Raw genomic sequence first — 56,152 nt, 5'->3', positions numbered from 1 at the left:
TCCTGCCCGGTGCACAAAGCGCGGCTGGCCTCTATATGTATGAAAACGCCGAGGGTCAGCGCATCACGCTCTACATCACCCAACAAGACAGCCAGAACAGCGCTTTCCGCTTCTCCGCAGGCGGATCAACCCAAAGCCTGCACTGGAACGACAATGGCCTGGGCTTCGCGCTCACGGGCACTCTGCCACGCGATGCGCTGAAAACCATGGCCAAACAGGCCTATGACCAGCTGCTGTAACGCAACATCGCGGCGCCACCCGCCTGAGCGCCCCTATCGGGGGCGCGAGGCATCTCTTGGCGCCAAAGGCGCCGCAATTTAATAAAAACTCAGCGGATCAATGTCGATCTGAACCCGCAGATTGGCGGGCGGCTTAAACTGCCCTGACCACGCCCGCAACGCCGCCTGCAACGGCGCGGCCTTATCGGCTTTAACCAACAAACGCACCCGATGATTGCCCCGCACCCGCGCAATTGGTGCAGGCGCGGGCCCATAAACCTGCGCGCCAATCCGGCGCAGCGGCGCATCTTCGCGCGCCATCGCGTTGCCCAGATCAAACACCGCCTGCAGATCCGGCCCCGACAAAACCACCCCCGCCAACCGGCCATAAGGCGGCATGCCCATGGCTTTGCGCTCAGCGGCCTCAGCCGTCCAAAACGCCTCTTCATCGCCCGACAAGATTGCCCGGATCACCGGGTGCTCGGGCTGAAAGGTCTGCAACAAAGCCAACCCCGGTTTTTGCGCCCGCCCTGCACGCCCCGCAACCTGCCGCATCAAGGCAAAACTGCGTTCCGCCGCGCGCAGGTCTGACCCCTGCAAACCCAGATCGGCGTCAATCACCCCGACCAGCGTCAACAGCGGAAAATTATGCCCTTTGGCCACCAGCTGCGTGCCGATGACAATATCCGCCCCGCCCGCAGCAATGGTTTCTATCTGTTCTTTCAGTGCGCGGGCCGAGCCAAACAGGTCCGACGACAAAACCGCCACCCGGGCCTCGGGCCACAGCTCTGCGACCTCCTCGGCCAAACGCTCCACGCCCGGTCCCACCGGCGCCAGCTTCCCTTCGGCCTCGCAAGAAGGGCACACCTCGGGCACCGGTTTGCTTTCACCGCATTGATGACAGATCAGCCGCTTCTGGAAGCGGTGTTCGACCATCCGCGCATCGCAATGGTCGCAACCAATTTGATGCCCGCAGGCTCGGCAAATGGTCACCGGGGCATAGCCGCGCCGGTTCAAAAACAACAAAGCCTGCTCGCCCTTTGCCACGCGATCGCTCACCGCCGCCTGCAAGCTGGGCGAAATCCAGCGCGACGCCGGTAAATCCTCGGCCCGCATGTCGATCGCCCGCATTTCAGGCAGCACCGCATCGCCAAACCGCGAGGTCAGATCAAGCCGCGCGTACTTGCCCGCCCGCGCATTGGCCCAGCTTTCCAACGATGGCGTGGCCGAGGCCAGCACCACCTGCGCCGACGCAAAAGACGCCCGCAAAACAGCCATATCACGCGCATTGTACAAAGCGCCGTCTTCTTGCTTGTAGGAACTGTCATGTTCCTCATCCACGATGATCAGCCCCAGATCGCGGAACGGCAGATACAGCGCCGAGCGCGCGCCAACCACCAGCTGCGCGCCGCCTTCACCGACCATTTTCCAGCACCGCCGCCGTTCGGTCATGGTGACGCCTGAATGCCACTCGGCGGGCCGTGCGCCAAACCGCGCCTCGACCCGCGTCAAGAATTCAGACGTCAAAGCAATCTCGGGCAGCAAAACCAGCGCCTGTCGCCCCTGCGCCAGACATTCGGCCACGGCTTCCAGGTAGACCTCGGTCTTGCCCGAGCCGGTCACCCCTTTCAGCAGGGTCGCGCCAAAGGTGCCGCTGGCCACGCCTGCACGCATCTGTACAGCGGCCTGCGCCTGATCCTCAGTCAGCACTTTGCCTGCGCGGGCCGGGTCCAGACGTGGGTATGGCAAATCGCGGGGGCTGTCTTGTTCCAAAACCGCGCCCAATTTGACCAGCCCTTTCACCACCGAGTTGGTCACGCCCGCCTGACCTGCCAATTCGCCCATGGTGAACGCCAGATCGCCGTAGCTGTCCAACACCTCAAGAACCCGACGTCGTGCATCGGTCATCCGGTCTGGCGTTGCTGGGCCGCGCCGATAGACCTTGCGCATGGCAGGACCGCCGCCCAACCCCGGCGCGCGGGTCGCCAGACGCAGCATCGCAGACAAGGGCGTCAGCGTGTAATCGGCGGCACGCACCAGAAAGTCGCGCATGTCCGCGCCCATGGGCGCCACGTCCAACACCCGGTTGACGCTGCGCAGCTTGGCAATGTCATAGCCGCCTTCGCCCGCGCTCCAAACCACGCCCAGCACTTTGCGCGGGCCCAAAGGCACCTCGACGAAATCGCCGACACCGCAACCACCTTCGGGCGCCAGATAGTCCAGCACCCGATCCAACGGCTGCGCCGTCAGCACCCCAACCCGTGATCCTTGTGTGAATTCGTCCCGCATCCGCGCCTTTACAAACCTATGGCTTTTCCCTGCCTGCCCCATGATGTATCAGAGCCGCAAATCAGCGCACAGGCCCCACAGGAGACCCGCTATGAAATTCTTTGTCGATACCGCCGATGTCCCCGCCATTGCCGAACTGAACGACCTTGGCATGGTCGATGGGGTGACCACCAACCCGTCGCTGATCATGAAGTCTGGCCGCGACATCATCGAAGTCACCAAAGAAATCTGTGATCTGGTCGATGGCCCCGTGTCCGCCGAGGTCGTTGCGACCGAAGCCGACGCCATGATCGCCGAAGGCCGCAAGTTGGCGCAGATCGCAGAAAACATCTGCATCAAAGTGCCGCTGACATGGGACGGTCTGAAAGCCTGTAAGGTGCTGTCCGACGAAGGCAATCAGCTGAACGTGACCCTGTGTTTCTCGGCCAACCAGGCGCTGCTGGCGGCCAAGGCGGGCGCGACCTTTATCTCGCCGTTTATCGGCCGTCTGGACGACATCAATCTGGACGGGCTTGAACTGATCGAAGACATCCGCACGATCTATGACAACTACGGGTTTGAAACCGAAATTCTGGCGGCCTCAATCCGCACTGCCAACCACATGAAAGAATGCGCCTTGATCGGTGCCGATGTGGCCACTGCCCCGCCGAATGTTATCAAGGCCATGGCCAACCACATTCTGACCGATAAGGGTTTGGATGCTTTCCTGAAAGATTGGGAAAAAACAGGGCAGAAAATCCTGTAAACATGGTGTAAGGTCCCTGCAAAAGACCAAAGAGGCACCGATGAGCAGCACGGCCCTGACCGAAACCAAACTGCGTGACAAGATCATCGCAGATCCCGATGTTATCCTTGAAGACGCCGATCTGATGCGTGCGTTGATCGCCGCCAATGACAAAAGTCTTGGCACCAATGTGATCGACCTGCGCGGGATCGCGATGGAACGGCTTGAGGCGCGACTGGAGCGCCTTGAAGATACGCATCGCTCGGTCATCGCCGCCGCCTACGACAATCTGGCGGGCACCAATCAGGTGCATCGCGCTGTTTTGGCGCTGATGGACGCGGCTGACTTTGAAAGCTTTCTGAAAGTGCTGGCCGATGAGGTCACCGATATCTTGCGCGTCGACAGCATCCGTCTGGTGCTGGAAACCGCACAGGACGATGACAATCCTGCCGTGCGCAAACTGGGTGATGTGCTGAGCGTCGCCGAGCCCGGCTTCATCCACAGCTACCTGTCACAGGGGCGCGGCAGTGCTGATCGTCAGGTCACCCTGCGCCAGATGCAGCCCCAGGACGAAGTGGTTTATGGCGAGGCCGCCGGGTGGATCCGCTCTGAAGCCTTGCTGAAACTGGATCTGGGCGAAGGCCGTTTGCCGGGCATGCTGGCGATGGGCGCTGAAGACCCGAACCAGTTCTCTCCCAGTCAGGGCACCGATCTGTTGTCCTTTTTCGCCGGGGTGTTTGAACGCAGCATGCAACGCTGGCTGTCATGAGCCATACGCTGTCGCCCGCTGCGCGTGATGCGTTGCAGGCGTGGCTGGATTATGAACGCGCGCTGAAATCTGCTTCGGACAATACAATCAAAGCCTATGCTACTGATGTGACAGGGTTTTTGGCCTTTCTGGCGCAGCATCTTGGCGGCCCGGTTGGGCTGAAACCTTTGGCATCCGTCGCGCTGCGCGACATGCGCGCTTGGATGGCGCATGAACGGGCCCGCGGCGTGGCGCCCCGATCTTTGGCGCGATCTTTGTCGGCGGTGAAAACCTTTTATCGCTGGCTGTCCCAGCGCGAAGGCTTTGACGCAACGGCCGTGTTGTCGACCCGCGCGCCGAAGTTCCAGAAAAAGCTGCCCCGCCCCCTGTCTGAAGACGCCGCAAAAGCGATGATCGACACGGTCGGCCTGCAAACTGAACGCGATTGGGTGGGCGCGCGCGACATCGCAGTGGTGACCCTGCTGTACGGTTGCGGCCTGCGGATATCCGAGGCATTGGGCCTAAAGGGCCGTGACGCCCCCCTGCCCGAAGCGCTGGTGATCAAGGGCAAGGGCGGCAAGGAACGCATGGTGCCGGTTCTGCCGGCCGCGCGCGCGGCGGTCGAAGAGTATCGCCGCCAGTGCCCCCATGAACTGACGTCGGATGCCCCCCTGTTTCGCGGCGTCCGCGGCGGGCCGCTGAACCCGCGTCTGGTGTCGGGGGTAATGGCCAAAGCACGCGCGCAGCTGGGCCTGCCTGCCAGCGCCACACCCCACGCCATGCGCCACAGCTTTGCCACGCATCTGCTGTCAGCGGGCGGAGACCTGCGCGCCATTCAAGAGCTGCTGGGCCACGCCCGCCTGGACACCACTCAAGCCTATACAGCCGTCGACACCGCACATCTGCTGGACGCCTATGAAAAGGCCCACCCCAAAGCGCGTTCCAAATAAGAACAGGGCGCGAAGTTCCCTTCACGCCCTGCCAGAAATTTTCTTTGGACAGGCTTATCCCAGCGCGTCGTTGCAGCGCTTACAGGTGCCCGCGTGGCTGTGGTTCCCCACGTCAGGCAGGATTTTCCAGCAGCGTTGGCATTTTTCGCCTTCGGCCTTTTCAAAGACCACTCCCACGCCATCAACCTCGGGCATGCGGAAGGCTTCGGCCGGGCTGGGGTCGCCCGACAGCACGATATCCGAAGTGATGCACACATCCTCAAAATCCACTGACTTCAGCGCATCCAAAGCCTCGCCATCACGCACATGCACCACCGGGGCGGCTTCAAGCGACGCACCGATCACCTTGTCACGGCGCTGGATTTCCAGGGCCGAGGTCACCACGCGGCGCACCTGACGGATTTGCGCCCATTTGGCGGCCAGATCAGCATCCAGCCAATCGGCAGGCGTATCGGGGATATCGGTCAGATGAACCGAGCTTTCATCGCCGGGATACCGCTCCAGCCAGACCTCTTCCATGGTGAACACCAAAACCGGTGCCAGCCATGTGGTCAGGCGGTGGAACAGGATGTCCAGAACGGTCAGCGCCGAGCGGCGGGTCAGGCTATCCCCATCGCAATACAGCGCATCCTTGCGGATGTCGAAATAGAAGCTCGACAAGTCCACCGTGGCAAAGTTGAACAACGCCTGGAACACGCCCTGGAAGTCATACGCATCGAACCCGGTTCTGACTTTCTGGTCCAGCTCGGCCAGACGGTGCAGAACCCAGCGTTCCAGCTCGGGCATCTCGGACGGGTCCACCCGCATGTCTTCGGTAAAGTCGTTCAGCGAGCCTAACATAAAGCGCATCGTGTTGCGCAAACGGCGATAGCTGTCCGCGACCCCTTTCAGGATCTCAGGGCCAATACGCAGGTCGGCAGTATAGTCCGACTGCGCCACCCAAAGGCGCAGGATATCGGCGCCGTATTGCTTGATCACCTGCTCGGGCGCGACGGTATTGCCGAGCGATTTGGACATCTTGTTGCCCTTCTCGTCCAGCGTAAACCCGTGCGTCAGCACCCCACGATAGGGCGCGCGGCCCTTGGTACCGCACGATTGCAGCATTGAGGAATGGAACCAGCCGCGGTGTTGGTCGGTGCCTTCAAGATACAGATCGGCAATCCCGTCTTCCGAGCCATCCTCGCGGTCACGCAGAACGAAGGCATGGGTCGAGCCAGAGTCGAACCACACATCCAGCACGTCAAACACCTGCTCGTATTCTTCGGGGTTATAGTCATTGCCCAGGAAGCGTTCCTTGGCGCCTTCGGCATACCAAACGTCGGCGCCTTCGGCCTCGAATGCCTCGCGGATGCGGGCGTTGACGGCCTCGTCGCGCAGCAAGAACCCCTCATCCGTGGGCAACAGGCCCTTTTTGGTGAAACAGGTCAGCGGCACACCCCAGGCACGTTGACGGCTGAGTACCCAGTCCGGGCGCGCTTCGATCATCGAATACAGACGGTTGCGCCCGGTCTGCGGCGTCCACTCCACCAGCTTGTCGATCGAATTAAGCGCGCGCTCGCGGATGGTTTTGCCATGCGCGTCCTGACCGTCACCAACGGCGCGGTCAATCGCGGCAAACCACTGTGGCGTATTGCGGAAGATCACCGGCGCCTTAGAGCGCCACGAATGCGGATAGCTGTGTTTCACGCGGCCACGCGCGATGATCCCACCGCACTCAACCAGCTTGGCGATCACGGCATTGTTGGCCTTGTCTTCCTTGCCTTTGTGGTTGAACACTTTCAGCCCGGCAAAGAACGGGACATGGGGCAGGAACTCGGATTCCTCGCCCACGTTGTGGGTCATCCGGTCGATCCAGTTTCGGGCGACGAAACATTCATAGTCGTCAGCACCGTGGCTGGGCGCGGTGTGTACGAAACCTGTGCCCGCATCGTCGGTCACATGGTCGCCGTCGATCATCGGAACGTCATAATCCCAGAACCGATCCGCGCCTTCCAGCCCGTAAAACGGGTGTTTCAGATGCATGCCTTCAAATTCTTCACTGCGCACATCGCGCACGCGGGTGAACTTGGTCACGCGGGACTTGCCCAAGGCATCCTCGGCCAGCGCATCGGCAAACACATAAAGATCGCCCGGCTTGGTCCAGCTTTCCTCTTCGGTTTCATCCACCTGATAAAGCCCATAGGCAATCTTGGGATTATAGGCGACGGCCTTGTTGGACGGGATCGTCCAGGGGGTCGTGGTCCAGATCACCACGCGCGCTTCGACCAGATCACGGCTGTGGGTGTCCAGCCCATGACCGCGCACCACGGTGATCTCAAACGGCACCCAGATGGTGTGGGACTGATGGTCGTGGTATTCAATCTCGGCCTCGGCCAGCGCGGTCTTTTCGACCGGCGACCACATCACGGGTTTAGACCCCTGATACAAAGTGCCGTTCATGAGGAACTTCATGAACTCGTCCGCGATCACGGCTTCGGCATGGTAATCCATTGTCAGATATGGATTTTCCCAGTTCCCGGTGATGCCGATACGTTTGAACTCGTCGCGCTGAATGTCGACCCAGCCTTCGGCGAACTTGCGGCATTCCTGACGGAAGTCGACAACCGGTACATCGTCTTTGTTGCGGCCCTTTTTGCGGTATTGCTCTTCGATCTTCCATTCAATCGGAAGGCCGTGACAATCCCAACCGGGCACGTAGCGCGCGTCCTTGCCCATCATCTGCTGGCTGCGGACGGTCATGTCTTTGAGGATCTTGTTCAGCGCGTGGCCGATGTGCAGGTGACCGTTGGCATAGGGCGGGCCGTCATGCAGGGTAAAGGGCGTGCGGCCCTCTTTCTCGCGCAGCTTGTCATAGACGCCAATCTGCGCCCAGCGCTCCAGCCAGCCGGGCTCGCGTTTGGGCAATCCGGCGCGCATGGGGAAATCGGTTTTGGGCAGGTTCAGCGTGTCTTTGTATTCGGGGGTGTCGGCGCACATTTTATGTGGTCCTTGGCAGAGAATTTCAGTCTGGCGGAGGGGCGGCGCGAGGTCTCAAACGCCTTGTCCCGGCGGCTCGTGTGATCAGAGCGCCGGGCTGATAATTCGAATAATGATCGCGGCAATGTGCATCATCATGGGGGCGGTTATAGGCGGCTGCGCCACCGGGGGCAAGGTGGCGAAACGGGCCATGCACAAGTGATGCACATTGCATGCACATCCTATGCATACGCCTGTGCGCACGCGCCCTCTTGTCAATCGCGCCCGCGCCGCGCAAGGATACGCCATGACCAGCGCCCTGCCCCCCAAGTTCGACATCACCCGCGAACAGATCGAAACCGTCGTCGCGGCCTTTTACGCCCGTATCCGGCACCACCCCGGATTGGGGCCCGTGTTTGCGGTGCATGTGAACGATTGGCCGTCGCACGAGGCCAAGGTTGCCGATTTCTGGGCCAACGCCATTCTGGGCGAACGGGTCTATGACGGCAGCCCGATGCAAGCGCACCTGGAGGCTGGCAACGTCCGCCCGGGCATGTTCGAAACCTGGCTGGCGCTGTTTGATCAAACCCTGGCCGAGGAACTGCCCACCGAGGTCGCCACGCCGTGGTCCGCGCTGGCCCACCGCATCGGCCGCAGCTTGCGCGCAGGTGTGGTTGAACGCGAGACCCTGCCGGGTGGGGTGCCGAAGCTGATTTGAGGGTGTCCCCAGTGACCTTTTCAAAACCGCAATTCTTGCTCGTTTTGATGGCAGCTTTCGCCGTTGGCTGGATCACGAACACTTATTCCACCCCATGGCACCTCCGCGAGATACCGCATCTGCTGGCATGGGGAGAGCGCTTGAAAGCAATGAACTCGGTCGGGCGCGACGGCCATTTCTCGGGCGATCGGTCTGCGTTTGAAGAACGTGGGGATTGTCTGCCGAACGCGCAGCTTGTCTGGTTGCAAAGCAATGCAGCGAAGGACGCTGTAAAGGCGATCTGGCGGTGTGAAACCACCTCTGGCACCGGGCGCACGATTTTGGGCGAGATTTCAGCCCAGGTGGCGAGGGGCAGCTCTTCGGACACCACCTATGCAGTGGGCGTCGACTATCTACCCAATGACCCCGGAATGGGTAAGCTTGCTATCATTCCCGTCAACTGGGACAGGTTCTGAAGGCGCATCCCAACAAAGGGCGGCGCCCGTCACGGGGTGGGCGTGAAACGCCCGCCCATAGGGCGGGGCGGGCGTTGCCCGGTCCACTGCGTGCACCGGGCTAAGTAGGTCAGGCGTCTTTCCCAAACAGCCCTGTCAGCGCGCGCGAGACCAGTTTGCTGACGCTGGGACGTTTAGTGGCTTGGAAGGGCAGCGGGCGGCAGACCTCAATCGCGGCGACGCCGACGCGGGCGGTGAGGGCGCCGTTGACCAGCCCCTCGCCGAAGCGGCGCGAGAGTTTTGACAGCATCCCGCCCCCGGCGATACTGCCCAGCATGTCGTCGCCCACGGCGACCGCACCGGTGGCGACCAGATGGGTCATCACCGCGCGGGTCAGGCGCAGGTTGCCCAGCGTGCCGGAGCGCCCGCCGTAAATCTCGGCGATGCGTCGGATCATCCGCAGGTTGGCCGATAGCGCGGCGATCAGATCGGCTAGCGCCAGCGGCACGAGGGCGGTGACAGTGGCGACCTGACGGGCGGCGGCTTCGACCTCTTTAATGGCCGCGGCGTCCAGCGGGGTCATCAGTTCGACCTCGGCCAGCCCTAAAAGGCCGTCGGCGTCCAGAACCTCCCCTTTACGGTCGGACAGACGGGACTTGGCCCAGCGCAACTCTTCGCGGCCTGCGTATAGCCGCTCGACACTGGCGACGACCTTGCGGGCCTGCGCCAGATCGCCGGTGGTGGCGGCCTGTTGGGCGGCTTTGTGAACGCCGTCCAGACGGCGCAGGCGGGCGAAACCGGCCAATTCACGCAGGGCCATCAGGGTCAGGCCCAGAACGAAGGCCGCCAGTAAGATCAGCGCGGCCCCGCCCAAAATCGGGTTGCGGGCGATCAGGTTGGTGACGAAATCCCACGCCGCGACCGAGGCTGCGAATCCGATCAGCGCCAGCGTGGCGGACCAGAAGAACCGGGTCAGGCGCGAGGGTTTGCGCGCCGCCACCTGAACGACCGTTTGCATGGCGCGGCCATCGGGCACGGGGGGCGCGGTGGCGGGGGTGACCTGCGGCGTTTCCTCGTCGAGGTCGATCAACACGGGGCCTTTGGTCATAGGCGGTCTCCGATCAAAAACTGCGCGGCGCGGTCAAGGCGGATGTGGGGCGGGCCGTCGCCCGGCGGCAGGTCCAGCACGGCGGGGGCAAAGCGCATGATCTGGTAGTCGGCGCCCAGCCAATCCTCGGCCCCATCGCGGGCGGGGTTGAGGATGCGCGAGGGGTCTCGCGGCAGCTTGCCGGGATAAAACGCCGCCTGTTTGCCGCCCTCCAACAGGGTGCCGCGCACGCAATCGAGGGTCTGACCGTTGTGATCGCGGGTTTCCTCGACCGTGGCGCGCAGGGCGGCGATGGACATGGCTTGGGTCTTGGCGCCCGCGAAATCGGCGCGGTCACGGGCGTCGCGCAGAAGCGCCTCCATGATCGCGGTCAGTTGGGGGTGTTGGGCGTGGTGCAGGTGGTCGGCCTTGGTGGCGGCGAATAGGATTCGTTCGACCCGTTTGCCCAGCAAAAGCTTGGTCAGAAACGCGTTGCGACCGGGGCGGAAGGCACCAAGGATGTCGGCCATGGCGCCGCGCAGATCCTCAACCGCCTGGGGGCCGGCGTGGATTGCGCCCAGCGCGTCTACCAGCACCACCTGCCGATCAATCCGGGCGAAATGATCGCGAAAGAAGGGTTTGACGACGCGGCGTTTGTAGGCCTCGTACCTTCGTTCCATTTCGCGCCAGAGCGACCCGCGCGCGGGCGCTTCGGGGCGCGGCAGCGGCGCGAAGGTCAGCGCCGGAGAGCCCTCCAGATCGCCGGGCAGCAAGAAACGGCCCGGCGTGCAGTCGGAAAAGCCAGCCTCGCGTGCCTCTTGCAGATAGCTGCGGAAAGTGGCCGAGAGCGCTTGCGCGACGGGTTCGTCCAGCCGGGCGTTTACGTCGGTGCCTGCCGCTTGTTGCAAGAACCCCTGCGCCAAATCGCGGCCCTGAGCGCGCGATAAGGTTTCTTCGGCCCATTGGGTGTAGGATTTGTCCATCAATCCCAGATCAAGCAGCCATTCGCCGGGGTAATCGACGATGTCCAGATGCACGGTGCGCGGGCCAGACAGGCCGCCCAGCAGGCCCGAGGGCTGCACCCGCAAAGACAGGCGCAGTTCAGATACCGCGCGGGTGCTGTCGGGCCAATGCGGTGTCGCGCCGGTCAGCGCGGCCAGATGGGTTTCATAATCAAACCGCGGCACGGTGTCGTCGGGTTGGGGTTGCAGATAGGCGGTTTGAATGGCCCCTGCCCCGGCCAGCTGCGGCATCCGCCCGCGATCCATCAGATTGGCGACCAGCGAGGTGATGAACACCGTCTTGCCCGCCCGCGATAGGCCGGTGACGCCCAACCGGATCGTTGGCTCAAACAGGGTTTCGGACACGGTGTCGCCGATGCTCTCAACCCCGCGCGCCACGCTGTCTGCGATATCGCCTATACCCACGGCTGCCCTCATACTTTCGTTACAGGCAAGATAGGCACCCTGCCCGCCCAGCGCTACCCGGCAATTGCCATTGGCGCGCGGGCGGGGTAACCGGGGGCATGCCCAGATATGCACTGAAAGTAGAATATGATGGCGCGCCCTTTGCCGGGTGGCAGCGACAGGCCGATCAGCCCTCGGTCCAAGGCGCGATTGAAAGCGCCTTGGCCAAGCTGGAGCCGGGGCCGCATACGATTGCGGCAGCGGGGCGCACGGACGCGGGCGTGCATGCGACGGGGCAAGTGGCCCATTGTGATCTGCAAAAGGATTGGGATGCGTTTCGGCTTTCTGAGGCGCTGAATTACCACCTGAAACCGGCGCCGGTTTCAATTTTGGTGGCCGCAAGGGTGGATGAAGAGTTCCACGCCCGGTTTTCGGCATATGAACGGCAGTATCTGTTTCGCCTGATCAGCCGCCGCGCGCCGGTGACGCATGAACGCGGCAAGGTCTGGCAGGTGCAGCACCCGCTGGCGTTGGAGCCGATGCAGGAAGCCGCCAACCACCTGTTGGGGCGGCATGATTTCACCACGTTCCGGGCGTCAATCTGTCAGGCGGCCTCGCCCGTCAAATCGCTGGATGAGCTGCGGATCGAGGCGTTCGATATCCCGCACGGGCAGGAGTTTCGGTTTCATGTCCGCGCGCGATCTTTCCTGCACAATCAGGTGCGCAGCTTTGTCGGTACGCTGGAGCGTGTCGGCGCCGGATCGTGGGCGCCGGGCGACGTCAGAACGGCGCTGGAAGCCTGTGACAGGGCTGCGTGCGGGCCGGTCAGCCCACCGCAGGGCCTGTACCTGTCGAAGGTCGGCTACCCGGACGATCCTTTCGCCGGGTAAGGCCAGCTTACTTTGTCAGGATCAGTTTGCCCGCACGGGTGATGCGCAGGGTGTAAATCTTGTCGTCCAGTTGAATGCTGGCCTGTTTGCCACCCGCGGTCAGGTCACGGGCGTTGTGCAGGGGTTGCATCGCGGCCGGAGCGGCGGCGATAATTTCTTGCTGAATGCTCATTTTGTCCATCCGTCTACTGCTGTTACGAGCGCCGAAATGCCTTTCCGTGGGCCACGTGAGCCGCGGGCGGATGGGTCGAGGTGTCTCAGTTCCGGGTCGGTCTGTTTCGTCGGGGTCAGGGGTATTCCCGACCGCGCAGGTTATTTCTGACAAAAACTATAAGAATAATCAAGGGTAATTTTTCCCTTTTAATTACGGCACCTTACAGGGGCACCCCCAAGGGGCTGACGCCAATCACGGGGCCGTGCAGAACGATCAAACCCAGATAGATCAACAAACCGACGGCCACCCGACTCATCCCTGCGCGACTGGGTTGGGCCTGTCGGTTTGGCGTAGCAAGCTGCGCCCAGACCTGATGCCCGAGCAAGCGTTGTTTGCGCCGGTCGATGATCCGCATGCCCAGCGCTGCGAAGCCCGCGAAAACACCAAACAGGATCACATGCGCCAGATTGCCATTTGGCAGGATATGCGACAGTGCCCATAGCATCAGCGCCACCAGCAACGGGTGGCGCATCCAGCCGATGATGCCGGGGTTGGCCGGATCGAATTGATCGTTCTGCGCGCCGCCAAAGGACAAAGGGTTGGGTCGCCCGACCGCCAACGCGGCGATGAGGACAGCAAGGGTCATCAACAGCAGGGTCACATGATTTTGCCATGGCGCCCAATCCCACAGGGGCACAAAGGGCGCGCGGTTTGCGGCAACAATCAGCCAGGCAAGCACGGCGATGGACAGCAGAGAGTATCCAACCCCGAACCCCGCAGCACCAAGACGCGTTTTGAGCCGGGCTTTGACGGTGGGACGCACCGGAATACTGTGCGACAGGAAAAACGTGATGAATGCCGCGATGAACTCTGCCCAGCCGGTCATGGTGCCTCCGATCTTTGCGCCAGCCTAGCGGCGGGGGGCACCGTCAACAAGGCGTCAGCGTTGCGGCATCATCGCCTGAAACCAGCGGATCGGAAGGTATTGCCCTAGGGTGAAAATCCAGGCGAAAGGGCGTGGGAAGCTGGTGGAAAAGCGGCCCGATTGCATGGCGCGCATGACGTGATCGGCGGCGCTGTCGGGGGTCATCAGCTGCGGCATGTCAAAGTTGTTTTTCTGGGTCAGGCGGGTGTTGATAAAGCCCGGATTTGCCAGTTGCACCTGCACCCCGGTGCCACGCAGGTCGGCGCGCAGCGTTTCACCCAAATGCATCAAAGCAGCCTTGGAGGCACCGTAACCAATCGCCCCGGGCAAGCCCCGGAACCCGGCCAGCGAGCCGACCAGCACGATATGGCCCGCATCGCGCGCCGCCATATCCGGCACGACCTGCCCCAATACGCGCAACGCGCCGTTGAAATTAACCTCGGCCATGCGTTCTACAGCATCGGCATCCCAGTTTTGCGCCGTGACCGGCTCGTAAGCACCCGCACAATAAATCACGCCATCAACCGGGCCGATCTGCGCAGCGGCTTGGCGCACCGAGTCCGGGTCCATCACATCCAGAGCCTGCGCCGAGATGCCCGCCGTCCGAGCCAGATCTGCAAGGCGCTCGGCCGACCGCGCCGAGGCCACAACCCGCGCGCCCGCGTCAGCCAGTTTCAGCGCCAAGGCGCGGCCAAGCCCTTCGGAAGCGCCGATCAGCCAGAAGGTTTTGCCATGAAAAAGATCAGTCATTGGCCGGGCGCATCGTTGCGACCAGTTCAGCCACTTTGATCCCGTATTTGCGCATTTCAGAGCGGTTCATGATCGCGCCATTGTCCATCAGATACATCCAGTCGGTGACCGAAAGAACATGTCCGCCCGCATCCTCGGGCAGGCGGATACGATAGTTCATGCGCACGGTAGACCCTGATTGAACCCCCGTCGCCGTGCCTTCGATGTCATCGGCCGTGGCGCTGAAGTTACCGTCATTGCCCAGCGCCAGATGCCATTCACGATGTTGGGTCTTGCCGGTGGAATAGGTGAAATCCTCTTTCAGCGAGCCGCGCGCGCCCTCCCAGCTTCCGTTCATCTGGGCAATGAACCGGCTGTCGACGCGCCCGAGCGGGCCATAGATGATGCCTTCGCACAGGATCGGGCCGTTCAGATGCTTGCGCAGGTCAAAGGCTGGACCGGTGTCCGCGTAATGCGCCGGTTGCTGAGCGCCAAAGCCCATCATGCGGCGGCTCAGCGCCCAAAGCGCGACCAGAGCGGCCAGAAAAAGGATCAGCTCAAGCATGGGACATCTCCACCTGCACAACGTCGGTTTGACCAACCGCGAAAGCCGCCGAGCAAATCCCCAGATAGTAGCGCCAGCTGCGCAGGAACTCTTCGCCATAGCCCAGCTTGCTGATTTTGGCGGCGTTTTGCTCAAGACGGTCCTGCCAGAGCGCACAAGTGCGCGCGTAATCCTGACCGAAGCCATGGATTTCCCGGACTTTCAGACCGGCCAAATGGGCATGGCCACGGATCACCTTGTCAGACAACAGCATGCCGCCCGGGAAGGTGTAGTGGCGGATATAGTCCGACCCGGCGCGATAGATCGGGAAATAGTCATCGGGCACCGTAATGGCCTGCACCATGGCGCGCCCACCTTCGGCCAGACGCGCCTTGAGCGCATTGAAATAGGTCGGCCAATAGCGCTCACCGACGGCCTCGATCATTTCAATCGAAACGATGTTGTCATAGGTGCCGGTTTCGGCGCGATAATCCTGTAGCTTGATCTGGGCGCGCCCATCCAGCCGCGCATCGGCATAACCTTTCTGGTTGGGCGAGATCGTCAGCCCACTGACTGCACGCCCCTGATCGGCGGCGCGTTCGGCAAAGCCGCCCCAGCCACAGCCGATCTCGAGCACCTGTTCGCCATCGGTGAGCCGGTTCAGGATACGGTCATATTTGCGCGCCTGCCCCTGTTCCAAATCGTCGCTTTGATCAAACAGCGCCGAGGAATAGGTCATGCTGTCATCCAGCCAAAGCTGGTAAAATTCGTTCCCGACATCGTAGTGGGCATGGATATTCCGTGCGGCGCCGCGTTGGGAATTGGCGCGCAGAACGGTGTTCACCATGCGGAATTTCACGCGATTCCAGAAGCCGCCATAGGTATAGGGGCCCATGGCATCCATGTTCATCAACACCACCTCGGTCAGGTCTTTGATCGAGGTCGTATCCCACAGACCTTCGGTGAACGCTTCGCCCATGCCGATGTCGCCGCGCGCGGCAGCTGTGGTGACGACCGACCAGTCATGCAGGGTCAATTCGGCCTCGGGTTGGCCGGTGCCGAAATGGTAAACTTCGCCCTCGGGGGTGCGCAGATGCAAGCTGCCCTTGGTGATCTTTTCACAGCTCTCAAGGAACTCGTGCTTTACGCGTTTGGTCAGGAACAGCATCAGGTTACCTCTTTCGTTGGGGGCGCGGGGCGTGGGGTGTAGCGGGCCCCCTTCAACTTTAACCGCAGCGCCTGCCAATAAATCAGGGCGACGGTGCGCAGCGCCCCAAGCGGGCGGCGCAACGACATGGTTAATATAGCACGATTTCCCAGCGGCTTGCGCGCGCCGGTCAAGGTGGCGATCACACCTTCGTTTCCGTTGCGGTGCAAAATGCGGATCGCAATTTGGCCGGGACGGATATTGAAGGCAAATTCATAGTCGCCCGCGATGGTCTGAAACGGCGAGACGTGAAAGCATTTCTGCGCTGTGATCGTGTCCGTGGGGCCGATGGGGGCAAAGTCGGGCAGATGGCACAGGTACGAGTGCCGGTCGCCGAAGGTGTTCGAGACCTCGGCGATTACCGCGCGCAGATCGTCGCCCTCCATCGCCAGCCAGAAGCTGACCGGGTTAAACCAATAGCCCAGATAGCTGGGCTGAGCGAGCAGCAGGATGGTGCAGCCGTCGGGCAGGCCGTGTTCGTCAAAGACCTCTTGTGCCCAAGCCACCCCCTGGCCTTCCCCGCGCTTGCCGCCGTGGTGGCGGTCATGGATGGCGGTCAGGTTAAAGCGGTTGCGCGAGAACAGCGCCGGGTGCTCTGCGCTTTGTGGGTCGATCAGCATGTAATCGACGCCATAGCGGAACGCATGGCTGACTGATCCCAAACGCGAATGCACCGTGGTGCCACTGATATGTTGGGGCGCAAGGTTCATACTGTTTCGCGTTCCATCATCCGGGTGATGCGTACAGCGCTGGCAAAACCGTCTTCGTGGAAACCATGCCGGGTATAGGCGCCTGCGAACCACGTGTTGTTGGCACCTTGCATTGCCGTGAGCTCTTTTTGTGCCCGAAGGGCGGCGCGGTCGAACACCGGATGACGGAAGGTTTCCTGATCATAGATCAGATCTTCGCGGATTTCCGTGGCCGGGTTCAGGGTGACAAAGAGCGGGTCATCCTCGGGGATGTTTTGCAGCCGGTTCATCCAGTAGCTGACGCCGATGGCGGTTTCCTCTTTCGTCGTATCCGCCTTGTAGACCCAGCTGGACCAAACTTTGCGCCGCTTGGGCATTTGGCCTTCATCGCAGTGCAAAACCATGTGGTTATCCTGATAGCGGATCGCCGAAAGCGCCTTGGTTTCAGCCATCGTCGGGTTGGCCAGCAGGCGCAGGGACTGATCGGAATGGCAGGCCATGATCACCTGATCAAAGTTTTCGGCCGCGCAGCCCTTGGCATGGATCGTCACCAGCCCGTCCTGACGTTCGACCGATTGCACCGGGGTGCCGGGGCGCAAGGCGACCCCGCGCCCACGCAGGTGCTGCTCCAGCCGGCGGACATATTCAACCGAGCCGCCATCGACCGTCCACCACTGATGCTGCCCCGAGGGGCTGAGCAGCGCGTGATTGCGGAAGAACTGCACCAAGGCGCGGGCCGGGAAGGCGCGGATTTGTTCTGTGGGCGTCGACCAGATCGCGCCGCACAGCGGGGTCAGGTAATAGCGCTGAAACCAGTCACCCAGTTGCAGCGTATCCATCAGTTCCCCGATGGTGGTGTCATCATCCTTGGCCAGGGCCTCGGCCCGCGCATTAAACCGCAGCACATCGCGGATCATACGTGGGAAACCGGGGCGCAGCAGGTTGCGCTTTTGGGCAAACAGCGCAGGCAGGTCGCGCAGCCCGTATTCGATCCGGCCATCATCAATCGTGGCGCCAAAGCTCATGTCGGATTTAACAACCGGCACGTCCAGATCGCGGAACATGCGGGTCAGGTGCGGGTAGTTGGCATAGTTGAACACGATAAAGCCGGTATCGACCGGCTGATCGCCGCGTTTGCCTGCCACCACGGTACGGGCATGGCCGCCCAGACGCGGGGCGGCCTCGTACAATGTCACCGCATGCGTGGGCGCCAGCAAATAGGCCGCCGCCAGCCCGGATATCCCGCCGCCAACTATAGCGATGCGTTGCGGATGGGATGAGAGGGCATCGAATGACATAAGCTTTCCTTTACTGCGTTATAAAGGATACGCGCCCTTCCCCCCCGTGGATCAATGTTTTTATCGTTTTTTCAAGGATTAAACCCCAAGGCACCAGCGCATCACCGCCTTTTGCGCATGCAGACGGTTTTCGGCCTCGTCGAAAATCACCGAATGGGGGCCATCCATGACCGCGCTTGTGGCTTCTTCGTCGCGGTGCGCGGGCAGGCAATGCATGAACAAAGCGTCGGGTTTGGCGTGGCTCATCAGCAGCTCGTTCACCTGATAGGGGCGCAGCTGGTTGTGGCGGCGTTCACGGGCCGATTGCGGATCATGCATGCTGACCCAGGTGTCGGTCACGACCAGATCGGCACCGGCAACCGCGCGCACCGGGTCGCGTTCGATTTCAACCCGGGCGCCCTTGGCGCGGGCTTCTTCGACGAACACCATTTCGGGGTCCAGCTGCGGCGGGCCGGCAAAGGTCAGGTCAAAGCCAAACTGTCCGGCGGCATGGGCGAAACTGGCAAAGACGTTGTTGCCATCGCCGCACCACACGACCTTTTTGCCCGCGATGGGGCCGCGGTGTTCCTCGAAGGTCTGAATATCGGCCATGATCTGACAGGGGTGGGTGCGGTTGGTCAGCCCGTTGATCACCGGTACGGTGGCGTGTTCGGCCATTTCGAGCAGGGTTTGCTCTTCAAATGTGCGGATCATGATCAGGTCAACATAGCGCGACAGCACACGGGCGGTGTCGGCGATGGTTTCACCATGGCCCAGCTGCATGTCATTGCCCGACAGAACCATGGTCTGACCGCCCATCTGGCGCACGCCGACGTCAAATGACACCCGCGTCCGGGTGGAGGGTTTTTCAAAAATCAAAGCGACCATGCGACCGGCCAGCGATGCGTCAGGGTCGGCGGCGCCACGGGGGTGCCCATTGCGGGCTTCCTTCATCGCCTTGGCGTGGTCAATCATACCCCGCAGTTCAGCGGGATCGGTGGCGTTGATGTCCAGAAAATGCTTCATCTTATCGTCCCTCAGGCGGCTGCGACGGCCCGCGCGGCCTGATCGAGCCGCGCCAATGCTTCGTTGATGTCTTCGTCTGTAATGTTCAGGGCGGGCAAAAGGCGCACGACCTCTTGGGCGGCGGGCACAACCATGATGCCCGCGTCATAGCCCGCCTGCACCACCTTGGCGGCGCCCGGCTTGGTTTTGAGCCCCAGCATCAGGCCAGAACCACGAACCTCTTCGAACACGTCGGGATGCGCGGCAACCAGCCCTTCCAGTTTCTGGCGCAACAGGCCCGCCTTGCGGTTGACCTCGTCCAAAAACGCAGGCTCTGCAATGGTTTGCAGAACTTTCAGTCCTACGGCACAGCCCAGCGGGTTGCCGCCATAGGTCGAGCCATGGGTGCCCGCGACCATGCCGCTGGCGGCCGTTTCAGTGGCCAGCACAGCCCCCAGCGGAAAGCCCCCGCCGATGCCTTTGGCAACCATCATGATGTCGGGCGAAATGCCGGACCATTCATGGGCAAACAGCTTGCCGGTGCGGCCGACGCCGCATTGGACTTCGTCGGCAACCAGCAAAGCGCCGGTTTCATCGCACAGATCGCGCAGGCCTTTCAGGCACTGATCCGGTACGGTGCGAATGCCGCCCTCGCCCTGCACGGGTTCGATTATCACGGCGGCGACGGTCGGGTCTTGCATGGCTTTGGTCAGCGCGTCGTGATCGCCGAATTCAAGCTGTTCAAACCCGGGCAAAAGCGGGCCAAAGCCCTTGGTCATTTTCTCGGTGCCCACGGCGGCAATCGCGGCCGAGGAGCGCCCGTGAAACGCGCCGGAGAAGGTCAGGATTTTGATCCGTTCCGGCTGACCTTTGTCGAACCAGTACTTGCGCACCATCTTCACCGCCAGCTCGCACGCCTCGGTGCCCGAGTTGGTGAAGAACACCGTATCGGCAAAGGTATTGGCAACCAGCGCATCGGCCAGCGCGGTCTGTTCCGGGATTTCATAGAGGTTCGACAGGTGCCAGATTTTGCCGGCCTGCTGCGTCAGTGCCGCCACCAGATCGGGGTTGGCATGGCCCAGCGCATTCACCGCGATCCCGGCGCCCATGTCCAGAAATCGGCGCCCGTCCTTTGCCTCCAGCCACGAGCCTTCGCCGCTGACAAAGCTCAGCGGGGCGCGGTTATAGGTCGGCAGGATCGACGAGATCATGGGTTTGGTCCTTATAAGAAGCCCGATTGGTGCCAAAGGCATGGGGGCAAGTCAACGATGTAAGGGGGTTAGAGCGCAATAAAGCGCAATAGGATCAGGGCCGGCGGCTTAGCGTCGGCGTCGCGTCTGTGTGATATGGGCGCGTTTGATCATGGGCGCTGGCTACAGCGATTGCGCGCCCATGTCCAGAGCTGGGTTCAGGCTTTCAGCCGATAGCCACGGCGCAGCCAGTGCCAGCACAGGCCAAGGATGGCCGCGGTGCTGGCCCCGCACACGCTCAGCCCCAGCCACGCAGAGCTGTCCGAGGTGCCCAACACGCCATAGCGCATGCCATCAATCAGATAGAAAATTGGGTTGAAATGGGTGATCACCTGCAGCGCCTTGGGCAGGCTTTCCACCGAATAGAACGTGCCGGACAGAAAGCTTAGCGGGGTGATGACGAAATTGGTGATCGCCGCCATTTGATCAAACTTGGCGGCATAGATCCCGGCAATCATGCCCAGCCCCGCCATGAACGCCCCGCCCAAAAGCGCAAAGATCAGCGCCCAAAGCGGGTGCGCGACCCCCATGCCCAGAAACAGCACCATCGCCAACAGGATCGCGATTGCCACGAACACCCCGCGCGCCATGCCCCCGATGACATAGCCTGCGACCAGCTCGCCCGCGGACAGGGGCGGCATCAGCGTATCCACGATATTGCCCTGAACCTTGGCAATGACCAAAGAGGACGACGTATTGGCAAAGGCGTTTTGGATCACTGTCATCATCAACAGCCCCGGCGCCAGAAAGTTGACATAGGGCACGCCCATGACCTGGCCCCGGGTTGGGCCGATGGCCAATGAGAACACCGCCAGAAACAGCCCGGCCGTGACCAAAGGCGCCGCCACGGTCTGCGTCCAGACCGCCATAAAGCGATAGATTTCCCGTTTGCACAGGGTGGTCACACCCAGCCAATTCACCCGTCCGAAACGTCGAACACCCATAGAGGTTGAATTCTGCATGGATTTCCCCCAAATATGCTGGCCCAGAGCCAGTGCTGTGGGCTTGTATCCCGTCGGCACCGCAGAATAGAATAGGGCACCGCCGGATGTCACTTAATCGTACCACCGGGTGCGATCAACCGGCCAACAGCCAAAGGAACGATATGTCCTGGACCGAAGAGCGCGTCGAGACGCTAAAAAAAATGTGGGGCGAGGGTCAGTCGGCCAGCCAGATCGCCAAAGAGCTGGGTGGTGTCACCCGCAATGCGGTGATCGGCAAAGTGCACCGCCTTGGCCTGTCGAACCGCTCGGGCGGCGGCGGTAAACCTGCTGCCAAGGAAAAGGCCGCGCCCAAGGCTGAAGCAGCGCCCAAGGCAAAGCCCGCACCCAAGGCAAAGCCTGCGCCCAAACCGGCTGCTGAACCTGCCAAAGCGGCAGAGACCATACCTGCGCCGATCCCGGCCCGCAAAGCCATCATTCCTGCCGGTCAACCGCTGCCGCCCCAGCCCTCGGCCAACGAGATCAGCCCCGAAACGCTGGCCTCGGCCCGCGAGGTGGAAAAGAGCGCGAAGAAGCTGTCGTTGATGGAGCTGACCGAGCGCACCTGCAAATGGCCCATTGGCGACCCGGCGACCGAAGAGTTTTGGTTCTGCGGCCTGCCAGTACAGTCGGGCAAGCCCTATTGCGAGGTCCATGTCAGCGTGGCCTTCCAGCCGATGAGCGCCCGCCGCGACCGCAAACGCTGATCGGCCGTAGATTGTGACCAGAAAAGGCCCGCCTCTGGCGGGCTTTTTGCTGTGCATTGCCCTGTCCTGCGCTAAGTTCTGCCCATGGTTTCGTTGTTAAAGCACCCGGTTTACGGGCCTTTGTTCGCCGCGCAGCTGGTTGCGCTGACCGGGACGGGCCTGATGACCATCGCGCTGGGATTGCTGGCCTATGATCTGGCCGGACCCCATGCCGGCGCGGTGCTGGGCACCGCCTATGCGATCAAGATGCTGGCCTATGTGGGCCTGTCCCCCATCGTTCAGGCCTTCACCGAGCGTTTGCCCCGCAAGGCAGTGTTGGTCGGTGCAGACATAATCCGCGCCGCCGTCGCACTGTGCCTGCCCTTTGTGGAAACGGTCGGGCAGGTGTATCTGTTGATCTTTGTGCTGCAAGCGGCCTCGGCCAGTTTCACCCCGACCTTTCAGGCGCTGATCCCTGACGTCCTGCCCGATGAGGAGGACTATACCAAGGCGCTGACACTGTCGCGTCTGGCCTATGAGCTGGAAAACCTGCTGAGCCCTGCGATTGCTGGCCTGTTGTTGCTGGTGATCAGCTTTAGCGGGCTGTTCGTGGGGACGGTCATCGGCTTTGGAGTGTCCGCGCTTCTGGTCATTCGCACCCCCCTGCCCGCCCGCCCGCGGCGTGAAAAACCGGGGCCGTTCTGGCGGCGCGTGACCCGGGGAGGCAGGATTTATCTGGCTACGCCCCGGCTTCGCGGGCTGTTGGCCCTGAACCTGTCTGCGGCGGCGATCGGGGCCTTTGTATTGGTGAATACGGTGGTCGTGGTACGCGCAACCTATGATCTGCCTGCCCCCTATCTTGCGCTGGCCATGGGGGCCTTTGGGCTGGGGGCGATGTGCGCTGCTTTGATCCTGCCGGTGTTGTTGCGACAGGCCGGAGACCGGATCGTCATGCTGGCCGCTGCCTGCGGGATGGTGGGTGTCAGCCTGGCTCTGGGCCTGTTCACCGCCCTGTTTGGATGGCCCGCTTGGCATCTCATGCTGGCGGTATGGCTGGGGTTGGGGGCGTGCTATTCAGGGGTGATCACCCCTGCGGGCAGGTTGATCCGCCGCTCGGCGCATAACACGGATCGCCCGGCCGTTTTTACCGCGCAATTCGCGCTTTCCCATCTGTGCTGGCTGATCACCTATCCGTTGGCAGGATGGGGAGGGCGCGGGCTGGGCCAGAGCACGACACTCATCCTGTTGGGGCTTATCGCGGCTGGCGCGCTGTGGGCGGCAGGGCGGTTGTGGCCTGCAGGGCAGGACCGCGCCCCCGAGCATGACCATTCAGACCTGCCACCGGATCATCCGCACCTAAAAGCGCATCCAATGTCAGACCACGGCCACCGCCACCGCCTGATCATTGATGAAATCCATCCGCATTGGCCGCGCTAGCCGCGACTATTGGTTGCCTAGTCGTTCCAGAAGTTTTTCGCGCAGTTTCTCGCGCGCGCTTTCCTTAAGTTCTTCTTTGCGGGTCTCAATCTTTTCTTCGACCCGTTCCTTGACGGCGGTTTCAGCATCCAGTTTCAGTTTTGGTGCATCCCAGCTGCCGGTCACCCGCAGGGGGACTTTCAAGCTGCGCTCGGCATCATTGCGGGCAAAGGCGACCGGGATCAGGCGGTAATCCAGCACCTGCGCCCCGATCCCAACGGTGCCTTTGCCGGTGGCCTTGATGCGCGGGCCATCCAGCACGAAATCTTCGTTGCTCAGCACACCGCCCGCAATGTCAAACGTCGCCGTGACCTTGTCAAAGACAGTGCGCCCCGAGGCATCGCCGCTTTGATCGCTCTGATAGGCTGACGCAAGGTCGACCCCCAGAAACAATCCGTCCGAAAACGAAAGCGCGCCCGACCCGGACAGGCTGTTGGCCAGTGCAGCCTCGGAATTGCCCGAAGCAAGGAACTTTAACTGCGCGGCACCTGTGCCCGTCAGTTTTTCATAGCTCGCCAGTTCGCTTAGCGCAGGCTGCAGGGCCAGACCGTCCAGCGACAGATCCCCGCCCACCGACAGGCCCCCGCGCCCGTTGATCACAAACTCGCCTGTGATCAATCCCTCATAGGCGCGCAGCTCGCGCAGATCAAAGACCAGACGGCGGTCCGACAGGGTGACCAGCGCGCGGGTCGCGTTTAGCGTCAAACCCGGCAGCTTCACCCCCTGCGCGCTTAGCGCGATGGACGCATCCACCGCCGCCAGCCCCGACACATCAATCGGTGCCGTGGACCAGCCCGAACTGGCCGCGCCCGCGCCGCTGTCCGTTGCGCCGCTTAACGCGATCAGATCCAGCACCCCCGTCGACAATTGCCCGTTCAGCTTGGGGCGTGCGCCGTTGGGATCAACATCTAAAGCACCCGACAACGTGTTTCCGGCAAAGCCAATCACCCCGTCGCGCAGATGCACGGTGCCCTGTGGCGCAAGCGTGACATTGCCCTTGGCCGAAACCGTACCAAGACCAGATGGCAAATCGGCGCTCTGTCCGGCCAGCGCCAGCACGGGGCCCAGATTTGCCGCGCTCAGAGACAGCGCGCCCTCGGCGGCCAAAGGCTCCAGCCCCGCGCGGCCCTCGAAACTCAGATCCGCCCCCGCCAGATCGGCCTCAAGCTTGACCGTGCTGACATCGCCGTTCAACGCCGCACCGAAATTGCCCAGTGCGAACGCGGCCTGCGCGCTCTGCCCGTTCATCAGCCCGGAAAGCGACAATTTGGCCGGTCCGTTGAAATCTGGCACGCTGAGCGACAGGTCCAGTGCATCGATCGCGTAATCGGCGCCGCTGGCGCGGTCGATAAACCGCACAGAGCCGTCGCTGATCAGGGCCTGATCAATGGTAAAGGCCGTGGCCGTGCCGCTGGCTTCGCCACTGTCAGCCGTTGCGGTGCCCGCGCCAAACTCCCAGTTGGCCAGACCCTCGGCCGAGGTTTCCAACAGGATCTGGGGCTGCACCACCTGCAGCTCGCGGATCACGATATCCCCTTTGATCAAGGCTGCCGGGTCCAGCCCGATCCGCATGGTCTGCGCCTGCAACATGGGCTGATCCGAGGCCCAGTCGGCATTCGACAAAGCCACCGGCCCCGCCTGAATGCCAATCTGCGGCCAGATTGAGGGCTTGATGCGCCCCTCCAACGTCAAAACCCGCCCCGTCGCCGCCTTCACCTGATCGCTGGCCAACGCCGCGATCTTATCGGCCGGCAGCAAGAACACCGCCCCCACCAGCAAAGCGGCCAACAGGACCAAGGCAAAGAAGCTACGGATCAACCAGCGCATGACGCACCCCCACTAAATCACGTTCAAGGGTAACCTAAGCAGGCGCAGAGCAGGCAACAACCTTGAAACGCGCCTGACCCGAAGGGTGGGCGAGAAGCGCCCGCCCTGTGGGGGCGGGTCGGGCGCTCGCGATGCTGTGCATCGCGCATAGATTGACGCAACCGGAACCGCTGCCGCAGGCCCAGCGCGGCCTGCGCTTTGTGCCGAGCCGAAGGGTTAATAGATGTTCTATTGGGCCAATTTACCTGAAGCGCAGGTGATCAAGCGGACGAAGTTCAGCTGGCCTTTAACAGTGTTTTGCGCCCCTTCCGTGAGGCGCATCGCCCGGCCCATCACCGCGCGCCCCGCTCCGCTTCCTTGTTAATCGATACCTTGTTGGCCGCGAGGTAAACGTCGATATCATTTAAAGCAGCGGAAAGCGCGGTATTCTCCCGAGGCCAAGCCAAGATCCCTGAAGGCAATGGCCCTCTCAAATATATCCTGCTTGCCTCAAAGGGCAGCACAATCCGAGTCGTTTCTCGATAGCAGACATATCGTGTCTGCTGCGACTCGCACTCATAGGCAACGTCAGAAGACAGATGTGCGACGAGGCCCGCCATGAATTCTGAGTTCAGATCATCCAGTCGATACTCGACGACCTCTGTATTATGGGCTGGCATCAAGAAACTGAGCTGCACAGTCAATATGACGAAGTAAACCACTGGCAGGGCTATCCCTCCAAGCAGCAAAAATGATGTATGCTTGCGTGTCAGCACATGAACATCTCCCGTACGAAATAACTCGGTCTGCGAGGAAACTATGCCGAACCCGGAACGCGACCAAATTGCATTAACCTATCTCTTTGCTAGGCTAGGCATCTTTAAATTGGCGTTGCGACAAATCCTTTCGCATTCGGAGAAAAGTGTAAATGGAACTAACGGATTTAGACGAAGTTCTAAGCGAATACGTCGATCAGCTTGAGAGTTCAAAGGCGGGAATACAGCAATGCCTCTTTGCATATGAAAACCGGTGCAAAGTGTTGATTTTGGAGATTGGGCAGAAGCACTCCTACGGTGAATCCGACGTCAAATTCGATGAGCTGCTTGCGATCCAAACAACGTTGTCCAAATTGCTGTTTGGCGCCGGCGTTCAAATCGGCAAGAAGCTGGAAGCTCTGGTCAGAGAGTTTGATCGGTTGGATGATCCCGACGTACGGCGCTACTGGTTCGACAAATTCCAAGATGGTCTTACGTGGCCAGAGTACGCGTGACGTCAAAAGAACCGGGAAGAACCTTCTTTTGCAAAGACCGTTTGCGAGAAGAATTCTCAGACCTCTTCCCGGAATGTGAGTATCACAGTGAGTTCATAGCGTAGCGAATCCTTGTGGACCGAATGGAATTGTGAACGGAAGACATCTGAACTCTGCGATATACCAGCATCAGCCTCTGTGCACTAAAGTAAAGGATGCCTCCGCAGAGAGTTGTGCGTGGCACGAACACTCAGGAAATCGACTGAAACCGCCGAAAACTTGTGGGAGGTTCAAATTATGACAGAACGCGCAGCCCGATTTGAAAAGTATATTGATAAAGCAAAGTCAGGGGGAACGCTTTCTAAAGATGAACTAACTGATATTATTCAAGTTTTCTACGGCCCAATAGAAGTACAATCGTACGAAAGCCTACTAGCTTTCGCGTTGGTCTTTCCATTCGAACAAGATCATTTGGACAGGTATAAGGACCTTTTTGCCTGCTTCAGACAGCATGACACCATCGAGACCAATCTCAGCGATAGGTCCGCAGCCGTGATCACCGCTGTGTGTAATTACTGGAGCGGTTCAGCCTTGTTTGAGGCAGAGCTACGCACAGTATTGAAGGACTGGCCATGGGAAGATTGGCCCGACACATGTATCCGGGCCGCATCCTCGTTCGGTGGTTTGATTTATGAAAACCAATCCGAAGCAATGTTCGGGTACCTAAAAAAGATCGCTTCAGACAAGTTCGATTATGTGGAAGCCCTTGAAAAAGAGGTTCTGGCCAGGTCTCTGATCGCGGCGATCATCGGATTTCGGAAGTCACCAAAGAAACTGGCTTCTCAGATCAAAACAAAGTCTGACATCAAAAGGCTTTCTCTAGACCGGCGACCTTGAAGCCTATGCAAGCTATATCACCTAGTACGCTTTAAGCGCACTGGCGGCGCAACGCCCCTATTCCCAAGCCGCCCTTGCGCCGCTATACGCCACCCCATGTCCAGCAATCCGCCCGACCTCCGCCCTGATCTTGCGCCCAAAGCGCGCATTTCCGACACCGCCCGCGCCGGCCAGCCGACTGTCGGCATGGTCTCGCTTGGCTGCCCCAAGGCGCTGGTCGACAGTGAGCGCATCCTGACCCGCCTGCGGGCCGAGGGCTATGCGATCTCCCCCGATTACGGCGGGGCCGATGCGGTGATCGTCAACACCTGCGGCTTTCTGGACAGCGCCAAGGCCGAAAGCCTTGAGGCCATCGGCGAGGCATTGAAGGAAAACGGCAAGGTGATCGTGACCGGCTGTTTGGGGGCCGAGGAAGACTACATTCGCGGCACGCATCCCAGCGTGATGGCCGTCACCGGCCCGCATCAATACGAACAGGTGCTGGACGCGGTGCACGGCGTCGTGCCCCCCGCCCCCGATCCGTTCATTGATCTGCTGCCCTCCAGCGGCGTCAAGCTGACCCCGCGCCATTACAGCTATCTGAAAATCTCCGAGGGCTGTAACCACAAGTGCAAGTTCTGCATCATCCCTGACATGCGCGGCAAGCTGGCGTCGCGCCCGGCCCATGCGGTGCTGCGCGAGGCTGAGAAACTGGTGGACGCGGGCGTCAAAGAACTGCTGGTGATCTCTCAGGATACCTCGGCCTATGGCGTCGATATCAAACACGCCGAGGACCGTGGCCACCGCGCCCATATCACCGATCTGGCCCGCGATCTGGGGTCGTTGGGCGCGTGGGTGCGGCTGCACTATGTCTACCCCTACCCGCATGTGCGCCAACTGATCCCGCTGATGGCGGATGGCCTGATCCTGCCCTATCTGGACATCCCGTTTCAGCACGCCCACCCCGACGTCCTGAAACGCATGGCCCGCCCCGCCGCCGCCGCCAAAACGCTGGACGAAATCCAGGCATGGCGCCGCGATTGCCCCGACATCACCCTGCGCTCGACGTTTATTGTGGGCTATCCGGGTGAGACGGAAGAGGAGTTCCAAACCCTGCTCGATTGGCTGGACGAGGCCCAGCTCGACCGCGTCGGCTGCTTCCAATACGAAAACGTCGACGGCGCGCGCTCAAACGCCCTGCCCGACCACGTCCCGGCCGAGGTCAAGCAAGACCGCTGGGAACGGTTCATGGAGAAGGCGCAGGCGATCTCCGAGGCCAAGCTGGCCGCCAAGGTCGGTCAGGTCATGGATGTGATCGTCGACGATATTGACGAAGACGGCATCGCCACCTGCCGCACCAAAGCCGACGCCCCCGAGATCGACGGCAACCTGTTCATTGACGAAGGCACCGAGGGGCTGTCGGTCGGGGATATCGTCAGCGTAGAAGTGGACGAAGCGGGGGAGTATGACTTGTGGGGTTGCCTGCACTAAGCTTGCGGCCCAGCATCTTGGCCCTCACCGACTTCTGATACAGCGTCGCGAATTTTCGGTGCTGGCTTTCGCCAAGCCGAAAGGTTCTGACCGATCTCGCGGTAGAACTCAGGCACCAGTGTCTCAAGCTCTGATACGAAGTTGGTTTGTTGCGTAAACTTCGCACCAAGCCGACGGGCCATGTAAACATGGAAGCTGACAACCTGCAGATCATTCTTGTCACGTTCGCAAAGCTCAGGTTCTTCACGAAGATCTATTAGGCTATGTACAGTATCTTCGCTTCGGCCGGGCCAAGAAAACTTGATGAAGACCTCTCCTGCATTTTCCGTCCTCAGTTGCCTCAACAACCAGTTTAACCGCGCTTTAGATGACTTTCTGTCCTCGGGTGCCCGCAGGCTCATTCCGACTTCCAACGTCCGACGATTTAGGTCAGCGGTAACCGTCAAAGGCGCAGCGGCATCTGGAACATCTAAATTGACACCTAGCTGATGCGCTTCTCTCAACGTCTGAAGCTCATCTTTGAGCCGCTCCGCCGGATCCTTCAAATGCTTCCTAGAGAGTTTTTGGTGTACTGCCGTTTCAGTTTCTCGGCTTAGAATCAACGACAAATCTTTCGTCTCCTGATGCCAAGCATCTAGAACCACTCCGGCCTCTGGAGACTTCGCCAAAATCTTACCACCAGCTGAAATGTGCCTATTCAACTCACTCCATTCTGGCGGCATCCGGTCAAACCCTTTTATGCCGGCGCTTTCATGGGTGAGAAACCGCATTAACTCCTGCAACAGGACAGACTGGTCACTGTCTTTAACTTCATCATTGCTCAGCAATAGATCCGCTGCCGTTCGGATGAACATCCAAGACCAGTGATAGACCGGAATCTTTGACCGGCTCTTGCGAACATCTTCGACAGGGTGATGATCTGGAGTGGTCGCAAACTGATTTGAAATAGTGATGATGCAATCGATGCTGTGCTCTTTTGCGATCAATCGATATCTATCTATTTGCTCCGCAGTTATATGAGCGTTTCCAACCTTGGCCTCCACCATAGCGCGCCATTCTCGTGCGCCCGTTCTTATGACGATCAACCCGTCTGGGCGGTCCTTTGCCACCACTTTCTCACCCTTGAAAACGATCTCGGTGTAGGTTGCAACGCTAGATCGCTTTCCCACACGCTGCCCTATCGAACTCAACAGTTCTGATCCGAATTCATTTACGAGCGTCATGCATGCCAAAACGATAGACGTGGTTCGCCCTTCCTTAGACGTTGTGGCAAGTACTGGGAAAAGTCGCGCAACCTCTCCTTGGCTTAGATAATCGGGTCGGGCCATTGAATATCCTTTCGAAATCAAGTTGAGCGTAATGTCTATTGCCTCTGCATTTCAACCCTAGGGTATGCGCCCCTAGCTCAACGCAATCAGCTTCACTCACATGCGAACGCCACCCTCTGTTTCGTATTGCCTAACCGCCGCATTCCCGGTTACCTCCCCAAACAGGAGGACACCCCATGAACAAGAACTACAAAGACCTGCTGGCCGCCGCCCATGCGGTGATCGAGACCGTCCCGACGGACAAAGCCATGGGGATGCTCAAGGACGACAACATCGTCTTCGTCGACCTGCGCGACCGGCGTGAACTGGAACGCGAGGGCCGCATTCCCGGCGCCTTCCACTGCCCGCGCGGGATGCTGGAGTTCTGGATCGACCCCGAAAGCCCCTACCACAAAGACATCTTCGCGCAGGGCAAAACCTATCTGTTTTACTGCGCCTCCGCTTGGCGCTCGGCGCTGGCCACCCAAACCGCACAAGACATGGGGCTGACACCCGTCGCCCATATCGCCGGGGGTTTCTCGGCCTGGAAACTCAACGGCGGCCCTGTCGAAGACGTCTCAGCAAAGTGACCCAGACGGGCGCAGCCCGGATGGCGCCCGCGCGGCCCTCAATGGGGCGCAAGGGCGCGCCCTAGGGTTCGCGCAGCGCTTCGCGGGATTTGTACAACGGTTTCAGCAGGTACTTCAGCACCGTCTTGGCACCGGTTTGCAGCTCCACCTGCGCGCGCATGCCGGGGCGAATTTCGATGTCTTGGTGACGCGATAAAAACTCTGACCCGTCCACCTTCAAGCTGACCTTATAAAACGGCTCGGCGCGCGGGTCGCGCTCATCCTCGAACGTATCAGCAGACACGAAATCAACCTGCGCCTTTAGCGTGCCATAGATCGTGTAATCATAGGCCGTCAGCTTGATCGTCGCATCCTGACCGCGCTCGACGCTGGCGATGTTTTCAGGCCTTACGCGGGCCTCAACGAACAGCTCTTCGCCCAGCGGGATGATCTCAAAAATCTCTTCCCCCGGACGCACCACGCCGCCGATCGTCGTCACAGACAGGTTGTTGACGATCCCACGCATCGGGCTGGTGATCACCGTGCGCGCCAGCTGATCCTGCGCCAGCCGCAATTCCTGGCGGCGCGAAGTCAGATCCTGCAAGGTCTTTGAATACTCTTCAGCCAGATCCAACTCGGCCCCGGTACCGATCTCATTGTACTTGATCTGCGCGTCAGACACCGCCTTTTTGGCGCGGTTGACCTCGACCAGCGCCACAACCTTCTGCTTATAAAGCTTTTGCAGATTGGCCAGTTCCGATTGGGCCTGTTCCAACACCTCGCGCGCGCCAGACCGGCGGCTGGCGTAATCGGTTTGGCGCGCATCCAACAGCGCTTTCTCCGAGGACAGAATGCTGGGTGAACGTGCCGCCAGTTCCGGCGCAACGTTAAAATCAAACGCGCCTTCCAGTTCGGCCTCCAGCCGGTGTTGACGGATTTCCAAAGCGTCGATCTGATCCTGCAAGTCTTCGGCCGTGGTGCGGAACTTGGTGTCTTGCAAACGGCCCAGAACCTGCCCGGCCTCCACCAAAGCGCCCTGCCCGACGTTCAGTTCCGCCAGTATCCCGCCTTCAAGGTTCTGGATGATCTGCGCGCGCGACGACGACACCACCTGCCCATCTGCGCGCACGATCTCATCGACCGAGGCAAACGCGGCCCACAGGATGAACAGCACAAAGGCCAGCCCGATCAACCGGATGATCCGGCTGGAGCCGCTCAGCGCTTCGTCCATCGGGGCGTCAAAGGTGCTCATCCTTCGGCCCCGGCAGAAAGATGCGCCAGAACCTGATCGCGTGGACCATCGACAACCATGCGACCGGCCTGCAGGATCAGCGTGCGGTTGGTCAAAGACAGGATCGGTAAGCGATGCGTCGCGACGACTGCGGTGCGGCCCTGCAGCCAGCCTTCCAAGCGGCTGACCAAGGTGCGTTCCAGCGTTTGATCCAGTGCCGCAGTCGGTTCATCCAACAGCACAACCGGCGGGTTTTGCAGCCAAAGCCGGGCCCAGCCGATGGATTGGCGTTGACCGATCGACAAGCCTTCGCCGCCGTCACGTATTTCAAGATCCAGCCCTTTGTGATGGCCACGCACAAAGGGGCCAAGCCCGGCAAAATCCAACGCGTCCAGCAGCCGCTCGTCATCGCCCTCCAGCATGTGCAGGTTCAGGTTGTCGCGCAGGGACCCGGCGATCAATCGCACCTCTTGCCCCAGATACCCAATACCCCGCCGCAGGTCGCGCGGGTCGATCTGCGCCATGTCGGTGCCATCAATCAGGATACGGCCCTGTTCGGGGGCATAGAGCCCCGAGAGCAGTTTGAGCAAAGTCGACTTGCCCGAACCATTCGCGCCCAAAACCGCGACGCGTTGCCCGGGTTTGATGCCGATGCCCGGCACATCCAATGTGGGTGCACCATCGGCGTCGTAACGGAACTGAACCTCGCGCAGCTCAAACGCGCCTTGCAGCTTTTCGCGGCGCAAATAGCTGCGGCTTTCGTCTTTTTCCTGCTCGGCGCCCGCAATGGCATCAAGGCTTTCCAGCGCGCCTTTGACATTGCTCCACCGTGCCATGGTGGCGGCGAACTGGGTCAGGGGCGCCAGAGTGCGGCTGGTCAGAATGCCGGTTGCGATGATCGTGCCGACGGTAAATTCACCCGCGAAAACCAGATACGTCCCCGCCACGACGGTCAGGATATAGGTCGCCTGCTGCACCCCCTGCGACCAATAGGTCAGCATGCCAGACAAGCGGCGTTGCTCGGCCGAGGCGTGGCTGGATACGGCGTTCAGCTCGTCCCACAGACGCATCACGCGCTCTTCGCCGCGCTGGGTTTTGACCGTGTCCAATTCGGTGATGACCTCATGCAGCAGCCGCCCCGCCTTGGCCGAGGCGCCTTGCGTTTGACGCGTCAGCGCGATCATCCGCTTTTGCATGAAATAGGCAGGCAGCAGCATCAGCACACCGCCTAAAACGATCAACCAGACAATCGGCCCCGCGATTGAGGCCACCAGCAGCAAGAACACCAACACAAAGGGCACATCGGTCAGCGTCGCGATGGTGGATGACGTGAAAAACTCGCGCACCGCGCCGAAATCGCGCATCGCGGCAAACAGGCCCGAGGGCGGCAGCGGCTTGCGGTCTGATCGCATGCCAATCAGCCGTTTCATCAGGTTGTGCTGCACGGACAGTTCGACCTGACGGCCCGAAATATCGGTCATCCGGGCGCGCGCCAGCTTCAAAGCGCCCTCTAAAGCGATGGCCAGAAATGCCCCCACCGCCAAGACCCAAAGCGTGGCCTGAGACTGATGCGGAATCACCCGGTCATAGACTTGCAAGGAAAACAGCGCGACAGCCACGGCCAGCAAGTTGGCGACCAGCGCCCCTAACATGATTTCGGTGACTTGCTTGCGGTATTTGGGAAACTCGCCCCAGAACCAATGGTTTTCCACGGCGGCGGGCACATGGCGTTCGGTGATCTGACGCAGCGAGGAACGCCCTGACAGGATCGTGCCGGTGAAATGCGGGGTGAATTCAGACAGCGGCACCTCGGTGCGGTTGTCGGGGCAACTGGTGTCGAAAATCTCCAGCACGTCGTCGCGCTGACCCAGCACCAGAACACACTGGCCATTGGCCATCATCGCCAGCGCGGGCCAGCGATGCGGCGCGGGGGTGATCTTGTTGCTGACACGCGGTTTCACACCCGTTTGCGCCAGCGCCTTGGACAGCGCACCCACACTTACATCACCGGGGGACGCGGCCCACATATGTTCCGCAATATCAGACACCGCCGCCTGTTCACCGTTCAGTGACGCAAGAATCGCAATCAGCGTTGCACGGTGCTGAATGCGACTGGCCGTGCCCTCGACTAACGCACGAATGGCCGCCTCCTCGGGTGAAGGCTCTGGCGGTTGGACCACATTTGCGGGCGCGGGCTTGGGCACAGGCTTGGCGGGGCGTGGGGCCGCGCTTGCAAGGGTCAGATGAACGGGCTTCTTGCTCAAATTGCATCCCCGTCTGCCAAGACGCCACGATCCCGTGCCAGCTCCAGCTGGATCAGGATCACCTCATAGCGCGCTTCGATCAGGGCCTGTTCGCGCGCGACCAGTTGTTCGTAGAAACCAATCACGTCCATCACGGATTTATGCCCGGCCTCGTACTGCTTTTCGAGCAAGGCAAAGGTTTTGCGGTTTTCGCGCACCAGCTGGGCATTTTCGGCCTCTTGCCGCTGAAAGGACGCAAGGCGCTGTACCATCCGGCTTTCATTGCGGCGCGCGGCCTCTTCGGCCTCTCCGACCTGCCGCGCAGCGATTTCTTTGCTGGCTTCAATCGCCTTCATCTGCGCACCAGTACCAAAGCCCAGCGGCTGATCCACATCCAGCGTCAAAGCGCCGGTTGTTCCGCCATCGGCAACATTGGCCGAGGCCGTCAGCCCGGGCAACAGCCCGGCATTGGCGGCCTCTGCCTGCGCAATGGCGCGCTTGGCTTCGGCTTGCGACTTCAGCACCGACAAAGCCTTGGCGGATGGCACCTTTGGCAACGCAAGCTGGTCGGGGATCGCGTCAAACCCCTGCCCTGTCATGGCGCGCAGTTCCGCGCGCGATGTTGTTGCGGCCTCTTGCGCGGTGGCCAAAGCCGCACGCATATCGCTGAGCTTGCCTTCGACCACCCGCTGGTCTGACATATCCGAAACGCCGCCGCGCACCCGGCCCACGACAACGCGTTCCAGTTCAGACATTCGGGCCAGCGCACGGCTGCTGACGCCCGCTGTCTGTTCGGCCTTCAACGCAGTCAGGTAAAGCGACAAAGCGGTGTGAACACGGTCGTTCATATCGACCGACAGGTTCACAGCGGCCACTTCGACATCTGCCGCAGCAAAGGCGCGTTCTGCCTTGCGGCGACCGTTGTCAAACAACACCTGTTCCAACAGGATTCCCGCCACCAGATCCCCCAGCGAGGTCAGGCTGACGCTCGGCCCAAGCGTGGGCAACCAATTCTTGGATTTCGCCTCGGCCCGCAGGCGCGCTGAACGCAGTTCAGACTCAGACGATCGAGACGAGGCCGCAAGGGCCGCACGCGCCACCGTGTCATAGGCGCTGCCATCTGCCAGAACCGACTGACGCACCATCAGATCAGATATGATCTCGGATTCCGTATCAACTTTGGGGGTATCCAGATCGGTTTCCGACCGGGCCACTTCGGCGCTGTCGTCACTGCGAAACGAGGGTATTTTGAACTCGGGCAGGGCCATGTCTTCCATGCAGCCGCTCAGCGCAGCCACCATGGCGAAACAGGCCGTAAACCGCCCCAGTTGCCTCATCCCGTGATCTCCCCCTTCGCGCAAACAGCGTGATGCGTTGGGAGGCGCAGCATCCGCAGCGCCGCCCCCTGGTTTTTTAGATGATTACGTTGATGTCCTGTTCGACGATCAGCGTCGCACCGCTGTCGCCCACGGTATAGACATCATAGGTCTGGCCATCGATATCACGGGTATCGCCGGTCTTGATCGCGCCCGACACGTTCAGCGTATCGTCCGCGCCGCCATGCACCGTCAGTTCATCGCTGGTGCCCGACATGGCAAGAATTTGCGCTTCGGACAGGCTCAGGTCAGTGTCTTCCGCATATTCCAGGTTCAACGCCGAGATATCAAAGCCCGCCAGACCGGTGTTTTCCACCGTGCCCGCGTTGGTGGCATTGTCTTCCAGCACCAGCAACGTGCCCGAGCTGTTGCCCGCCGCGTCCGAGCTGGAGATCACCAGATGGGTGCCATCCGACACCGGGCTGGCAAAGGTGAACTCGGTTCCAAACACGGGATCGCTGGTCTGAACGTAATTTGGATCCCCAACCGCGCCATTGCTTTCCAGCGTATTGACCAGATAGTCATCCGCCGAATTTTCGGTCGAGAACCGGCGTACGTCCTGTCCGCTGAAGGTCACTGAATCCACGTCGGGTGTGTCCACCTCGGTGTCCACCTGGAACGTGTCTTGCAGGGTTTCCGTGTTGCCCGCCAGATCGGTGGCCGACACGGTCGCGGTTGCCTCATAGGTGCCTTCGGGCAGGCTGCCTGCGGCATAGGTCACCGACCAGTTGCCGTTCACGTCCACATCTGCCGTTTGGGTCACGCCTTCGACGGTCACCTGAACGACTGCGCCGGGTTCAACTGTGCCGGTCAGGGTGACCCCTGCCGCCAGTTCCGCCGCATTGATGATATCATCGGCGGTCTGATCGGTGGCGATGGCCAAGTTATCGACGTCCGTATCCACCGCAACCGAGTCATTCAACACCGAAACGTTGCCCGCCGCATCTGTCGCCGTGACGGTGATCGGCGCGTTATAGGTGCCGGTGGGAATATCCGTTGCGGCGAAATCGACGCTCCAGTTGCCCGCGCCATCAACCGTGGCCGCATGGGTGACAGCGCCCATTTGCACCGAAACCGTTGATCCCGGCTCGACCGTGCCAGTCAGGGTCACGCCATCAGCGCGTTCGCCTGCATTGATCACATCATCGCCTTCGATCAAAGCGCCGCTGGTGGCAAAGTTTTCGACCAAAGTGTCCAGATTGACCGTGTCACTGGCCGAGGCAGAGTTCCCCGCCGCATCCGTGATCGACGCCGTCACCGGCAGTGTGGCGTTGCCCGTGGGCACATCCGCCGCCGCGAAGGTTACTGACCAGTTTCCAGCCGCATCCGACACCACCTGTTGGGTGGCTGTCCCAAGGCCGACGGTGACCGTCATACCCGGTGTTGCCGTACCAGAAATATCGACCCCGCCATCGCGTTCGACAGCGTTGATTGTATCATCAATTTCAATTGGTTGGCTCGAAAGAGCCACCTGGCCAGCAATGGTATCCACACGCAGCGATGAACTGGCCGTGGCCGTATTGCCCGCCGCATCCGTCGATACGACCGACACCGTTGTGTCGTATTCCCCGGCAGGCAGGCTGCCTGCCTCGAAGACGGCGCTCCAGTTGCCATTGTCATCGACAGTCGCGCTGCGGGTGACGCCCGCCACGGTGACCTCTACCGAACTGCCCGGCTCGCCGGTGCCGGTGATGGCCACGGCCGAACCCGCCTCGGCGGCATTCAGGATGTCGTCACCGCCCGCCTGACCCGAAGCAATTGCGACAGCATTTTCGGTATCGACCTGCACCGTATGGGAGCTGGAGGCCGAGTTGCCCGCCGCATCCGTCGTGGTGATGGTCATCGTGCTTTCATAGGTGCCGCTGGGGATATCCCCCGCCGCGAAATTCACCGACCAGCTGCCATCATCGGCCACAGTCGTGCTGTAGGTTGCACCTTGCAGTTCTACGCTGACGGTCGCACCCGGCTCGCCGGTGCCGTTGATCGTGACGCCATCGCTGCGTTCTGCCGCGTTGATCACATCATCGGTTTCAACCGCCTGCACTGCCGCCGCAGGGGCAACAGTATCAACGACCAGCGTGTCGCTCACAACGGTGACGTTGCCACGCGCATCGGTGGTGGTGATGGTGACCTCGCTGGAGTATTCGCCCTCGGCCAGTTCGCCCGCGGCATAGGTCACCGACCATGTGCCATCATCGCCAACCGTGGTGGTCTGGGTCACCCCCGCGATCGACACTTCGACCGTCGCGCCCGCTTCACCCGTGCCCGAGATCACAGCGCCCGCGCTGTAGTCATCGCCGTTCACCAGATCGCCGGTGCTTTGCGTGCCATCCTGCACGTCAATCACGGGGGCGGTCAGATCAATATCAACGCTGGGGCCGTCCAAGGTGAAACTGTTGCCCTGCGGATCAACCACGGTCACCACAGCAGCGTAAACACCATCCGCAGGCATATCGCCCTGCGCGAAGGTCGCGCTCCAGGTACCATCATCGGCGACGGTGGTTGTGACCGTCTGGCCGCCGATATCCACGGTCACCTCTGATCCCGGGGCGCCAGTGCCGGTAATGGTGACGTCTGCATCAGCCGTCCCGCCAACAATGCGATCCAGATCGGCGTCGTCCACGGTGGGGGTCACGGGCTGGCCACTGCCACCGCCGCCGCCACCCAAAATCGTGCTGCCAACCACGGCCGCGCCGCCAATACCAACAGCCGCGCCAAGCCCGCTAAGCGCCGGAGCGATCAGCGGCGCCACAACCGGCTCTACGCGTTCGACATCCAGAAAGACCAGCTGGTCATAGGCGCTCCACTTTTCGCCCACAGCAACCGAGGCATAGTCCGCATCCAACACACCGGATGCCGCGTCTTCCAGCTCGACTTCCATCAGCTGGCCGTTTTCACTCAGATAAAGCTGCTTTTCGCCTGCCTGTATCTCTACATAGTACCCCTTCAGGACCAGGGTCTCGCCATTGGCCAGAACCACATGTAGATCATTTCCAACCCGTTTATAGGCCGAAATATCCGATGCACTGAGGTTAAGAGAGATATCCTTGCTAAGCCCAACATAGGCTTCATAAGAATTTGCTTCAGTAAGATTGCTATAACGTACCGTACCCGCAGAATCGCGGACGGCAAAACCGACACTACCCATAACTATACCGCTCGTTGCTGCTCGGGCCCTTAAGGACCCTTGTTCATTCTGACGCGAAGGTAACCCGAACGAATCACCTTTGCTAGCAAAATTGTATGGGCAGCCCCCAAATGTGGTATTTTTGCGGTGGAGTCCCAGATATTTGGGGCGCGTTCTTCATCCAGTCCGAGTCGTGTCAGGGGAAATGCCCCCTTAGATTGAGCAGTGCCTTACCCGGCGCGGCCCATCAAACCGGGCAGAACCCGATCCAACATGGTCGCAATCGACACACTCTGCCCATCCATAACGGCCTTGGACGATATCACTGACACCAGCCGTGGTTCTTTGCCATTGCGCAGGGCAAAGACCGGCGCGCCTGAGGCGCCGAATTCAACCTGGCACGACATCACCAACACATCCATGCGCCGCGCCAACACATCACAGGGGATTTGCAGCTGCGGGTTCTGAGTATCCGGGCGCGTATAGGACACAACCCCAACCAGCTCGCCCGCGCCGGGGCGGCTGTCCAGCTGTAACGGGCGCACAGATTTCCCCGAAATCGGACGATCCAGCGTCAGTACGGCAATGTCGTGCCCCAACTGGGCATTGCCGCGCTGAAAGCGATAGTCAGGGTGGACGCGGGCGCGCGCCACATTTCGGCGGGCCTTGACGCTGCCCCCCCGCAACCCGGCCAAAAATTCGATGTCTTCTGCGTCCAGACGTTTGCCTGTACGTTGATCAAACAGGCAATGTGCGGCTGTCAAAACGACTTGTGCGGATATCAGCGTGCCCGTGCAGCTGCTTTGCCCGGCGATGTTCAATCGACCAACGGCATCCAGTTCGGGCCAAGGCATTCTCTTTTCCTGAGCGTTTCCCGGCCCCACCAGACCAAACACAACCAAACACACTGAAATAAACGTCCGCATGAGACCTCCTGTTCACTAGGTCCCATGCTCGGCGTCTGTTGGGGCGGTATTATGGCAAATTAGAAGTAACTTTTTGATCTCCCCCGCCCGGGGGCGATCCGTGTTTCACAGCTGTATTTGCTCCAAAACCGTCTTAATAGGGCAGAATTCGGGCAGGCTGCGCGCCCCGGCGCCCTGTTTGGCCATCCAGCCGATGCACCGCGCCGACTGATCGCAATCGCAGCACGAGGCCACCATCTGTGCATAGTCATCCCGTTTCAGCGCCCCACAACGCAACGCGCCGTTGATATCCAAGCCAATACTGCGCGCCATCCCCTGAGTCAGCCAGAAGTGGCGTGACAGGCGGCCATCCAGTTCCATCTCATGCCTCCGAATCCGTCGGGCGCATTGCCTCCAGCAAAGCTTTGTTGCGGCAAAAGCCCGGCGCCGTGTCTGCTCCCCGGTCATGGTTAAGCGTCAGAAACTGCTGACACGCGCCCTCTTCCAGACAGGTCGTGCAGCGCAGCACTGTTTCGTGCAGATCTTCCGGGGTCATGCGGGCCGTCATCTGCTCTTCGGTCAGATCCACGCCCAGCGTTTCGGCCATGCGCTCTACCAGTTCGGCATGTTTCTCAAGTCGAGATAGTCCCAGCATCACTCTGTCTCCTTGTTGGTCGCGCACCCCAAGGAAACCAGCCCGGCGCCCAACGCGCCTTGATACGTGTCAAAGACCTGCAGCTGTGCGGGCAACCGCCTGTTGACGCTCGGCATTTGGGGGGTGGGTGCCTAAAAACTGGTCACCCGGGTCGGGGATACGCGCGAAATACAGGGCGCCGCGCACCGGATCATAGCCCGCCCGGTCGGCAATCCGCGTGCCCAGAACATCCGCTTCCAACTCCATCTCTTTAGAAAAGGTTCGGGCTCCCAGCCCGGCGCCCAATTGCGCGGCCTGATCAATGGCCTCCTGACTGCCCCCCCGCGAGGCCACAATCCCCCCAAGCAGCGCCGCGCCCAAGGCCGCCGTGCGTTGGGCTTTCGGGATATGCGCCTCGATATGGTGCGCCGCCTCATGCCCAAGGATAAACGCCAGCTCGTCCGCGTTGCGCGCCTCTGCAATCAAAGAGGCGGTAAAGGTGATGCGCGGGCGGCCCGACCGCTCAAGGCTTTGAAACGCGTTGGGAGGCTCGCGCGGGTCGGTTTCCACCACAATGCGAAAATCGCAGTTCAACGCGGGTTGCAGACGCTTGCACTCGGCCTCGGCCACAGGCTCCACCCGCCGCACAACATCCGAGAATAAGCGCGTGGCCTCCTCGGGCGCCAATGTCGGCCCCGCTGCGGCAATGGCCTGCGGCGAAGGATCACGCACGGTGCTGACGCACCCGGCCAGCAGGGCAACCATCATCAAACTGAAAAAGCGTATCGTCATGTGTCAAACATACGCGCGGCCGGGACGATTTCCACTCACATCCCCGCCATCAGCGCTTCCCATTGGCGTCGCTGCGCCCTAACCTGTTCGCATGTTTACAATCGAACACGAATTCGACGCGACCATAGTCACCATCATGGATGAGGGCGAAGGCCATCTGCAAGAAGATGTGGTCATCCACGCTTTTGAGGAATGCATCACCGTCGAACAGCATGACCCGCATACCGACCGGACGAATAAAATCACCCTGTCGCTGGCGCAACTGGATGAACTGGCCGCCGCGCTGGATTTGCCCGAAGGCGTCTATCGACTGGCGCGCGACAAAAACGGCAGGCCCAAACAAGACGAGCCTAACGCCTCATAACGGCCTCATAGCAATCCGGGGGCCGGTCGGCACCTGCTCGCGCAAATCCTGCGGCAGCCGCCCCTTCCCTCGGCGCGACACAACGCCTATTGAAATGTCAGCCACGCGGGTGCCGCCCGCGCCAATGCGCCGTCAGGCGCCCCTATCTCTTGGCCCCGCAGGGGCCGCAATTTGGCAACAGCCCCTTGAAGCGGCGCGGGATGCAGCAAAAATCATCCCCACCAAACCGGAGAACTCAATGCCCACCCGCAACCAAGCCGCCGTCGACTTTCTGACCACCCGCCGCTCGTGTCCGGCCAAGCTGCTTAAGGCGCCCTACCCTGACCGTGCCCAGCTTGAGCCCCTGCTGACCATGGCCGCCCGCACCCCCGACCACGGCAAGCTGGAACCCTGGCGTTTCATCGTGCTGCAGGGCGCGGCCCTGACCCGTCTGGCTGATCTGGCAGAACCGGCCGGCGCAGAGGCTGGCATTCCCGAAGACAAGATCGCCAAGGTTCAAACCGCGTTCGCCAGCGCCGGGTTGATCGTCGCCGTGATCTCCTCGCCCAAACCCTCGGAAAAAATCCCGCTGATCGAACAGGTTTACTCTGCCGGGTCCGTCTGCCTCGCGCTGGTCAATGCGGCTCTGGCCTCGGGCTGGGGGGCAAATTGGATCTCCGGCTGGGCCGCCTACGAAGATCGCTTCCTTCAACCCGGACTGGGCCTGACCGCAGGTGAGACCGTCGCCGGTTATATTCATCTGGGCAGCTGTGACAGCACGCCCCCCGATCGCCCCCGCCCGAACCTGAACGCCATCACCCAATGGGTCGATCAGTGATCTTTTCCGATTTCGCCAAAGCGGTCAGCCAATTGTCAGACCGCCGCTTTCGCCGGGTTCTGTGGCTGGGCCTTGGCCTGACCGTGATCCTGCTGGTCGCGATCACAACGCTTTTTGTCGGGCTGATCGAGTGGTTCGTCCCCGACGAATCCTTCATCCCCCTGATCGGCGAGATATCCTGGGCCGGCGACTTCTTGTCCGGCGCTGCGATCCTGCTGATGCTGATCCTGTCGATCTTCCTGATGGTACCCGTGGCCTCGGCCTTTACCGGCCTATTCCTCGAAGACATCGCCGAGGCGGTCGAAGACAAACACTACCCCAACCTGCCCACCGCACCACGCACCCCGTTTTACGAGGCCTTCCGCGACAGCGTGAACTTCTTTGGCGTGTTGATCGCCGTCAACCTTGTGGCGCTGATGCTGGCAATTCCGCTGGGGCCCATCGCACCGATGATGTTCTGGGCCGTGAACGGTTATCTTCTGGGGCGCGAATATTTCCAGATGGTCGCCATGCGACGCGAAGGGCGCAAAGGCGCCACCGCCCTGCGGCGCAAACACTGGTGGCGGGTCTGGATGGCGGGCACGCTGATGGCGATCCCACTCACCGTGCCGCTGATCAACCTGTTAATCCCAATTCTGGGCGTGGCGACCTTTACTCACCAGTACCACCGGCTGGCAGGATCGTCAGCTCGTTAAGCGGATCAAAGTCGCGGATAGAGATCACACCGGAAACGATGATCCCGGCAATGATCGCCCACAACACCACGGTGATCGCCGAAACAATCAACGCGGTGCGTCCGGGGTTGAAATTCACCGGCGCGCTGGCATGCGTACCCGGCTCAACCTGACCCTCATCCCCCTGCGTGCGCCGACGCAGCGGCAAGGTGATGAACAGAACCATGAACCAGATCACGGCAAACAGAACCAGCGCAGCGGTGATCGTCATCAGACTTGCTCCAGTTCCACCAGGCACCCGTTGAAATCTTTGGGATGCAGGAACAGCACCGGCTTGCCGTGGGCACCGATCTTGGGCTCACCCGAGCCCAGAACCCGCGCGCCCTCTTCTTTCAGTTTGTCACGGGCAACGATGATGTCGTCGACCTCATAGCAGATGTGGTGAATGCCACCGGCCGGGTTCTTTTCAAGGAACCCGTTGATCGGGGATTCATCGCCCAGCGGATACAGAAATTCGATTTTGGTGTTGGGCAGCTCTACAAAAATGACCGTCACACCATGATCCGGCTCGTCCTGAGGCGCGCCGACATTGGCACCCAACGTGTTGCGATACTGCGCCGCGGCGGCCTCCAGGTCGGGCACGGCAATAGCGACATGGTTCAAACGTCCGATCATAACATTCCTCCAGAATCCGGTCTGGCGCAGGTTATGGGGCGGTGCAGCCAGTACCGCAAGGGAAAACCCTTCAAATTTATCTCAGTCGCTTTACCGCGAATTAAGCAATCGTGGTCTCAAATACTCCCAGAGACAGGAGGCTGCCATGACCGACGAATTTGATGTGCTTACCCCATTTCGCCCTGCCACACCTGGGCGTCCGCTGACCGGGCTGACGGTTCTGGCCGTCGAAGACAGCAGGTTCGCCTCGGAGGCTATGCGCCTGCTTTGCCTGCGATCCGGTGCGCGCATCCGCCGCGCCGATTGTCTGGCCTCGGCGCAGCGGCACCTGCGGGTCTATCGCCCCACCGTGGCAATCATTGATCTGGGCCTGCCCGACGGCTCGGGCGAAACCCTGATTGAAGAACTGGCGCAGGCCAAACCGCGCGTCCCGGTGATTCTGGCAACCAGCGGGGATGATAATGCTGAACAGCGCGCGCTTGACGCTGGCGCGGACGGGTTCCTGTCAAAACCATTGGCCAGCCTGGCTGAATTTCAACAGGCCATTCTGGGTCATCTGGCCGATCAGGCGCAGGCAGCAGGCCCGCGCGCCCTGCCCGGCGAAGTGGTCACGCCTGACCCGTTCGCATTTCGTGATGACATGGTTCAGGCGGCCGAAATTCTGGCAGAACATCAAGACGGTCGGCGGATGCGCTATCTGGCACAGTTTCTGACCGGGGTGGCGCGCGCCGCACGGGACATGCCGCTGGAACATGCTGCGACGCGTCTGGATGAACGCACCCGTGCCGGGCTGACCGCGGAACAGACCGTGATGCAGATCGCCAGTCTGGTGGATGCCCGTATCAATGCGACGGGCCCGGTCTAGCTAGTTGCCCAATACCGGGTCTGAATTGATCCGCACCAAGGCGGTCAGGTCGGACAGGCGTTCGATCTGTCGCCCATCGGCATCGAAATTTGACGGCGAAAGCCAAACCTCCATCGCCTCTTTCAGCGCGGGCCATTCCTTGTCGACGGCGGCCAACCAGGCCGTATCACGGTTGTGGCCTTTAACCACATCCGCCTGCCGGAAAACGCCCTCAAAGCTAAAGCCCAACCGCTGCGCAGCCCGGCGCGAGCCATAATTCAGCGCGTTACACTTCCACTCGACACGGCGATACCCGGCCTCGAACGCCCATTTGATCATCAACAGCAACGCCTCGGTCGCAGCGCGGCTACGCTGCATGCCCGTCGCCAGACAAATAGAACCGATCTCGATCGACCCGGCGCTTGGCGCGATCCGCAGATAGCTGCCGACCCCGCCGAAATGGCCGGTTTCCAAGTCTTTGAACGCATAGAATACCGGATCATCAAGGCTTTCGTGCTCGCGCACCCACCGATGATACTGCGCCGCCGAGGAGAACGGGCCAATCGACATATAGTCCCAGATCCGGTCATCGGCGCTGAACCCGCGATGCAGATCACCCGCATGGCGATCCGCGCTTAACCGCTCAAGCCGTACATATCGACCGTCAATCTGATCCGGCCCCGGTGCGGGCGGCGGTGTCCAGCCCGGTACCGGCAGGCCCAACTCGCGATGCTCTTCCATTGCCGTTTTCTCCCTGACTGCACAAAGGTCTAGCAGAAAACCGGGGCCACGAAAGCCTCAAAGCGTCAGGTCAGGCACGCCCCCCATATCCAGTCCGGGAAAGACGACCTGTTCAAGCACATCACGGGGCAACCCAAACATGCCGCGCATGGTCGAGGCCGCGTAGGCACGCACATCAGCTGTCGGCATCAGATCGCGCCCCTTGTAAAGGTCGCGCTCGCCCAGACCGGGCCAATCGCCATACACCTTGCCACCACGCAATGCGCCGCCCGCCATCACCATGGCCCCGCCGGTGCCGTGGTCGGTCCCGCCCGAGCCGTTCTCGCGCGCGGTTCGGCCAAATTCTGTCATGGCAACCACCGCCGTCTGCCCCCAGATCGGGCCCAACTCGGCCTTCAGGGTCAGCAACACGTCCGACAAAGCCTGTAGCGGCGGTTTGATCCGCCCGATCTGGCGGTTGTGCGTATCCCAGCCTCCCAGCGAAAACGCCGCAATCCGGGTCGCCCCCCGCAGGCGTGAGGCGGTAAACTGCGCCAGCTTCTGGTGCCCCGGCGCGCGCTTGCCCCCGGCCATCATCGCGGTGTCTTCCTCTTCTTCAAGGCTCTCTACAATCTGCACCGCATCGCCAAGGGCATCGGCAAACAGCGGGTCCGAGGCCGCCACAAGACGCATCAAATCCCGCGTTTGGGGCGACAAGGCCAAGTTCGTGTCCGGCACCCAAGACGCCGCCTGCGCCTGCCCCGACAAGATCAACATCTCGCCTTGCCCCACCGAATAGGCCGTTTCCGCCGCCAAATCGGGCGTGACCTGCAACAAGCGGTTCAGCCAGCCGTCCCGGATCGTATGCGTGCCCTCTTCAAACCCGGTGCCCGCCTCCAGCAAATCCTGCCCGTCAAAGTGGCTGCGTTTGTCGCGATATGGCGTCGACACCGCATGGGCAAAACCCAACTCTCCGGCGCGCCACATCGGCATCAAGTCGGCCAAAGCCGGGTGCAAAGCATAAAACCCGTCCAGATCAATCGCGCCCCCGGCTTCGCCGGTCAAAAGCGTCGGCCGTGCCGCCGCCAGCGCCCGGTCGCCGTAAGGCTGCACAACATCCACCCCATCCATGGCACCGCGCAAAATAATCACCACCAACCGCTGATCCCAAGGCGCCGCAGCCAGCGTCACAGGTGTCAACAAAGGCGAGGCCGCCGCCGAGCACCCCAGCGCCATGAACCCACGTCTGGAAAGGGAAACTGCCATGACTTACCTCCGTTGAAACTGCGGTGACGTCAGCACCAATGCCACGCCCACCGACCGGTTTTCCGCCCCCGCCACAGCGAAGTTAAGCGCGTCATTTGCCATCGGCCCAAGGGCGCGCTCCAGCAACGCGCGCGGGTCAGGCAACTTGGCCAAAATATCTTCAGGCGCGCGCAGGGCCCAGTTGATCCGCACCGCCAACGCCGGCGGGGTGATCCAGTACGAGGCCTCCTCGGGCAGGCCATCAGGGCCACCCGGAAATTCCCAGTTCTGACCCATCGCCCGCATCGGTTTATAGTAGCGGCGCAAGACATCCTTGTCGTCATGCTCGGACATGGTGCGCGGCGAAACCGCCAATGCCCGCAGGCTGGCCGCAATAAAATCAAACGGTTGGCGCGCTTTGCCCAACTGTGCCGCCCATGCGGCGGGATGTTCCAGCAGCGCGCTATAGGTTGCCGTCAGATCACCACCGCTGCGCAAATAGGCCTGCGCGACATGTTCAACCAGCGCCTGCTCAGGGACATCCGCCACGAAATGCACCGCCAGTTTCCAAGCCAGATGCCGGGCCGTATCCGGATGCACGGCCAAATCTTCCAGCACTTCGTGAATGTCGTTCAGATTCGCATTCCGGCCGCCATAGCTTTCACCCAGAACCGTTTCTGAACCCGGTTCAGCAATGTTGTCCCGAAACACGAATGTCCGGTCAGATTTCACGCTCAACCCGGTGAACAGCTCGGCCAGCTGGCGCACATCATCTTGCGCATATGCCCCGTCCACACCCAGCGTGTGCAGCTCCAGCACCTCGCGGGCAAGGTTTTCATTCAGCCCGCGTTTCCCGTTCTTGGCCCCGTTGGACCCGGGCCCGATGGAGCGAAACTGATCCAGATACAAAAGCATCATCGGATGGGTCACTGCCGATTTCAGCAGGTCGGCAAACCGGCCCGCCAGATGCGGGCGGATTGCCTCTTCGATATAGGTCGACACCAACTGCTTGGTCAGCGCCTGTTTGCCCCGCACGGTGAAATGATCGCCCCAGAACCGGGTCAGCCGCTCGCGAAACGCATCTTCTGACAATGCGGCCCGGCTCAGCGCCGTGTTCAGATACATCATCTGATCCCGACGCACCCGTTTGCGCAGGGCTTTGTTCAGGGTGACGCCCTCCATATCGCCGGACTTTCGGAGCTTGTTCAGGCGCTGGTATTCCACCAGCAATGGCGTCCGCGTGGCATAAAGATCAATCGGCCAACGCTGCGCCGCCCGATCCCGCGCGCCAAGGCGCGCGATGATCTCGCCCGCATCCGCAGGCGGGTTCAGGTCGGGGTTGTGGCCATAGCCAAACCGGATTTCCGCCAGCCGGGAGTCAAAACGCATGCGCGCACCTTTGCGAACCAGATAAGCGTGATACGCCCCATGCGGGCCTATCTGTCGTTTATATAGCAAAACGGGCGGCGGTTTTCACCGTCCGCCCGCGCAATCTTACACCCGTTGGCGAAAATTTACTCTTGTTCGATGACCCGCAGCGAAAGTTCGCGCAATTGCTCGTTTTGCGGCTCGGATGGGGCGTTCATCATCAGGTCTTCGGCGCGCTGGTTCATCGGGAACATCATGACCTCGCGGATGTTCTGCTGATCGGCCAGCAGCATCACGATACGGTCGATGCCCGCAGCACAGCCCCCGTGCGGCGGCGCGCCATATTGGAACGCGTTCACAAGCGCACCAAAGCGTTTTTCGACCTCGTCCTTGCCGTACCCGGCAATTTCGAACGCCTTGAACATGATTTCCGGCTTGTGGTTCCGGATCGCGCCCGACACCAGCTCATAGCCGTTACAGGCCAAGTCATACTGATAACCCAGCACGTCCAGCGGATCGCCTTCCAGCGCCTCCATCCCGCCTTGCGGCATCGAGAACGGGTTGTGCTCAAAATCAATCGCGCCGGTTTCCTCGTCCTTTTCGTAGATCGGGAAATCGACGATCCAGGCAAAGGCGAACCGGTCTTTGTCGATCAGGTTCAGTTCCTGACCAATCACATCACGTGCCTTGCCCGCGATCTTTTCAAACGAAGACGGCTTGCCACCCAGGAAGAACGCCGCATCGCCCACACCCAGACCCAGCTGCTGGCGGATCGCCTCGGTGCGCTCGGGGCCAATGTTTTTGGCCAGCGGACCTGCGGCTTCCATGCCACCTTCGACCTCGCCGGATTTCAGCTTGGCTTGGGCTTCTTTGACTTTGATGCCCAGCTCCTGCGCCACGGCATCGGCGGTTTTCTCGCGCCAGAAGATGTATCCCATGCCCGGCAGGCCCTCACCCTGGGCGAATTTGTTCATCCGGTCACAGAACTTGCGGCCACCACCCGTAGGCGCCGGGATGGCGCGCACTTCGGTGCCTTCTTGCTCCAGCAGCTTGGCGAAAATCGCAAAGCCCGAGCCGCGGAAATGTTCCGAGCAATCCTGCATCTTGATCGGGTTACGCAGGTCCGGCTTGTCGGTGCCGTACCATTTGGCGGCATCTTTGTAGGAAATCTGCGGCCATTCCGCATCGACTTTACGGCCCCCGCCGAACTCTTCGAACACGCCTTGCAGCACCGGCTGGATCGTGTCGAACACGTCCTGCTGGGTCGCAAAGGACATTTCCAAATCCAGCTGATAGAAATCCGTGGGCGAGCGATCAGCGCGCGGATCTTCGTCACGGAAGCACGGCGCGATCTGGAAGTATTTATCAAAGCCCGACACCATGATCAGCTGTTTGAACTGCTGCGGCGCCTGCGGCAGGGCATAAAATTTGCCGGGGTGCAGGCGCGAGGGCACCAAGAAGTCGCGCGCGCCTTCAGGGCTGGATGCGGTGATGATCGGCGTTTGGTATTCGCGGAAATCCAGATCCCACATGCGCTTGCGCATGCTGGCCACCACGTCGGAACGCAGCTTCATGCTTTCCTGCATCACTTCGCGGCGCAGGTCCAGAAAACGGTATTTCAGGCGGGTTTCTTCAGGGTATTCCTGATCGCCAAACACCATCAGCGGCAGCTCTTCGGCAGCGCCCAGAACCTCGATGTCGCGGATGAACACCTCAACCTCGCCGGTGGGGATCTTGGGGTTGATCAGGCTTTCGTCGCGGGCCTTTACGTTGCCATCAATGCGAATGCACCATTCAGAACGGACCTTTTCGATCTCGGCAAACACCGGGCTGTCAGGGTCAGCCATCACCTGCGTCACGCCGTAATGGTCGCGCAGGTCGATGAACAGCAGACCACCATGGTCACGGACACGGTGAACCCAGCCCGACAGGCGGACGGTCTCTCCGACGTTGCTTTTGTTCAGCTCGGCGCAGGTATGGCTGCGAAAGGCGTGCATGGCAGATCCTTGCGGTAATATCGTTCGTCGCGCCGATACACCCGCCTTGCGGCCCAAAGTCAAGTCGCGCCGGGGCACGAGGCGCGAAATCGCGGCGAAAGCACCCAAATAACCTCTTGGCGGGCCGGGGATTGATGTTGAAAAGCTGCGAAAGAACGTGCCGCTTTGCCCATGCATCCAGCACTCCGGGTTTTGTAAACACTGTGATTCAAGCCCCATCCCGCGCCGGGCTGGACAGAATCCCTGTTCGTTCTAAACTTTGTCCATCCGGGTCAGGTGCCCAGCGCACCGAAGTGGCATGGGGGATATGATGTGGGGAAAAGCGCTCGATAAAAGTCTGCGCCAACTGATCAAAGAGGGGCAATTGCACCTGCATATGCCCGATGGCTCTGTGCAAACCTATGGTCCGCCCGATGACTCTCCGGTGCACCTGTATCTGCACGATGAGTCCCTGCCCCGCAAAATTCTGATGAACCCCGACATGGCCGTGGGCGAAGCCTATATGGACGGCACCCTGACCATCGGCAATGATGACCTGCACGGTTTTTTGGGCACGGTTCTGCGCAATCGCGGCGCGGGCCATACAAGTACCGCGCTCAAGCTGAATGCGATGCTGCGCCAGATGATCCGCCACCTGCAGCAATACAATCCCGTCGGGCGCGCCCAGCAAAACGTGGCGCATCACTATGATCTTTCAGCCCAGCTCTATGATCTTTTTCTGGACGAAGACCGGCAATATTCCTGCGCCTATTTCAGAACGCCCAGCGACACGCTGGAACAGGCACAGGCGCAAAAGAAAGAGCATATCGCCAAGAAGCTGAGGATCGAACCGGGCATGAAAGTGCTGGATATCGGCTGTGGCTGGGGTGGCATGGGCCTGACACTGGCGCGCGAGTACGGCGCGCAGGTGCTGGGCGTGACGCTTAGCGCAGAACAACACAAGATCGCCACCGCCCGCGCCGCCGAAGCCGGTCTGGCCGACCGCGTCCAGTTCCGCCTGACCGATTACCGCAAGGTGCAGGGCCAGTTTGACCGCATCGTTTCGGTGGGCATGTTCGAACATGTCGGCCTGCCCCATTATCGCGAATACTTCCGCCATGTGCGCGACTTTCTAACCGAAGACGGTATCGCGCTGATCCACACCATCGGGCGCTCAGACCCGCCTGGCTCTACCAGCCCGTGGGTGCAGAAATACATCTTCCCCGGCGGCTATGCCCCGGCCATGTCCGAAGTCATGAAGGCGGTGGAAAAAGAGCGCCTCTATGCCACCGATGTTGAAGTCTGGCGCCTGCACTATGCCTATACGCTGCGCCACTGGTACGACCGCTTCACCGCCCGGCAAGACGAAGCCGCTGCACTGTATGACGAACGGTTCTGTCGCATGTGGCGCTATTATCTGGCCGCGTCTGAAATGACCTTCCGCCTGCGCCAACAGGTGGTCTTTCAGTTCCAACTGACCCGCCAACAAGACGCCGTGCCCCTGACACGCGACTACATGGCCTAAAACGGTCGCACCACATTGCCCGAATAAAAGAACACGCCCAGCCCCAGCGTGAAAATGATCCACCCGGCAATGGCGTGCAGCAATACCGCCAATGCGAAACTGCGCCGCCATTCATAGGCCCATGAAAAGATCAGCCCGCCAAAGAAGGTCATAAAGGCGACGGTCCAGCTCCAATACATCAAATGCGCCAGTGAAAAGACCACCGCATTGATCAGCATCGCGGGTTTTCCCACCGCAAACAGCCCGCCATAGCGCCGATAAAACAGGACCCGGAACACCACCTCTTGCGGCAGGGCCGACAGAATCGGGTAAAACACGATGATGATCGGCAGCATCATCGGCTGGGCGCGCAGGATGTTGAAAAATTCTTCGGGGCGGGTCAGGCCCAGCGCCGCAGCGGCAACCATCAGCGTGACCCCGGTGAAAACAGCCACAACGCGCCAGTCGAATCCGTCCCGCCACCGCAATTGGTGCCAAGCAAATCCCGGCGTCAGATGCAGAAGCGACAAACCGATCAACATGGCGATAAATAACGCCGGAAAGATCAACGTCGGCGGCATGAACAGTGCCACACCCAAAGGCACCAGCACATAGAACCCGATGAACTCGGCCCACAGCCGCAGCCGCCCGGGATTTCTGATACGGGAAATATAGGTTTCGCTCATCACACTGCCCTCTGTTTCCTGATATAAGGGCGCAGATCGGAAATGCACCCGGCCCAAACCGGATTCGCACCGCGCGCAAACCGCGGGGTGCGTGGTTTTTCGAGAATCCGCGCAAGGGGGGCTTGCGCCTGTGTTTTGCTTGGCTATAACCCCCAAGATTTTGCCAATCGCCGAGGGTCGTACCATGCCTAAAAGAACCGATATCAACTCCATCATGATCATCGGCGCGGGGCCAATTATTATTGGTCAGGCCTGCGAATTTGACTACTCGGGCGCGCAAGCCTGTAAAGCGCTGCGCGAAGAAGGCTACCGGGTGATTCTGGTCAACTCGAACCCGGCGACCATCATGACCGACCCCGGACTGGCCGATGCGACCTATATCGAGCCGATCACCCCTGAGGTCGTCGCCAAGATCATCGAAAAAGAACGCCCCGATGCGCTGCTGCCCACCATGGGCGGGCAAACCGGCCTGAACACCGCATTGGCCGTCGAAGAAATGGGTGTGCTGGATAAGTTTGGCGTGGAAATGATCGGCGCCAAACGCGACGCCATTGAAATGGCCGAAGACCGCAAGCTGTTCCGCGAAGCGATGGACCGTCTGGGCATCGAAAACCCCAAGGCCACCATCGTCACCGCCCCCACGAAAGAGGACGGCAGCACCGATCTGGACGCCGGGGTGCAAATCGCACTCGACGATCTGGAAGAAATTGGCCTGCCCGCCATCATCCGCCCCGCCTTTACCCTGGGCGGCACCGGCGGCGGCGTGGCCTACAACCGCGATGACTACATCCACTATTGCCGCTCGGGCATGGATGCCTCGCCGGTGAACCAGATTCTGGTCGATGAATCACTTCTGGGCTGGAAAGAATACGAGATGGAAGTCGTGCGCGACCGCGCCGACAACGCCATCATCGTTTGCGCCATCGAAAACGTTGACCCGATGGGCGTACACACTGGCGACTCCATCACCGTCGCCCCCGCCCTGACCCTGACCGACAAAGAATACCAGATCATGCGCACGCACTCCATCAACGTGCTGCGTGAAATCGGTGTGGAAACCGGCGGCTCGAACGTGCAGTGGGCCGTGAACCCTAAAGACGGCCGCATGGTGGTGATTGAGATGAACCCGCGCGTGTCGCGCTCGTCTGCACTGGCCTCCAAAGCCACCGGTTTCCCGATTGCCAAGATCGCCGCGAAACTGGCCGTCGGCTATACGCTCGATGAGCTGGACAATGACATTACCAAAGTCACCCCGGCCAGCTTCGAGCCGACCATCGACTATGTCGTCACCAAGATCCCGAAATTCGCATTCGAAAAATTCCCGGGCTCAGAACCGCACCTGACCACCGCGATGAAATCGGTGGGCGAGGCCATGTCGATCGGCCGCACCATCCACGAGAGCATGCAAAAAGCGCTGGCCTCGATGGAATCGGGCCTGACCGGTTTTGATGAGGTTGAAATCGAAGGCGCCCCTGACAAGGCTGCCGTCACCAAGGCGATCTCCGTCGCCACGCCCGACCGCCTGCGCACCATCGCGCAAGCCATGCGTCACGGCCTGACCAACGATGAAATCATCGCCGCCACCGCCTTTGACCCTTGGTTCCTGGACCGCATCCGCGAGATCGTGGACGCCGAAGAAGACGTGCGCAAGAACGGCCTACCCGTGACCGAAGAAGGCCTGCGCGCGCTCAAGATGCTGGGCTTCACCGACGCCCGTTTGGCCAATCTGACCGGCCGCGACGAAGCACAGGTCCGCCGGGCGCGCCTGAACCTTGGCGTCACCGCCAGCTTCAAACGCATCGACACCTGCGCCGCCGAATTCGAAGCGCAGACCCCCTACATGTACTCGACCTACGAAGCCCCGGTGATGGGCGACGTCGAATGCGAAGCCCGCCCCAGCGACAAAAAGAAGGTCGTCATTTTGGGCGGTGGCCCCAACCGGATCGGTCAGGGGATCGAGTTTGATTACTGCTGCTGTCACGCCTGTTTTGCGCTGACCGACGCAGGCTATGAAACCATCATGGTCAACTGTAACCCCGAAACGGTTTCAACCGACTATGACACCTCGGATCGCCTGTATTTCGAGCCGCTGACCTTTGAACACGTGATGGAAATCCTGCGCGTGGAACAGGAAAACGGCACACTGCACGGCGTGATCGTTCAGTTTGGCGGCCAGACCCCGCTGAAACTGGCGAATGCTTTGGAAGCCGAAGGCATCCCGATCCTGGGCACCACGCCGGACGCCATCGACCTTGCCGAAGACCGCGAGCGTTTCCAGGCGCTGGTCAATGAGCTGGGCCTCAAACAGCCGAAAAACGGCATCGCCTCCACCGACGCCCAAGCCCTTGAGATCGCAGAGGAAATCGGCTTCCCACTGGTCATCCGCCCGTCCTACGTGCTGGGGGGCCGCGCGATGGAAATCGTGCGCGACATGGCCCAGCTGGAACGCTACATCGCCGAGGCCGTGGTGGTTTCCGGCGACAGCCCGGTCCTGCTTGACAGCTACCTTTCCGGCGCGACCGAACTGGATGTGGATGCCCTGTGCGACGGCAAGAACGTCCACATCGCCGGCATCATGCAACACATCGAAGAGGCCGGCGTGCACTCGGGCGACTCCGCCTGCTCGCTGCCGCCCTACTCGCTGTCCGCAGACCTGATCGACCAGATCAAGGCGCAAACCAACGCGCTGGCACTGGCGCTGAACGTTGTCGGCCTGATGAACATCCAGTTCGCGATCAAGGATGGCGATATCTACCTGATCGAGGTCAACCCCCGTGCCTCGCGCACCGTGCCGTTTGTGGCTAAAGCCACCGACAGCGCGATTGCCTCGATTGCGGCGCGCATCATGGCCGGTGAAAAGCTGACCGACTTCCCGCTGCGCCCTGCCGACAAAGCCGGTCAACCCGCCGCCGATCCGATGACGTTGGTGGACCCGAACATGCCGTGGTTCTCGGTCAAAGAGGCCGTCATGCCCTTCGCCCGCTTTCCCGGCGTCGACACGATCCTTGGCCCCGAAATGCGTTCAACCGGTGAAGTCATGGGGTGGGATAAATCCTTCCCCCGCGCCTTCCTCAAGGCGCAGATGGGCGCAGGCGTCACCCTGCCGACCGAGGGCAAGGTGTTCTTCTCGATCAAGGATGACGACAAATCGCCCACGCTGGTCGAAACCGCACAAACGCTGGTCGATCTGGGCTTTGAAATCGTCGCCACCCGCGGCACCGCGTCCTTCCTTGAAGGCAACGGCATCGCCTGCGAAGTGGTGAACAAAGTCTATGAAGGCCGCCCCAACATCGTCGACACGATGAAAGACGGCGGCATCCAGCTGGTCATGAACACCACCGAGGGCGCACAGGCCGTCAACGACAGCCGCGAAATCCGCTCGGTCGCGCTCTATGACAAGATCCCCTACTTCACCACCGCCGCCGCGTCCCACGCCGCCGCGCTGGCGATGAAGTCCCGCGAAGAAGGCGACGTCGACGTCCGCAGCTTGCAGCAGTAAGCCGACACCCTAACGTCGCGCATCCAGCCAGCTCTGGATGCGCGGATCGTTGGCAAATTCGGCAATCCTGAACTCAAAAGACTGACCCCCGCAAAAATCCTCTTTGGCAAGAACCGCTTCGGGTTTCACCCAGAACTGCCAGCCCGCGCTATCCGAGGGTGGCCGATTTTCGATCGCATCACAGCTCAGGATGTTGATATTGGCTCGCGCCCCTGGGTCGCGCACCGACGTAGATCGGATCACTTGCCCGCCCGCATCGCGGACGGCCTCGGCCAGCGCCAGGCTTGCCGTGTAATCCACCGGATCACTCAGCGTCGCGTCATCAGAATACGGCGGCACTGTCAGATCCAGCGCCGCATCCGCGCGATATCGCAGCTTAAAACAGGTGCGCGACACATGCCCGTTTGGCGGGGCGGTGTCCGGGCTTTCCGCATAGAAAAGCAAGGCATAGAATGCCGTCTCAGCCGCTGCCGTTTCCAGATTCTCTGCCGCGTATAAAACCCCGCGCGCGTCGCCCGCACGCCGAAACCGCGACGAAACCCGCGGCACATAACGAAACGGCGTGAACAAAAGGTAATGCAGATGGGCGCATTCGACGGGCACCGGCGGCTTGGACGCGTCCAGCAGCTCTTCCAGAATGCTCTGTTCCTCCAGATCATCCACCAATTTCATGCTAGAAGCCCGGTTTTGATCTTCGGCGAACCGAACCGCCGCGCCCGCCATCGGCGTCAGGTCAAAGGGGGGCACGGCGTTGGTCCAGATAGTCCATCACATGCACCAATCCAGCGACCGACTTCATCGCGTCAATCGGTGCGTGCCCAAGCACCACATTA

53 protein-coding genes (2 of these 53 running past the window's edge) are annotated in these 56,152 nt (G+C 60.9%); 19 read left to right on the top strand and 34 right to left on the bottom strand.

Going from position 1 to position 56,152, the window contains the following annotated elements:
• Positions 1–239, top strand: the end of a protein-coding gene (locus ATO10_RS15905) for an anti-sigma factor family protein (RefSeq protein WP_051597966.1). It extends 505 nt beyond the left edge of the window; only the last 239 of its 744 coding nucleotides appear in the window; its start codon lies off the left edge, out of view; the stop codon is at positions 237–239.
• Positions 240–317: 78 nt separating this feature from the next.
• Here the strand turns inward: ATO10_RS15905 and ATO10_RS05590 are convergent, their stop codons facing one another.
• Positions 318–2,507, bottom strand: coding sequence for a primosomal protein N' (locus tag ATO10_RS05590; protein WP_035249091.1), 2,190 nt, complete (start codon positions 2,505–2,507; stop codon positions 318–320).
• 91 nt (positions 2,508–2,598) lie between these two features.
• Between ATO10_RS05590 and fsa the strand changes: the two genes are divergently transcribed.
• The 3 genes from fsa to ATO10_RS05575 are packed head-to-tail and all read left to right on the top strand — an operon-like array spanning position 2,599 to position 4,929.
• Positions 2,599–3,252, top strand: coding sequence for a fructose-6-phosphate aldolase (gene fsa, locus ATO10_RS05585; protein ID WP_035249089.1), 654 nt, complete (start codon positions 2,599–2,601; stop codon positions 3,250–3,252).
• Between the two features lie 40 nt (positions 3,253–3,292).
• Positions 3,293–4,000: a DUF484 family protein gene (locus ATO10_RS05580; protein WP_035249087.1), complete on the top strand. Its 708-nt coding sequence runs from the start codon at positions 3,293–3,295 to the stop codon at positions 3,998–4,000.
• Positions 3,997–4,929 (top strand): tyrosine recombinase XerC, encoded by a 933-nt coding sequence (locus ATO10_RS05575; protein WP_035249085.1) that lies wholly within the window; start codon positions 3,997–3,999, stop codon positions 4,927–4,929. The genes ATO10_RS05580 and ATO10_RS05575 overlap by 4 nt, the downstream gene beginning before the upstream one ends.
• A 54-nt stretch (positions 4,930–4,983) precedes the next feature.
• Here the strand turns inward: ATO10_RS05575 and ileS are convergent, their stop codons facing one another.
• A complete protein-coding gene (gene ileS, locus ATO10_RS05570; protein ID WP_035249082.1) occupies positions 4,984–7,905 on the bottom strand; it encodes an isoleucine--tRNA ligase in 2,922 nt (973 codons plus the stop codon).
• A 286-nt stretch (positions 7,906–8,191) separates the two neighbouring features.
• Between ileS and ATO10_RS05565 the strand changes: the two genes are divergently transcribed.
• Together ATO10_RS05565 and ATO10_RS05560 are read left to right on the top strand one after the other, a co-directional pair.
• Complete coding sequence (locus tag ATO10_RS05565) at positions 8,192–8,602, top strand: group III truncated hemoglobin (RefSeq protein WP_035249297.1); 411 nt, start codon at positions 8,192–8,194, stop codon at positions 8,600–8,602.
• Between the two features lie 140 nt (positions 8,603–8,742).
• On the top strand, positions 8,743–9,057 hold the full coding sequence (locus ATO10_RS05560) for a hypothetical protein (protein WP_238323397.1): 315 nt from the start codon (positions 8,743–8,745) through the stop codon (positions 9,055–9,057).
• A 109-nt stretch (positions 9,058–9,166) separates the two neighbouring features.
• Here the strand turns inward: ATO10_RS05560 and ATO10_RS05555 are convergent, their stop codons facing one another.
• Entirely contained in the window at positions 9,167–10,144 is a 978-nt protein-coding gene (locus ATO10_RS05555) for a YcjF family protein (protein WP_035249078.1), read from the bottom strand.
• Positions 10,141–11,562, bottom strand: a complete 1,422-nt coding sequence (locus ATO10_RS05550; RefSeq protein ID WP_035249075.1) for a YcjX family GTP-binding protein — start codon at positions 11,560–11,562, stop codon at positions 10,141–10,143. Before ATO10_RS05550 ends, ATO10_RS05555 begins: the two co-directional genes overlap by 4 nt.
• A gap of 86 nt (positions 11,563–11,648) precedes the next feature.
• Between ATO10_RS05550 and truA the strand changes: the two genes are divergently transcribed.
• Positions 11,649–12,419, top strand: coding sequence for a tRNA pseudouridine(38-40) synthase TruA (gene truA, locus ATO10_RS05545; RefSeq protein WP_035249073.1), 771 nt, complete (start codon positions 11,649–11,651; stop codon positions 12,417–12,419).
• 7 nt (positions 12,420–12,426) lie between these two features.
• Here truA and hemP read toward each other — a convergent pair whose 3' ends face one another.
• The 10 genes from hemP to ATO10_RS05500 all read right to left on the bottom strand — a co-directional run bounded on the left by hemP (position 12,427) and on the right by ATO10_RS05500 (position 21,161).
• Positions 12,427–12,600 carry a hemin uptake protein HemP gene (gene hemP / locus ATO10_RS16175; protein ID WP_081806435.1) on the bottom strand — a complete coding sequence of 58 codons (174 nt, stop codon included), beginning with the start codon at positions 12,598–12,600 and terminating at the stop codon, positions 12,427–12,429.
• A gap of 193 nt (positions 12,601–12,793) precedes the next feature.
• Entirely contained in the window at positions 12,794–13,459 is a 666-nt protein-coding gene (locus tag ATO10_RS05540; RefSeq protein WP_035249071.1) for an NnrU family protein, read from the bottom strand.
• A 54-nt stretch (positions 13,460–13,513) separates the two neighbouring features.
• Positions 13,514–14,248 carry an SDR family NAD(P)-dependent oxidoreductase gene (locus ATO10_RS05535; protein WP_035249069.1) on the bottom strand — a complete coding sequence of 245 codons (735 nt, stop codon included), beginning with the start codon at positions 14,246–14,248 and terminating at the stop codon, positions 13,514–13,516.
• Positions 14,241–14,792: a DUF3833 domain-containing protein gene (locus ATO10_RS05530; RefSeq protein WP_035249067.1), complete on the bottom strand. Its 552-nt coding sequence runs from the start codon at positions 14,790–14,792 to the stop codon at positions 14,241–14,243. The genes ATO10_RS05535 and ATO10_RS05530 overlap by 8 nt, the downstream gene beginning before the upstream one ends.
• A complete protein-coding gene (locus ATO10_RS05525; protein ID WP_035249065.1) occupies positions 14,785–15,939 on the bottom strand; it encodes an SAM-dependent methyltransferase in 1,155 nt (384 codons plus the stop codon). The genes ATO10_RS05530 and ATO10_RS05525 overlap by 8 nt, the downstream gene beginning before the upstream one ends.
• Complete coding sequence (locus tag ATO10_RS05520) at positions 15,939–16,688, bottom strand: DUF1365 domain-containing protein (RefSeq protein WP_035249064.1); 750 nt, start codon at positions 16,686–16,688, stop codon at positions 15,939–15,941. Before ATO10_RS05520 ends, ATO10_RS05525 begins: the two co-directional genes overlap by 1 nt.
• Positions 16,685–17,965 (bottom strand): NAD(P)/FAD-dependent oxidoreductase, encoded by a 1,281-nt coding sequence (locus ATO10_RS05515; RefSeq protein ID WP_035249062.1) that lies wholly within the window; start codon positions 17,963–17,965, stop codon positions 16,685–16,687. The genes ATO10_RS05520 and ATO10_RS05515 overlap by 4 nt, the downstream gene beginning before the upstream one ends.
• 78 nt (positions 17,966–18,043) lie before the next feature.
• On the bottom strand, positions 18,044–18,970 hold the full coding sequence (gene argF, locus ATO10_RS05510) for an ornithine carbamoyltransferase (RefSeq protein ID WP_035249059.1): 927 nt from the start codon (positions 18,968–18,970) through the stop codon (positions 18,044–18,046).
• Between the two features lie 11 nt (positions 18,971–18,981).
• The gene (locus ATO10_RS05505) at positions 18,982–20,160 is read right to left on the bottom strand and encodes an aspartate aminotransferase family protein (protein WP_035249057.1); all 1,179 of its coding nucleotides are present in this window, start codon (positions 20,158–20,160) and stop codon (positions 18,982–18,984) included.
• Positions 20,161–20,357: 197 nt separating this feature from the next.
• On the bottom strand, positions 20,358–21,161 hold the full coding sequence (locus tag ATO10_RS05500) for an ABC transporter permease (RefSeq protein WP_035249052.1): 804 nt from the start codon (positions 21,159–21,161) through the stop codon (positions 20,358–20,360).
• Positions 21,162–21,304: 143 nt separating this feature from the next.
• On the opposite strand from ATO10_RS05500, the gene ATO10_RS05495 reads away from it, so the two are divergent.
• Positions 21,305–21,886, top strand: coding sequence for a GcrA family cell cycle regulator (locus ATO10_RS05495; protein WP_035249050.1), 582 nt, complete (start codon positions 21,305–21,307; stop codon positions 21,884–21,886).
• A gap of 84 nt (positions 21,887–21,970) precedes the next feature.
• Positions 21,971–23,302, top strand: a complete 1,332-nt coding sequence (locus ATO10_RS05490; protein WP_035249047.1) for an MFS transporter — start codon at positions 21,971–21,973, stop codon at positions 23,300–23,302.
• Between the two features lie 6 nt (positions 23,303–23,308).
• Here ATO10_RS05490 and ATO10_RS05485 read toward each other — a convergent pair whose 3' ends face one another.
• Positions 23,309–25,168, bottom strand: a complete 1,860-nt coding sequence (locus ATO10_RS05485) for an AsmA family protein (protein ID WP_051597964.1) — start codon at positions 25,166–25,168, stop codon at positions 23,309–23,311.
• Between the two features lie 332 nt (positions 25,169–25,500).
• The gene (locus tag ATO10_RS05480; protein ID WP_035249045.1) at positions 25,501–25,923 is read right to left on the bottom strand and encodes a hypothetical protein; all 423 of its coding nucleotides are present in this window, start codon (positions 25,921–25,923) and stop codon (positions 25,501–25,503) included.
• A gap of 152 nt (positions 25,924–26,075) precedes the next feature.
• On the opposite strand from ATO10_RS05480, the gene ATO10_RS05475 reads away from it, so the two are divergent.
• From ATO10_RS05475 to rimO, 3 genes are all read left to right on the top strand, one after another.
• Entirely contained in the window at positions 26,076–26,417 is a 342-nt protein-coding gene (locus tag ATO10_RS05475) for a hypothetical protein (protein ID WP_035249043.1), read from the top strand.
• Positions 26,418–26,693: 276 nt separating this feature from the next.
• On the top strand, positions 26,694–27,293 hold the full coding sequence (locus ATO10_RS05470) for a hypothetical protein (RefSeq protein ID WP_155886692.1): 600 nt from the start codon (positions 26,694–26,696) through the stop codon (positions 27,291–27,293).
• A 96-nt stretch (positions 27,294–27,389) separates the two neighbouring features.
• The gene (gene rimO / locus ATO10_RS05465) at positions 27,390–28,763 is read left to right on the top strand and encodes a 30S ribosomal protein S12 methylthiotransferase RimO (RefSeq protein WP_035249039.1); all 1,374 of its coding nucleotides are present in this window, start codon (positions 27,390–27,392) and stop codon (positions 28,761–28,763) included.
• On the opposite strand, the gene ATO10_RS05460 is transcribed toward rimO, so the two are convergent.
• Positions 28,760–30,091, bottom strand: a complete 1,332-nt coding sequence (locus ATO10_RS05460; RefSeq protein WP_035249038.1) for a hypothetical protein — start codon at positions 30,089–30,091, stop codon at positions 28,760–28,762. The genes rimO and ATO10_RS05460 overlap by 4 nt on opposite strands.
• Before the next feature lie 176 nt (positions 30,092–30,267).
• On the opposite strand from ATO10_RS05460, the gene ATO10_RS05455 reads away from it, so the two are divergent.
• Entirely contained in the window at positions 30,268–30,660 is a 393-nt protein-coding gene (locus ATO10_RS05455) for a rhodanese-like domain-containing protein (RefSeq protein WP_035249037.1), read from the top strand.
• A 61-nt stretch (positions 30,661–30,721) separates the two neighbouring features.
• Here the strand turns inward: ATO10_RS05455 and ATO10_RS05450 are convergent, their stop codons facing one another.
• The 8 genes from ATO10_RS05450 to ATO10_RS05415 form a co-directional block, all read right to left on the bottom strand.
• Positions 30,722–31,891 carry a beta-barrel domain-containing protein gene (locus ATO10_RS05450; RefSeq protein WP_035249036.1) on the bottom strand — a complete coding sequence of 390 codons (1,170 nt, stop codon included), beginning with the start codon at positions 31,889–31,891 and terminating at the stop codon, positions 30,722–30,724.
• Positions 31,888–34,134 carry an ATP-binding cassette domain-containing protein gene (locus tag ATO10_RS05445; RefSeq protein WP_035249035.1) on the bottom strand — a complete coding sequence of 749 codons (2,247 nt, stop codon included), beginning with the start codon at positions 34,132–34,134 and terminating at the stop codon, positions 31,888–31,890. The genes ATO10_RS05450 and ATO10_RS05445 overlap by 4 nt, the downstream gene beginning before the upstream one ends.
• Positions 34,131–35,450, bottom strand: a complete 1,320-nt coding sequence (locus ATO10_RS05440) for a TolC family protein (RefSeq protein WP_035249034.1) — start codon at positions 35,448–35,450, stop codon at positions 34,131–34,133. Before ATO10_RS05440 ends, ATO10_RS05445 begins: the two co-directional genes overlap by 4 nt.
• A gap of 76 nt (positions 35,451–35,526) precedes the next feature.
• Positions 35,527–38,637 (bottom strand): Ig-like domain-containing protein, encoded by a 3,111-nt coding sequence (locus ATO10_RS05435; RefSeq protein WP_035249032.1) that lies wholly within the window; start codon positions 38,635–38,637, stop codon positions 35,527–35,529.
• Positions 38,638–38,846: 209 nt separating this feature from the next.
• On the bottom strand, positions 38,847–39,542 hold the full coding sequence (locus ATO10_RS05430) for a trypsin-like serine peptidase (protein WP_035249030.1): 696 nt from the start codon (positions 39,540–39,542) through the stop codon (positions 38,847–38,849).
• Between the two features lie 105 nt (positions 39,543–39,647).
• On the bottom strand, positions 39,648–39,902 hold the full coding sequence (locus tag ATO10_RS05425; protein WP_035249028.1) for a DUF6455 family protein: 255 nt from the start codon (positions 39,900–39,902) through the stop codon (positions 39,648–39,650).
• A 1-nt stretch (position 39,903) separates the two neighbouring features.
• Positions 39,904–40,176: a DUF6455 family protein gene (locus tag ATO10_RS05420; protein WP_035249026.1), complete on the bottom strand. Its 273-nt coding sequence runs from the start codon at positions 40,174–40,176 to the stop codon at positions 39,904–39,906.
• 69 nt (positions 40,177–40,245) lie between these two features.
• A complete protein-coding gene (locus ATO10_RS05415; RefSeq protein ID WP_202898644.1) occupies positions 40,246–40,947 on the bottom strand; it encodes a M48 family metalloprotease in 702 nt (233 codons plus the stop codon).
• 91 nt (positions 40,948–41,038) lie between these two features.
• Between ATO10_RS05415 and ATO10_RS05410 the strand changes: the two genes are divergently transcribed.
• The 3 genes from ATO10_RS05410 to ATO10_RS05400 all read left to right on the top strand — a co-directional run bounded on the left by ATO10_RS05410 (position 41,039) and on the right by ATO10_RS05400 (position 42,823).
• Complete coding sequence (locus tag ATO10_RS05410) at positions 41,039–41,311, top strand: hypothetical protein (RefSeq protein ID WP_035249024.1); 273 nt, start codon at positions 41,039–41,041, stop codon at positions 41,309–41,311.
• A gap of 238 nt (positions 41,312–41,549) precedes the next feature.
• Positions 41,550–42,128, top strand: a complete 579-nt coding sequence (locus ATO10_RS05405) for a nitroreductase family protein (RefSeq protein WP_035249284.1) — start codon at positions 41,550–41,552, stop codon at positions 42,126–42,128.
• Positions 42,125–42,823, top strand: coding sequence for an EI24 domain-containing protein (locus ATO10_RS05400; RefSeq protein ID WP_035249021.1), 699 nt, complete (start codon positions 42,125–42,127; stop codon positions 42,821–42,823). Before ATO10_RS05405 ends, ATO10_RS05400 begins: the two co-directional genes overlap by 4 nt.
• Here ATO10_RS05400 and ATO10_RS05395 read toward each other — a convergent pair.
• The gene (locus ATO10_RS05395; protein WP_035249019.1) at positions 42,780–43,073 is read right to left on the bottom strand and encodes a DUF1467 family protein; all 294 of its coding nucleotides are present in this window, start codon (positions 43,071–43,073) and stop codon (positions 42,780–42,782) included. The two genes, ATO10_RS05400 and ATO10_RS05395, sit on opposite strands and share 44 nt — an antisense overlap.
• Positions 43,073–43,477, bottom strand: a complete 405-nt coding sequence (gene mce, locus ATO10_RS05390) for a methylmalonyl-CoA epimerase (RefSeq protein ID WP_035249016.1) — start codon at positions 43,475–43,477, stop codon at positions 43,073–43,075. The genes ATO10_RS05395 and mce overlap by 1 nt, the downstream gene beginning before the upstream one ends.
• 145 nt (positions 43,478–43,622) lie before the next feature.
• Between mce and ATO10_RS05385 the strand changes: the two genes are divergently transcribed.
• Positions 43,623–44,342 carry a response regulator gene (locus tag ATO10_RS05385; protein WP_051597961.1) on the top strand — a complete coding sequence of 240 codons (720 nt, stop codon included), beginning with the start codon at positions 43,623–43,625 and terminating at the stop codon, positions 44,340–44,342.
• On the opposite strand, the gene ATO10_RS05380 is transcribed toward ATO10_RS05385, so the two are convergent.
• From ATO10_RS05380 to aspS, 4 genes are all read right to left on the bottom strand, one after another.
• On the bottom strand, positions 44,343–45,062 hold the full coding sequence (locus tag ATO10_RS05380) for a GNAT family N-acetyltransferase (protein ID WP_035249013.1): 720 nt from the start codon (positions 45,060–45,062) through the stop codon (positions 44,343–44,345).
• A 57-nt stretch (positions 45,063–45,119) separates the two neighbouring features.
• Positions 45,120–46,307 carry a DUF1501 domain-containing protein gene (locus tag ATO10_RS05375; protein WP_035249011.1) on the bottom strand — a complete coding sequence of 396 codons (1,188 nt, stop codon included), beginning with the start codon at positions 46,305–46,307 and terminating at the stop codon, positions 45,120–45,122.
• A gap of 3 nt (positions 46,308–46,310) precedes the next feature.
• Positions 46,311–47,675 (bottom strand): DUF1800 domain-containing protein, encoded by a 1,365-nt coding sequence (locus ATO10_RS05370; protein WP_035249008.1) that lies wholly within the window; start codon positions 47,673–47,675, stop codon positions 46,311–46,313.
• A gap of 125 nt (positions 47,676–47,800) precedes the next feature.
• Positions 47,801–49,651: an aspartate--tRNA ligase gene (gene aspS / locus ATO10_RS05365; protein WP_035249007.1), complete on the bottom strand. Its 1,851-nt coding sequence runs from the start codon at positions 49,649–49,651 to the stop codon at positions 47,801–47,803.
• A 307-nt stretch (positions 49,652–49,958) separates the two neighbouring features.
• Between aspS and ATO10_RS05360 the strand changes: the two genes are divergently transcribed.
• Positions 49,959–51,155 (top strand): class I SAM-dependent methyltransferase, encoded by a 1,197-nt coding sequence (locus tag ATO10_RS05360; RefSeq protein ID WP_474775243.1) that lies wholly within the window; start codon positions 49,959–49,961, stop codon positions 51,153–51,155.
• Here ATO10_RS05360 and ATO10_RS05355 read toward each other — a convergent pair.
• Positions 51,152–51,820, bottom strand: a complete 669-nt coding sequence (locus tag ATO10_RS05355; protein WP_035249002.1) for a CPBP family intramembrane glutamic endopeptidase — start codon at positions 51,818–51,820, stop codon at positions 51,152–51,154. The genes ATO10_RS05360 and ATO10_RS05355 overlap by 4 nt on opposite strands.
• A gap of 184 nt (positions 51,821–52,004) precedes the next feature.
• On the opposite strand from ATO10_RS05355, the gene carB reads away from it, so the two are divergent.
• Positions 52,005–55,319 carry a carbamoyl-phosphate synthase large subunit gene (gene carB / locus ATO10_RS05350; RefSeq protein WP_035248999.1) on the top strand — a complete coding sequence of 1,105 codons (3,315 nt, stop codon included), beginning with the start codon at positions 52,005–52,007 and terminating at the stop codon, positions 55,317–55,319.
• A 9-nt stretch (positions 55,320–55,328) separates the two neighbouring features.
• Here carB and ATO10_RS05345 read toward each other — a convergent pair whose 3' ends face one another.
• Together ATO10_RS05345 and ATO10_RS05340 are read right to left on the bottom strand one after the other, a co-directional pair.
• Positions 55,329–56,066 (bottom strand): RES family NAD+ phosphorylase, encoded by a 738-nt coding sequence (locus ATO10_RS05345; RefSeq protein WP_035248997.1) that lies wholly within the window; start codon positions 56,064–56,066, stop codon positions 55,329–55,331.
• Positions 56,053–56,152 carry the final stretch of an MbcA/ParS/Xre antitoxin family protein gene (locus ATO10_RS05340; protein ID WP_035248995.1) on the bottom strand. Its footprint extends 287 nt past the window's final position, so the window shows 100 of its 387 coding nt (coding positions 288–387); the start codon falls outside the window, past its right edge; it ends in the stop codon at positions 56,053–56,055. The genes ATO10_RS05345 and ATO10_RS05340 overlap by 14 nt, the downstream gene beginning before the upstream one ends.

Source organism: Actibacterium atlanticum, assembly GCF_000671395.1.
GTDB lineage: Bacteria > Pseudomonadota > Alphaproteobacteria > Rhodobacterales > Rhodobacteraceae > Actibacterium_D > Actibacterium_D atlanticum.
The sequence above is the reverse complement of the archived record's forward strand: the minus strand, read 5'-3'. Positions and strand labels throughout refer to the sequence as shown.

Excerpts from the sequence above, each read along its gene's own strand:
- ATO10_RS05475 (WP_035249043.1), top strand. The coding sequence starts at position 26,076 with ATGGAACTAACGGATTTAGACGAAGTTCTAAGCGAATACGTCGATCAG.
- ATO10_RS05590 (WP_035249091.1), bottom strand. The coding sequence starts at position 2,507 with ATGCGGGACGAATTCACACAAGGATCACGGGTTGGGGTGCTGACGGCG.
- ATO10_RS05555 (WP_035249078.1), bottom strand. The coding sequence starts at position 10,144 with ATGACCAAAGGCCCCGTGTTGATCGACCTCGACGAGGAAACGCCGCAG.
- ATO10_RS05485 (WP_051597964.1), bottom strand. The coding sequence starts at position 25,168 with ATGCGCTGGTTGATCCGTAGCTTCTTTGCCTTGGTCCTGTTGGCCGCT.
- carB (WP_035248999.1), top strand. The coding sequence starts at position 52,005 with ATGCCTAAAAGAACCGATATCAACTCCATCATGATCATCGGCGCGGGG.
- ATO10_RS05520 (WP_035249064.1), bottom strand. The coding sequence starts at position 16,688 with ATGAACCTTGCGCCCCAACATATCAGTGGCACCACGGTGCATTCGCGT.
- ATO10_RS05460 (WP_035249038.1), bottom strand. The coding sequence starts at position 30,091 with ATGGCCCGACCCGATTATCTAAGCCAAGGAGAGGTTGCGCGACTTTTC.
- ATO10_RS05495 (WP_035249050.1), top strand. The coding sequence starts at position 21,305 with ATGTCCTGGACCGAAGAGCGCGTCGAGACGCTAAAAAAAATGTGGGGC.
- ATO10_RS05370 (WP_035249008.1), bottom strand. The coding sequence starts at position 47,675 with ATGCGTTTTGACTCCCGGCTGGCGGAAATCCGGTTTGGCTATGGCCAC.
- hemP (WP_081806435.1), bottom strand. The coding sequence starts at position 12,600 with ATGGACAAAATGAGCATTCAGCAAGAAATTATCGCCGCCGCTCCGGCC.
- ATO10_RS05580 (WP_035249087.1), top strand. The coding sequence starts at position 3,293 with ATGAGCAGCACGGCCCTGACCGAAACCAAACTGCGTGACAAGATCATC.
- ATO10_RS05360 (WP_474775243.1), top strand. The coding sequence starts at position 49,959 with ATGATGTGGGGAAAAGCGCTCGATAAAAGTCTGCGCCAACTGATCAAA.
- aspS (WP_035249007.1), bottom strand. The coding sequence starts at position 49,651 with ATGCACGCCTTTCGCAGCCATACCTGCGCCGAGCTGAACAAAAGCAAC.
- ATO10_RS05405 (WP_035249284.1), top strand. The coding sequence starts at position 41,550 with ATGCCCACCCGCAACCAAGCCGCCGTCGACTTTCTGACCACCCGCCGC.
- ATO10_RS05380 (WP_035249013.1), bottom strand. The coding sequence starts at position 45,062 with ATGGAAGAGCATCGCGAGTTGGGCCTGCCGGTACCGGGCTGGACACCG.
- ATO10_RS05530 (WP_035249067.1), bottom strand. The coding sequence starts at position 14,792 with ATGCTTGAGCTGATCCTTTTTCTGGCCGCTCTGGTCGCGCTTTGGGCG.
- ATO10_RS05425 (WP_035249028.1), bottom strand. The coding sequence starts at position 39,902 with ATGGAACTGGATGGCCGCCTGTCACGCCACTTCTGGCTGACTCAGGGG.
- ATO10_RS05550 (WP_035249075.1), bottom strand. The coding sequence starts at position 11,562 with ATGAGGGCAGCCGTGGGTATAGGCGATATCGCAGACAGCGTGGCGCGC.
- ATO10_RS05525 (WP_035249065.1), bottom strand. The coding sequence starts at position 15,939 with ATGCTGTTCCTGACCAAACGCGTAAAGCACGAGTTCCTTGAGAGCTGT.
- ATO10_RS05420 (WP_035249026.1), bottom strand. The coding sequence starts at position 40,176 with ATGCTGGGACTATCTCGACTTGAGAAACATGCCGAACTGGTAGAGCGC.
- fsa (WP_035249089.1), top strand. The coding sequence starts at position 2,599 with ATGAAATTCTTTGTCGATACCGCCGATGTCCCCGCCATTGCCGAACTG.
- ATO10_RS05395 (WP_035249019.1), bottom strand. The coding sequence starts at position 43,073 with ATGACGATCACCGCTGCGCTGGTTCTGTTTGCCGTGATCTGGTTCATG.
- ATO10_RS05435 (WP_035249032.1), bottom strand. The coding sequence starts at position 38,637 with ATGGGTAGTGTCGGTTTTGCCGTCCGCGATTCTGCGGGTACGGTACGT.
- ATO10_RS05440 (WP_035249034.1), bottom strand. The coding sequence starts at position 35,450 with ATGAGGCAACTGGGGCGGTTTACGGCCTGTTTCGCCATGGTGGCTGCG.
- ATO10_RS05470 (WP_155886692.1), top strand. The coding sequence starts at position 26,694 with ATGACAGAACGCGCAGCCCGATTTGAAAAGTATATTGATAAAGCAAAG.
- ATO10_RS05385 (WP_051597961.1), top strand. The coding sequence starts at position 43,623 with ATGACCGACGAATTTGATGTGCTTACCCCATTTCGCCCTGCCACACCT.
- ATO10_RS05575 (WP_035249085.1), top strand. The coding sequence starts at position 3,997 with ATGAGCCATACGCTGTCGCCCGCTGCGCGTGATGCGTTGCAGGCGTGG.
- mce (WP_035249016.1), bottom strand. The coding sequence starts at position 43,477 with ATGATCGGACGTTTGAACCATGTCGCTATTGCCGTGCCCGACCTGGAG.
- ATO10_RS05535 (WP_035249069.1), bottom strand. The coding sequence starts at position 14,248 with ATGACTGATCTTTTTCATGGCAAAACCTTCTGGCTGATCGGCGCTTCC.
- ATO10_RS05455 (WP_035249037.1), top strand. The coding sequence starts at position 30,268 with ATGAACAAGAACTACAAAGACCTGCTGGCCGCCGCCCATGCGGTGATC.
- ATO10_RS05410 (WP_035249024.1), top strand. The coding sequence starts at position 41,039 with ATGTTTACAATCGAACACGAATTCGACGCGACCATAGTCACCATCATG.
- ATO10_RS05505 (WP_035249057.1), bottom strand. The coding sequence starts at position 20,160 with ATGATCTCGTCGATCCTGCCGACCTATAACCGCGCCCCGCTGAGCTTT.
- ileS (WP_035249082.1), bottom strand. The coding sequence starts at position 7,905 with ATGTGCGCCGACACCCCCGAATACAAAGACACGCTGAACCTGCCCAAA.
- argF (WP_035249059.1), bottom strand. The coding sequence starts at position 18,970 with ATGAAGCATTTTCTGGACATCAACGCCACCGATCCCGCTGAACTGCGG.
- ATO10_RS05500 (WP_035249052.1), bottom strand. The coding sequence starts at position 21,161 with ATGCAGAATTCAACCTCTATGGGTGTTCGACGTTTCGGACGGGTGAAT.
- truA (WP_035249073.1), top strand. The coding sequence starts at position 11,649 with ATGCCCAGATATGCACTGAAAGTAGAATATGATGGCGCGCCCTTTGCC.
- ATO10_RS05565 (WP_035249297.1), top strand. The coding sequence starts at position 8,192 with ATGACCAGCGCCCTGCCCCCCAAGTTCGACATCACCCGCGAACAGATC.
- ATO10_RS05540 (WP_035249071.1), bottom strand. The coding sequence starts at position 13,459 with ATGACCGGCTGGGCAGAGTTCATCGCGGCATTCATCACGTTTTTCCTG.
- ATO10_RS05490 (WP_035249047.1), top strand. The coding sequence starts at position 21,971 with ATGGTTTCGTTGTTAAAGCACCCGGTTTACGGGCCTTTGTTCGCCGCG.
- ATO10_RS05375 (WP_035249011.1), bottom strand. The coding sequence starts at position 46,307 with ATGGCAGTTTCCCTTTCCAGACGTGGGTTCATGGCGCTGGGGTGCTCG.
- ATO10_RS05450 (WP_035249036.1), bottom strand. The coding sequence starts at position 31,891 with ATGAGCACCTTTGACGCCCCGATGGACGAAGCGCTGAGCGGCTCCAGC.
- ATO10_RS05430 (WP_035249030.1), bottom strand. The coding sequence starts at position 39,542 with ATGCGGACGTTTATTTCAGTGTGTTTGGTTGTGTTTGGTCTGGTGGGG.
- rimO (WP_035249039.1), top strand. The coding sequence starts at position 27,390 with ATGTCCAGCAATCCGCCCGACCTCCGCCCTGATCTTGCGCCCAAAGCG.
- ATO10_RS05415 (WP_202898644.1), bottom strand. The coding sequence starts at position 40,947 with ATGACGATACGCTTTTTCAGTTTGATGATGGTTGCCCTGCTGGCCGGG.
- ATO10_RS05515 (WP_035249062.1), bottom strand. The coding sequence starts at position 17,965 with ATGTCATTCGATGCCCTCTCATCCCATCCGCAACGCATCGCTATAGTT.
- ATO10_RS05355 (WP_035249002.1), bottom strand. The coding sequence starts at position 51,820 with ATGAGCGAAACCTATATTTCCCGTATCAGAAATCCCGGGCGGCTGCGG.